Source organism: Allobaculum sp. JKK-2023 (assembly GCF_034745455.1).
Taxonomy (GTDB): domain Bacteria; phylum Bacillota_I; class Bacilli_A; order Erysipelotrichales; family Erysipelotrichaceae; genus Allobaculum.
Map to the genome: position 1 here is coordinate 1441788 of NZ_JAYERV010000003.1, position 57671 is coordinate 1499458.

Genomic DNA, 57671 nt, shown 5'->3' on the forward strand with positions numbered 1-57671 from the left:
TGGTCTGACAGATGCGTTCCTGATATCCATTTGTGGAAATACATTTTTCACCGTTTGGTCCACTGATTTTCCCGGTTTCTGGAGCATGAATACGAAAAAAGTGGAGGCAGCCATACTTGTCCCGATAATCCTGTCGGTCAGCATCTTTAATCAAATCTTCACCAAAGAGAGAGGACTCAATATCGTGAACAGGCTTATTCTCTTCGTGAATACGGATAAAACTCAGTTTGTTCATTGTCACCACAGTCCTTTCAGAAACCCCTTAAAGAGCATGAAATTCTATGATAATGAAATAAACAATAATGAGCAATAAGGTTATTGATTATAGATGCTTAACAAACCTAATAAAGATAATTAATTTATTTAAATGATCAAAAAAGGGACTGTCATTGCGGACAATCCCTACTGATCACCAGTGTTAAAAACTACATTTGCGTAAGAACCAAAATTCTCGAATATTTCTGTTCAATTTTCACTTGCAATTTTCAGTTTTTGTGAAGCACCGGTAACTGGTGATTGAAAATCCTGGTTTTCTGCTCATAGGCATCAACAAGCAGTTGCGTCTGCCCTGTTTTTGTATAATGGTCAATCATCAGCAATGACAACACGGCCAGCATTCCCCAGTTTTTCTCTCGGCTGCAAATCAAATACATTCTGTTCTTCATCTTCTCTATCCGAGAGGAATTCTGGTTGATCATAGCTTTGAGCAGCGCATACAACACTTCATCTTCTTCACAAAGCTGATAATTTTCATACTCTTTAATCGCCTCCAGGCACTTCTGGTTTTCGCCAAGTCGAAACAGACAATAGGGTTCAAGAATAAAATTCCCAGGATGACGAGGATTCAACTCAGATTTTTCCTGCCTGATAAATTCCAATGCATCCATAAACTGTTCCGATAGAGTAAGAACAAAGATTTTATTTGATACTGCCTGACGACAGATTAAATTATCTCTGAATGTCCTTCTGTTCAAAAGAACTTTATCTAACAGAACAATTGATTTTTTAAAATTACCGGTCATGGCCAGGTAAACTGCTTTGTTATTCCATGCGTTAAATACGCGAAGAAAATTTGCCTCCTGCAGGTATAACTCCTCCGCCTGGCAGATCAGCTCATAAGGTTCATAAAAAGATACTTCCTGATAGGTCAAACATGCCAGATTCTGCTTAATAATCCCTTCAAGCTGTGGCCATTTCCATCCATCCATTTGATGAAGAGCATCTCCATACAATTCAATTGTTCGCTGGCCATCTCCGCCTTTTTGATACATATATCCTTCGCAAAAAAGAAAAAACGCGCGTACATCAGGCGAAAAGTATGGAATAAAATCTTTCGCGTTCTTTAGCTTTTCCACATCCTCTTTATCCATCGGCTTTCGATAATAGAAGTAAACTTCAAAAACTGTTAAATATAAGCACGCAAGTGAGTTTCTGAGATAGGCTCGATTCTGCTCTATCCATTTTTCAACTTCGCCTTCTGCCTCGTAATCTCTGTATGCAAACGCGTTAAAAAGTTTGTCCAATTTTTTCTCAGCTTTTTCAACCAGGGCATAGTCAAAATTGAAGTCCTTGAAGAAACGGTGAACAAATTTGACAAATACATCCGGTTTTAGATTCCTTTTTCCGTTTTCAATCTCACAAAGATTCCCTCTTGAAATATTCAGACAATTTGCGGTTTGCTCAATCGTCAGATTTCGGCTTAATCGAAGACACTTTTCCACCAATCCAAGCGTTTTAGGATCAATATTTTCAATGAATTTGTTCTCGAATATTTCACTTCTCATTTTCTTGTTTCCTTTGTTTTTATATGTCAGTATTTAATTGTCAATCAGAAAGGAGAGAAAGACCAGTGAAGCATTTATTAACAACTCGCATGCTAATACGATCAAGAAAGCATCTGCGTCTTTGTCTGGCCTTCGCACTCATTCCTCTATACGCCGCAGGTTGCAGCACAAGTAACATTGTTAATTCCCCAGATCAGAGTGAAAAGCAAAGTGAAGAGAGCCAACTCAATCAGGTTCATGATGCAAAAGATCCCTCTGAATCATCACAGATTGACGATGTTCCCGAAAACAGCAATCAAAATTCGAATACGAGCAGCGCATTCTTATATAGCCAAGTATCCCAAACATACAATTTCGGCAGCTATGTTCTTCGAGAGGGAGAAAACATTGATCCATTACGCGGTGAAAATGGAAATTTCTATTTTCAGACTGTTGCTCCTTTGAAAGGACTGATGACCGCTCCCACCAGAGCACTCTACAAATTAAATTGCGAAACTGGCGACATTGCCGAATTAAGTACCTTTGATGATGAAGAGAATATCCGCATCTGTGACGTAATGGAATTTCAAGGGGTCCAACTGCAGCTGATCTACCGGTTTAATGACGCCTATATCGAATTCATCATATTGAAAGACGGTCAGGAAATATATAACAGTCTGGCGGTTGATACTCTAAACCTTCCAAAACTGACTCAAGTCCAAGACAACCTGTATTTCTCAATCAGTGAAATGGACATCACAAATTCTGTCTTCGGAAACGTTTACCGAATCGGTCCTGACTTTTCAATTGAACAGGTTTACACCTCTGCAGGATATATAGTCGGACTGATCAATACAGTGAACTATTCGGGAAACTTTGGAATCGGTATTCATCAAGAATCGAATAAACGGTTTGGCTTTCTCGATAATCAAGACCAGCTAACATTCGTCGAAGTGCCAAACGATGATTACATTTATCCTTTAAGCGATGGATTTATGCACTTGAAACCCATCAGCGAAAAAGTCTACTCCATCTCCTGGATCGATAAAGAAACACAAGAGGAAATCGATCTTGATCAGACCTTTGAAGGTGTAATGGGGAATTACACCGCTTTAGAAAATAATGTATTCATGTTCGAAGATTTGAATCAACAATCCTACATCGGCTGTTTCGACGGGGGTCAGATCAAAATCGAACCCGTGGAATCCATTTCATCTGGTCTGTGTCGCTATGCTCAGATCTCCAGCAACAGTCTGTTTGTGTATATACATCAAAATGATGTAAATGAAAACGGGCAGACCGTTTCCAAAGACTGGTCCGGCGCTCTGCTGCAGCCTTAAAATCCTCATAAAACTAGAGACTAAAACTATCACAGAGGATGCACAATGTAGAATATCGTTTTCGCATTGCGCATCTATGACTTAAGCGGTATTTTCAAAACAATATTGTTCTTCCAGATTGGCTTTTCGTACAGACAGCCCGAAAAGAAAGCGAGAATGGATATTTATGGACTCCAATAATCTTTTTAGTAACTTTACGGCTTTGCTCATTTGTTTAGTCAGATTATTTTTTGTTGATGTTGCTTCCTATAGTGGAGATGTTTCTCGAGATTCTAGAACAGCTTCACATCTCCCGAACTATCAAGCGTGGGTACCATCACCTGCGAATCGTTGGGAAGATTGCAAAAGTCTTGGATATTGGTATGCAGAACTTCATCGATAACATTGGAAGATTCCTTAAAAAGCCTGTTTGTCGCGTTGTACTCGTTCTTCTTGTCCTGTACGTTTCAATGTCAGGATTGGTTGTACTCAACGTAAAAGGAGTCCAATACTACAAATCTCATGACCAAAGTTCATATGATCAAAAATTCGGACTCGGCCATGCCTGGTATGGATGCCCCCTGAATTTTCCACATGCTGATCAGGCAAAGCCTCTTTCTCCCTGGGCATTTGGCGACGACATGCCAGAAGGCCGAGACTTTGAAAATTTTGCGAACTATGAAAGTGGCATCTTTTGTCCTTTCTGTCTGTGGAATTTCTTCTGGCGGCCTAAGCCGAGTTCCCTTGTATGACTTCTTGCGCGAAAGCCTTGCAAACGCTGATCGGCTTGCCAGATTCGCATTTAAAACTCTCTTTATAGAAAAAGCAACTTCATCCTTATGGAAAAGTTGACTGCTAAAATCTGTTTGATACGGAGGTGGATATGGAGAAAAAACAAAAGCGCTCATGGAAATCCATTGTGAAAGCAATCGTGATTGTCATCGTTGCTTATCTTGGGATTTCCTATGCGGTTGTTCTCTGCCATACAGGCGCTCAATACTATAAGGCTGGAAGCGAGACTTCGACTGTCCATGCTGAGGATTTTGGTCTTTGCCATTTCTGGTATAGCTGCCCGCTCTATCGATCTGAGTTTAAAAACGAACATCCTGTTCCATTTTGGACATTTGGAGAAGACATGCCAGAAGGATCTGATCTCGGTCAGTTCATGGGCAAGGAACATGGGCTGTTCTGTCCATTCTGTGTCTGGAACTGCTTCTATAAGCCTAAAGCAGGAAGAGCAGGATCCATCTTTTAAAGGAGGTAGAACTATGTCAAATCAAAAAGGAACACTTTATATCCTACTTCCGTTGATCAGTGCCGTGATGGTTGGAATTTGCTCACCATCCCAGGCTGATTTTCAGCGAGGCACAAATATGGGAATGTGTTATCTATTGCTGGCAATCGGTCTGGTTGTTTATACCCTGTGCGTAGCTGCAAGTCGTCGACTCTGGCAGAGTGGGAGTGTTTCCAAGAGCATGGCGATAATCGCGCTGGTTCTTTGTCTGATGATCTGGCTTTTGCTCACTCCGATAATTCCCACTCCCCTTAACGGACTAACCAGTTGGATTTCAACAAGATACAATCCTTTTTTTCCAGGACTTGCCTTTTCTTATCTGGTTTTCTGTCTGGTTGATTTACTTTCAGGAAACAAGAAACTTCGCTCGTAAAGACATATTATATTTTTATACACGGAACTATTTTCTGATCAGATTGGTATGGTATATTTTTTAAAACGAGGAGTAAAAATTATGAAAAAGCTGCAATTTATTCTTCCCGCTTTAACTGTTCCTGTCCTTTTGGCAGGATGTACCTCTTCTAAATCCTCCATTTCCGCCGACAGTCTGACCGAGTTGATCCATAAACCCAGTGTATCGATTCTTCTGGATTCAAAAACACCTGTTTGTGGCGCAGGCGAAGACTTTTCCCCCGAGCAAGGACAAACTGCATGGATCATTATTGACCAGCCGCTGACGGAAGCCACTTCGCTGGTCTTTCGCTCTGAGCTTGAACAAGACAATGGAAAATGGCTTTGCAAAAGCGTTGAATACGAAACCATTCAACCGACTGGAAAGAATGATGGTCTGGACTGGAAACCTTTAGCCACTCATATCTGGGAAGGAATTTCGCTGGAAGAAAACAAGGAATTGAGAATTACCATTTCATTTGAGCAGACTGAAACAAAAGAGTATCTCATTTCGAAATTCTATACCATTAGTCTTGAAAAACTGTTTGCCTGCGAAAACCCGTTAACCGAACAGCTTCTTGGGCAGCAATTCAATATGAATGTCTATCAGATGAATCCATACGTCAGTCCAGACTATTCCTATATCGAAAACCAGATTGATGAAGAGTAGACGTTTCATCCAGTCCCAAGGATCTGGCTTCAGGCCTGTATCCTTTCTTATGGAGGTTTTGTAAAGAGAAAAATTACACTGATCGCAAACCGAAAAGGGAGAAGCCATTGCTTCCCCCTTTTTCTGATCCATTGACTGCGTCGAATAGATCTTGTCAGAATTATTTTTTTGTTTGAAGCAGGCTGAAGAATGGCGCATTGTCCATCATCAGCAGGCGGCAGCCCACGGCACCTACCCAGTTGCCCACCAGAATCCAGGCCAGATTCCAAGTCCAGACATTGGCATAGGCCATATAGGCCAGATCGGCAATGGAGTGTTCGAAGCCGCACAGGATAAAGACCGTCACGCAAAGAAAGCATCCCGCCCGCAGGCCTTTAGACCAGCTGTAAACAGCCAGAAACATCAAGACTCCGCAAAAAGCACCATTAATCAAAGCCAGGTACCAAGGCAGAGCAACTTTGGCAGCGACTAAAGTGGCAGCTTCTTCCTGCACACCCATATTCCAGCGCAGCAGCAGGCACACGATGACCACCCCGATCGCATTGCCGAGCAGAATTTTTAAATAAGGCAGATCCTTGGCGCCAAACCAGCCAATTTTTCCCGTGAACAGATCCAGTTCGAACAGGCAGACAAAGCACAAGGCAAAACCAAACAACAAGGCCCCCCATGGCTTTTCAGCTCTTAAAAACAGGTAGGCCGCCATGCCAATCAAAACACCGGACGCAATGGATTTTCTCACAGGGACCTTCCATTCATCTCGGCTTCAATAGCCTGATAGGTTTCTTTTGGATTGGCGGATTTGGTAATCGAGCGGCCGACAACGATGTAATCACTGCCCTGTTCACGAGCATAGGCAGGGGTGGCAACGCGCTTCTGGTCGTCCTTGGAATCCGAAGCCAGACGGATGCCTGGAGTCACACATAAGAATTCAGGACCGCAGGCTTCTTTGATGGCCTTAACTTCATGAACGGAGCAGACAACTCCATCCAGGCCGGCTTCTTTGGCATATTTTGCATAGCGGACAACGGAATCGATGACTTCGCCAGGAATTCCCTGTTCGTTGTTCATGGCTTCTTTGGAGGTTGAAGTCAGCTGGGTAACCGCAATCAGCAGGGGTCTTGGATTGTTTCCGCTTCCCTGTTCAAGGCCTTCCAGACCAGCTTTCATCATTTCGACGCCGCCAGCTGCATGAACGTTGGTCAGATTGACGCCCAGTCTGGCCAGGTTTTTCATGCCGCCTTTTACGGTGTTTGGAATATCGTGCAGTTTTAAGTCCAGGAAAATATCATGACCCATTTCCTTGATTTCACGGACCAGATCCAAACCTTCCGCATAGGTCAGCTCCATGCCGACTTTGACTGCGATTGGCTCATCGAACTGGCTTAAAAAATCCAGTACTTCTTTTTTACTCGAAAAATCTAAAGCTACAATTGTTCGATTCATTCTCTTTCCTCCTCATATCGCCAAAACTCTACCATATCGATCTGCCCAGAAAATGGCTTCTTTTACGACTTACTCATTTTGAATCTGTTTTGGGCGGATTCGACACAGATGCAAGGCGTTGCCATCCTGAAATCCTCACTGAAAATTCCAGAGTCCGGCGGGAATCCTCGAAGAAAGGTTCTCGCCGCTGAAAAATATCCATAACCATCCCCCACAACCATCACCCTCACCCATAAAGAATTCACCAAACAGATTCTCTTGAAAAAGAAGGATGTCGATACAGCCAAAGAAGGAGCCTGTCCAGACCAGAAATTCAATTCACGCTCTTCCTGACTTTTGCAAAAGCAGCTCTGCACTTTTCAATGCCCCTCAGCATTCCCAAAGGCCAGAGATATCGCTTTCTCTCAGGCAAAAATCGCCGATGGTACTGTTATCCACTTTTCTGAAGACTACAACAAAGGGGCTGTAACGGATATTTAAATCCTTACAACCCCTTTTCTGGTTGTTTTATTTTTTCGTCAGGCAGACGAATATCCCAGTATTTATGAATTATTCGTCAATTCTATGCTTTTTTGGGCAGTGCTTTGCCAATGGCTTCCTGGACGGAGTTCAGGCGGTATTTCGCCAGGACTTCCGGCAGCTGGTCAATGATCTTCGGGCAGGCCCATGGATCAATCAAGTTGGCAGTGCCCACTTCAACAGCACTGGCTCCGGCATACAGGAATTCAAGAACATCTTCGGCATTGCTGATACCGCCGCAGCCAATGATTGGAATATTGACATTCTGAGCGACCTGGTACACCATGCGCAGCGCAATCGGCTTAATGGCAGGACCCGACAGACCGCCGGTAACGTTACCGAGTAGTGGCTTGGCGGTGCGAAGATCCATGCGCAGGCCCATCAGGGTATTAATCAGCACCAGACCATCTGCGCCAGCCTGTTCTGCAGCCTGAGCAATTTTGACGATATCCGTGACGTTTGGAGACAGTTTGACATAGACAGGTTTGTCCGCCACCTGTTTGACCATCCGGACGACCATGGCAACAGCTTCAGGATCCGTACCAATGGCCATACCGCCATGCGCAACATTCGGGCAGGAAATATTCAGCTCAAAGGCCTTGATGCAGTCCAAGCCAGTCAGATGCGAAACCACTTCGCCATATTCTTCTACTGAACTGCCGGCAATGCTGACAATGACCTCCGTGTTCTGCTTTTCCAGAAATGGAACTTCACGCAGCCGGACAAATTCAACCCCTTTGTTTTCCAGGCCGATCGCATTGAGCATGCCGGAGGGGGCTTCACCAATGCGCGGCTGGGCGTTGCCGATGCGGGCATCGAGCGTAACAGACTTGGTGACAAAGCCGCCTAAAACACCAAGATCATAGATCATCGCAAATTCACGGCCATATCCAAAGGTTCCGGAAGCCGGAATGATCGGGTTTTTCAGGTTCAGACCTGGTAAAGAAACGGACAGATCCATTATAAGACCACCTTTCCAATCGGGAAGACAGGCCCATTCTTGCATACACGGACCGGCATACCATTTTTATCCACAAGCACGCAGCCCTGGCAGACACCAAAACCGCAGCCCATGCGGGATTCTAAGGAAATGTATCCTTCTGTATAGGTGTTCTGGATCGCGCGCAGCATCGGCAGCGGACCACAGGCCAGAACAAATGGGCAGTCGATATTGTTCGCTTTCAGGCCATCGAGTACGGTGCCTTTGACGCCGACCGACCCATCCATGGTGCAGATAATCGGCGTGATGCCTAACTGTTCAAATTCACTGGCGTAGAACACTTCGTCTTTGGTATTAAAACCAAGCGCGACATTCACTTTCACGCCGGCATCCAGATACGCTTTGGCGGTTAAAAGCATTGGCGGTGTACCAACGCCGCCCCCAAGCAAAACGACCTCATCGCGTTTGACGATTGGAAAACCTGTGCCCAGCGGACCAAGCACGGATAATTCAAGGCCTGGTTCAAACGTACTCATCAGTGCAGTGCCTTTGCCCATGATTTTATAGACCAGCCGGATTGTATCCGGACCAGCCCACGAGATGGAAATCGGGCGACGGACTTCATAGCCGGGCAGCCCGACCTGGACAAACTGTCCAGGCTTGGCTTCACCAGCAAAGTCGCAGGCGAGTTCCATCCGGTAAACATCTTTGGCAATGGGCGTGTTGGAAAGAATCTTTGCGTTGGATAATTTCATAGTTTTTTATTTCCCCATCTCGTTCATGGAAATCATCGAGAAAGAAAGTGACTCAAGAACCTTCATCAATGCGTTGGTCGTATCCAGTGCGGTCATACAGAAGATGCCATTTTCCGAAGAGACACGACGGATGATAAAGCCGTCATCTTCGTTTTTGCGGGAAGTCCGGCTCATCGTGTTGACGACAAAGTTTACTTTGCCATCGCGGATGATCTCGGTAACCGTTGGCAGGTTGCCTTCCTCTTCGATCTTAGCCACTTCATGGACAAACAGGCCGTTTTCGCGGAAGAATTCGGCTGTTCCATGCGTTGCATACAAACCATACCCAATGTTGGCAGCCCGTTTTGCCAGCGGCAGAGCTTCTTCTTTATCACGGTCAGCGATCGTAAAGAGGATATTGCCATGCGGGCTGACTTTGATGCCGGCGGCCACCAGGGCTTTATACAGGGCTTTTTCCAGGTTCACATCAGAACCTAAGGCTTCACCGGTCGACTTCATTTCCGGCCCAAGCACAGTATCGACCGAACGCAGTTTGGCAAAGGAGAAGACTGGGGCTTTGACAAACACCCGGTTCTTTTCTTCTGGACGATAGCCAGGCGTGTATCCCTGCTCTTCGATCGAATGACCTAAAACAGCCATCGCGGCGATGTGAGACATCGGAACTCCCGTAATCTTGGACAGGAAGGGCACGGTTCTTGAGGATCGTGGATTAACTTCCAGAACATATACCTGATTGTTATGATCGACGATGAATTGAATATTGTACAGTCCGATGAACCCAAAACCTTCACCGATACGGGTTGCATAATCGATGATGGTTGCCTTGACTTCATCGCTGATCGTCTGCGGCGGATAAACGGAAATCGAGTCTCCGGAGTGAACACCAGCGCGTTCGATGTGTTCCATAATGCCTGGAATATAGACATGTTTGCCATCCGCAATCGCATCAATTTCCAGCTCTTTGCCGACGATGTACTTGTCGACCAGAATTGGGGCATCATGGGAGATTTCTTTAACGGCGTTGGCCATGTAAACGCGCAGTTCATCATCGTTATGGACAATCTGCATCGCACGACCGCCCAATACATAGGAAGGACGAACCAGAACCGGATATCCGATCCGGCTGGCAATTTCGAGAGCTTCTTCAACCGTCAGTGCGGTCTCGCCCTGGGGCTGCGGGATGTTGAGTTCATGGAGCATCGCTTCAAACTCATGACGGTCTTCCGCTTTATCAATACTTTCCAGACTCGTTCCTAAAATCTTAACGCCATGTTCGGCCAGGGAAGCAGCCAGGTTGATGGCCGTCTGCCCGCCAAACTGAACGATAACACCTTCCGGTTTTTCCAGATCGATGACTTCCATGACATCTTCAGTGGTCAGGGGTTCGAAATACAGTTTATCGGAAATCGAGAAGTCGGTAGAGACAGTTTCCGGGTTATTGTTGATAATGATGGCTTCATAGCCGGCTTTGCGCAGCGTCTCAACGCAATGCACCGTGGCATAGTCAAACTCGACGCCCTGGCCAATCCGGATTGGACCGGAACCAAGAACAACAATTTTCTTGTTCTGGCTTGGGATCGATTCATTTTCCTGCTCGTAAGTCGAGTAGAAATATGGAGTTGCGGACGTAAACTCGCCAGCACACGTATCTACCATTTTGTAAACCGGGACAATTTCCGCTTCGTGGCGCAGATCATAAATCGCTTTCGGTGTGGTGTTCCAGTTTCGGGCAATGTAGGAATCCGAGAAGCCATTCTGTTTGAGCGTGCGCAGAACGTCTACATCCATTGGATGTTCTTTCATCTCTTCTTCCAGATGGAGAACATGGGCAATGTGATACAGGAAGAAGCGGTCAATCTTGGTTACATTAAATAATTCTTCAATGGTTTCTTCAATTGGAGCGTTGCTGTTGCGAATCCATTGCGCCATCGCAAAAATACGGCGGTCATCCTGTTTCTTGATCAGCTCCATCAGCTCATCCTGGCTCATGTCTGCCATTTCTTTCATCTCCAGATGGTCGACTTTCATCTCCAGCGAGCGGATGCCTTTTAAGAAGGATTCTTCAAACGTCCGGCCAATGGACATGATTTCTCCCGTGGCCTTCATCTGAGTGCCTAAGCGACGGTCCGCATTGGCAAATTTATCGAATGGGAAGCGTGGGAACTTGGAAACCACGTAGTCAATCGCCGGCTCAAAGCAGGCATAAGAAGTGCGGGTAATCGGGTTAAGAATTTCATCGAGGGTCAGGCCAACAGCCAGTTTGGCGGAAATCCGGGCGATTGGATAGCCGGTGGCCTTACTGGCCAGCGCGGAGGAGCGGGATACACGCGGGTTGACTTCGATGACATAGTATTTAAAGCTTTCTGGATCCAGAGCGAGCTGGACGTTGCAGCCGCCGCAGATCTTCAGGGCACGGATAATCTTTAAGGATGCAGAACGCAGCATCTGGTTTTCGCGATCGGTCAGAGTCTGCACGGGAGCCACAACGATGGAATCCCCCGTATGGATGCCGACCGGATCGACGTTTTCCATGTTGCAGACAACGATGGCGGAGTCATTGGCATCGCGCATGACTTCGTATTCAATTTCTTTGCAGCCAGCAATCGACTGTTCAATCAGACACTGATGAACCGGAGAGATTTTCAGGCCGGCATCGCAGATTTTGCGCAGCTCATGTTCATTGTTGGCAAAACCGCCGCCCGTACCGCCCAGGGTATAGGCCGGACGGACCACCACGGGATAGCCCTGCTTCTCGCAAAACTCAACCGCCTGTTCAACCGTGTGAACAATGTCACTTTCCGGAACCGGTTCATTGATTTCGCGCATCAGGGCACGGAAGAGTTCGCGGTCTTCAGCGCGATTGATCGCATGCAAATCTGTACCCAGGATTTCGACACCATATTCATCGAGAATGCCATCCTCAGCCAGTTCAACAACCAGGTTCAGACCGGTCTGGCCGCCAAGAGAGCCTAAAATGGCATCTGGTCTTTCCTTATAAATAACGCGTTTGGCAAAATCGAGCGTGATCGGCTCGATATACACCTGGTCAGCGACAACGGAGTCGGTCATGATGGTCGCCGGGTTGGAGTTGATCAGAATGACTTCATAGCCTTCTTCACGCAGCGACTGGCACGCCTGGGTGCCGGCGTAGTCAAATTCAGCAGCCTGGCCGATGACAATCGGACCAGAACCGATCACCAGAATTTTTTTCAGGTCTTCTCTTCTAGGCATTCTTCTTCTCCTTCTCATTTTTGATCAGTTCAACAAACTCATTAAACATTCCTTTGGAATCATTCGGGCCGGCATTCGCTTCTGGATGGAACTGAAGGCTGAACACCGGATATTTGGTGTGGGCAACCCCTTCGCAGGATTTATCATTTAACGCCTGATGGGTCATCACCAGATCAGTACCTTCCAGAGAATCGGCATCCACCGCATAGCCATGGTTCTGGCTGGTAATTTCCACATGGCCGTCGCGCAGATCCACAACCGGATGGTTGCCGCCGCGATGACCGAATTTCAGTTTGTACGTTTTTGCCCCGCACGCCAGACTGATCAGCTGGTGGCCCAGGCAGATGCCAAAAATCGGCACCTGGCCAATCAGGCTGCGGATCGTTTCAATGGCTTCTGGCACATCCGTCGGGTCACCAGGGCCGTTTGTCAGCATCACGCCATCAGGACGGAAACTTAAAATTGTCTTGGCATCGGTGTTCCAGGGAACGACCACGATGTCACAGCCGCGTTCAGACAGTTCGCGGATAATGCTCAGTTTGCATCCAAAATCCATAACCACAACTTTGGGTCCACGGTTTGGCACGGAGTAGAGTTTGGTCGAAGAAACGCGGCGCACCTGATCGTGCAGCGGTTCACTCTGCCTAAGCATCGCCACCAGAGCGTCCACGTTTGCATCGGCATTGGCCATGATTGCTCTCATGGTTCCTTTATCCCGAATCCGGCGGGTGATCGCCCGGGTATCGACGCCGTAAATGCCTGGAATCCCCTGGGATTTACAGAAAGCATCAAGCGTTTCATCAGCACGCCAGTTCGAATAGTTTTCACATAAGTCTTTGACCACCAGACCGAACGCTGCGGTTTCAATGCTTTCCCAGTCGTCACGGTTGATGCCATAGTTGCCAATCAGTGGATAGGTCATCATGATGATCTGTCCACAGTAAGAATTGTCGGTCAGAATTTCCTGATAGCCAGTCATTGAGGTGTTAAACACCAGTTCACCGACGCGAAAGTTGTCCGAGCCAAAGCCTTTGCCCTTCCATACACTTCCATCTTCCAGTACAAGCAGTCTGTCCATACGGTTCCTCCTTCGTTTTGCGATTGAAAGCTGTAGTCATTTATACCCTGCCAGTTTTCAGAATTGAGCCGGGTATTTCTATTGTACGTCCTGAACCGGATCCAAAGGATCCGTCTCAAAAGACGATCATTCTTCTGTCCTGTTTTGGATCACTCTGTATATTTGCGGTTAAGAAACAGTGCACGCCCAGTCCCTTTAGTGGTTTCTTTCAAACACCCGGCGCCCATTGGCCCAGGTCTGCTCAATAGAAACCACGCTTGGCCAGCCGGCAAAGGGGGTGTTGTGTCCCTGAGACAAAAACTTCTCGGGATCAATCACTTCGTCGGCTTCCAGATTGGCCAGGAAAAAATCCGGACGATAGCCGACTTCCAGTTTTCCGGTTTTTTCCAGGCCAAAGGCTGCAGCAGGTTTTTCGGCCATCCACTCGATCAGCTGGCGCAGTGACCAGCGTTGCTGGTGGTGGACAAATTCCGTATATAAGAGTGGAAAAGCTGTTTCCAAAGCCACAATGCCAAAGGGCGCCTTATCCATTGGACGACTCTTTTCTTCGGCGGTATGGGGCGCATGGTCATTGGCAATAAAATCCAGATCGCCATTTTCCAGCCCTTCAATTAAGGCCATGCGATCTTCGTGGCTGCGCAGCGGAGGGTTCATTTTCCAGTTTGGGCCTTGTACATCCTTTTCCTCCAGCAGCAGATGGTGGGCAGTCACTTCAGCGCTGACTGGATAGCCCATCTCCTTGGCCGCATGGAGGGCTCTGACGCTTTGTCTGGCAGAGATGTGGTCCGCATGATAGCGCAGGCCATGCTTGCCGGCCAGCCGCAGATCGCGTTTAAGCTGTTCGCTTTCGCATTCACTTGGAATGCCGATCCAGCCCTTTTCTCTGGCCATTTTCCCCGCATGGACACTTGCCCCCGTATGACGGTAGTTCATATCTTCCGTATGACAGGAAAACAGAACACCAGCTTGGGCGGCTTTTTCCATGGCCTCATTCATGATGGCCTCCGATTGCACGCCCACGCCATCATCCGAAAAGCGGGTAATCCCCATTTTCTTCATGGCTGCATACTCCACTGGCTTGGCCCCGGCTTCATCCACGGTAATCGTCGCAAATGGAATAGTACGGATGCGGCTGTCTTTTTCGATCAGCGCCAGATAGTCTTTCATCACTTCTGGAGTCGATGGAAAAGGCAGAACGTTTGGCATCGCAAAGATCGTGGTAAATCCGCCGGCGGCTGCAGCGGCTGTTCCCGTGGCGATGGTTTCTTTTTCACTATGGCCTGGCTCGCGCAGGTGAACGTGGGTATCCACCAGACCGGGCAGTAAAGCAAGACCGTTTCCATCAACGACCTGAACATCTTCTGGATCCAGGCTCATCGCTTCCAGATCCATTTTCTCTTCGATGGCCAGAATTTCGTTTTCATCAAAGAGCATTTCGGCAGGCTGCAGGGCGTGGTGATAAAAAATACGGACGTTAGTAATCAATGTTTTCATCAGGCTTTGCTCCTTCCAAAAGGCGGCAGTCCTAAAGCGCGTTTGACAATCGCCTTGCGCACCAGCATGCCGTTTTTCATCTGTTCAAAAATGCGGCTTTTGGGCGCTTCTACCAGATCGGTATCAATTTCCACACCACGGTTGACGGGGGCTGGATGCATCACAATCGCATGCTCTTTCATGCGCCCATAGCGCTCCTTGGTCAGTCCATACTGTTCGAGGTAATCTTTTCCTTCCAGGCTTTCCAGCTTGGCTCCCCGCTCCCACTGGATGCGCAGCATGATGATGGCATCCGCCCATTCAATGCTTTCGTCGAAATCAGAGAATGGATAGCCTTCACGCTCCCATTCTTTCGGTCCGGCAAAGCGAACGGTGCTGCCAAAGCGTTCGAGGGCTTCTTTATCGCTGGCTGCAACGCGGCTGTGGGCAACATCGCCGCAGATCAGGATATTCAGGCCATCAAGATGGCCGAATTCGTTATAGAGCGTTAGCAGGTCGAGCAGACATTGGCTGGGGTGATTGCCCTTTCCATCCCCGGCATTGATGATCGGGACCTGAATCGATTCGAGTTCTTTGAAATAGTCGTCTTGCGGATGGCGGATGACCAGCAGCTTGTAGCCGACCGCTTCAAAGGTCCGGACCGTATCATAGAGCGTTTCTCCTTTAGTTAAAGAAGATGTTTCCGGATTGAAGTCAACCGTCGGCAGTCCTAGCTGCTTTTCGGCGCTCAGAAATGAGTAGTGCGTACGTGTCGAAGGCTCAAAAAAAAGATTAGCAGTGAGAACCTGATTCGAAACAGGTAACTGCCAATCTGAATGAGAACTAGAAAAAGCCTTCGCATCATTGAGTAAATCGAGAATCTCAGCATTGGAGAGATCCTTCATGGTTAACAGCGATTTTTTATTCATCTGCTTTCCTCCCTGATGTTCAGACATCTAAATCTTCAGTATTGTAGCATAGCCAACCTTAAAAACAAGATTCTTTCGAAACCTGTCTGCGACTCTTTGATCGATATCCGTTTGTCGGTATCTTGAACGAACAAAAACTCCCGAAAAAACGGGAGTTTTTGTCAGAATCCGATGATTGTGAAGGTTGTTTTTTTCAAGAATGTAAGACTTTCAATTTAGCGAATTTCCTTTCCTGAATCGGATTGCGTTTGTAAAAACCAGCTGTTCTTGTTCATCCGCATTGAAATCATTACTGAAATCATTACTGAAATCGTCATTGCCCTCTTTTCAATCGCTCCACAAATCGTCAGGTTTCGTCCAGATCGTTCTTTAACTTTTCCTGATGGAGCTTTTCTACATCCATGGAATGAAAGTCGATGGTCAGATTTTCATCCTGGCCATGCAGTACAATCCGATCTGCCTGCGGCAAGGTGGGAATAACGGTGGAAAGGACCATTTCTCCCTGATTGACAAAGATTTCAACCGAGTAAAGATCCATAATGATTCGAAGCTGATCGACACCGCTTTCAGGAAGAGCTGCTTTGCGGACCGTGACCCAATCCTCTTCCATGCCGGAATACGTCCGATCCATTTCCATCCAGCCTTTTGAGGCATCAATCGTAAAAGTCGTTTTGTGGTTTTCATCGCAGGCCAGATCTATGGCGAAGTGATGAGCCGGGTTTGAAAATTGAAGTGTCGCATCCAAATACCGGCCGCTCATCCGGTTGTCTTCAAATGTTCCATCCAGATGGACATTGTCGATATGGCTCGTTTCTTTGTACCAGTTTTCAATTTCGCGAATCGGCTTCTGGATCAGTTTTCCCTGTTTGAAAGACAATTCCCGTGGCAGGGTCATCTGTGATGTCCAGTTCTGTCTGGAACAAAGAATCGGAGAATTCCAGGACGACATCCAGCCAATCAGAATCCGACGCCCATCTTCTAAAAGCGTGGTCTGTGGAGCATAAAAATCCAGTCCATAATCCAGCTGCCTGGCCTCTTTCTGGAAAAACCGGGAAGATTCCAGACTTTGATTGAAGCGCCCTGGAATATAGACGCTGTTATGACCATTATGAAATTCATACCCCTGGGCATGCATGTTTTGTGGGGAGCAGATCAGCATGGGCTGGTCATCCAGCAGGAAGACATCGGGGCATTCCAGCATTTTGCCATTGGTTCCATCAAAAGAAAGCAGAATGGATTCAAATGTCCAGTCTTTCAGATTGGGACTTGAAAACAGAATCACTTCTCCCTTCTTTTCAGGATTGAGGATTCCGGCTGCCAGATACCAGGTCGTGCCTGTTTTCCAGAGTTTCGGATCGCGAAAATCCACATCCGAATATCCTTTTGGCAGATTGACTTGGGATAAAACAGGATTGGCCTCAAATTTGGCATAGTTTTGGCCATCACCAATGGCCAGACACTGATTCTGTTTTCCATTGGCGCATCCGGTATACATCAGCACATGCCCTTGCTCACTTTCCACAGCACTTCCGGAAAAGCATCCATCTTTGTCAAAAGGCTGATCGGGAGCCAGGGCAGCCGGCTTTTGTTTCCAGACGATCAAGTCTTTGCTGACCTGATGGCCCCAGTGCATCGGCCCCCATTGATTGGAATAGGGGTGATACTGGTAAAACAGATGGACCTGTTTTTTGTAGACTGAAAATCCATTGGGATCATTCATCCAGCCCACAGCCGGAGTGAAATGAAATGCCGGCTGTCTATCTGCTGGAGTACGATGTTCGATTTCAAAATTTCTTGCCTGATTTAATTCTGGCGTCGGTTTAAATTCGGTCATTGTTTCAAAGTTTACTTCTGGTGTCATTGTAAAGTTCCTGTTCAGACAATCGCTTTCTCGGTCGCCGCATCAAAGAAATGCATTTTTTCAGGGACAAAAACAAAGTTTCGTTTATCACCTTCATGGCAGATTTCATATTTATCCACACGGGCAACCACATCCTGACCTGCCAGATCAAAATAGAGGTTATTTTCATTGCCCATGACTTCCGTATTGGTAATGACGGCCTGCATCAGATTTTCAGGATCCTGACTGATGTACAGATCAGAGAACTTGATATCTTCACCACGGATCCCCATGATGGCTTCTTTTTTGCCAGCTAAGAGTCTGGCCTGCTCAGGATTCAGTTCATATTTCAGGCCATCTTTAAAAATCAGCGTATGGCCATCAATCTGAACCGGGAAGAAATTCATCTGCGGGCTGCCAATAAAACCAGCCACAAAGACATTATCCGGATGTTCATACAGATCCATCGGCTTGCCGACTTGCTGAATCACGCCATCTTTCATCAAAACGATGCGATCCGCCATCGTCATGGCTTCAACCTGGTCATGGGTGACGTAAATCGTGGTGTTTTTCAGTTTCTTGTGCAGCTGGGAGATTTCGTTGCGCATGGACACGCGCAGTTTGGCATCCAGGTTGGACAATGGTTCATCCATCAAGAAGAGTTTGGAATCTTTCACGATTGCCCGACCTAAGGCCACCCGCTGGCGCTGGCCGCCAGAGAGGTTTTTCGGTTTGCGCTTGCGGTATTCTTCCAGGCCGAGAATGTCCACCGCCCAGTCTGTTTTCTTTTTGATTTCGTCCGCTGGCACTTTCATATTTTTGAGACCATAGGAGATGTTTTTTTCCACAGTCATATGCGGATAGAGCGCGTAGTTCTGGAAAACCATGGAGATTCCGCGATCGCCAGGTTTTACTTCGTTCATTTTCTTGCCATCAATGTACAGATCGCCACTGGTAATCTCTTCAAAACCAGCGATCATGCGCAGCGTAGTGGATTTGCCACAGCCGGAAGGTCCAACGAAAGCGACAAATTCACCTTCTTCAATTTCAAGCGAGAAATCTGTCACTGAGTTTTTTTCGTTTCCTTTATATCGTTTGTCGATGTTTTTGAGTTCAATGAATGCCATGAGAATTAACCTTCCTTTCCACCAGTGGTCGTTACGCCTTCAACAATCTGTTTGGAGAAGAATGCGTAGATAAGAATTACAGGGATGGTGATCATCGTGATCACGGCCAGCGTCATGCCGGTTGTTACATTGTCATTGGAGGTAATCGCGTTCAAACCAATCTGAGCGGTCAGCAGATCTCCAGAAGTAAAGACTAAGGATGGCCAGAGATAGTCGTTCCAGACACCCAGGAAAGTAAAGACAGCTACCGTAGCCACGACGCTCTTGCTCATCGGCAGAACCATCGTGAAAAAATAACGGATCGGGGAGCAGTGATCGAGCTGGGCAGCTTCATATACATCGTCAGGCAAAGCCAGGAAGGTCTGCCGGAACAGGTAGATGTTAAAGGGGTTGACGATGCCGGGCAGGATATAGCCGATCACCGTATTGAGCAGTCCCATCTTGGCAATAAACAGGAAGTGAATCGTAATGATGGTTTCCATGGGAACAATCATTAAAAGCAGGATGATCATGATCCACTTGTCCCGACCCGGAAATTTAATTTTGGCCAGTGCATAGCCGGCAAGACCATTTATGATAATGCCAAGAACAATCAAAACGGCTGCATACAACAAGGTGTTTCCGACATAGCGGACAAATTTGGTGCCAAACAGAATATCCGTGTAGTTTTTAAAAAAGTTTTCATTCCATCCAGGCAGCATGAACGCATGAATGGTATTCATATCCGCCGTAATCTGCGCATCTGTCTTAAAAGAGTTGCAGATCAGCCAGATCACAGGAAACAGAAAGAGCAATGAAGCCGCAATCATCAGTACGGTCAGAACAATCTGTTTACGCTTCTGTGCTTTGTTCAACATAGGAAGCCTCCTCGTCTTCTTCTAATGTTTTTCCAAACCGGAAAAGTCTTTTCTTTGGAGATTCAACTGCTCCTTCTTTATCAGCAGTCAATTTGTTCTGGATGGCGGTCAGCAGCATGACAAAAGCCGCAAAAACCATCGCCATCGTGCTGGCCATACCGATTTCCCAGTTCACGGTACCCGTCTGGTAAATGTCATACACAACGGTGTAAGTCGACATGGATGGTCCGCCGCCGGTCATAACCATCGGCTGAACAATCATTCTGAAAGCTCCAATTGTAACGGTGATAAAAACAAACACGCAGATTGGTTTAATTTCCGGAAGCGTGATGTCCACAAATTTTCGCCAGGCACTGGTCTGATCCAGATCCGCTGCCTCATATAAAGCTGGATTGATGCCCTGCAGCGCACCCAGAAAGATAATCATCTGATAGCCGACCCCCTGCCATACGGACATGAAGGCAACTGAAGGCAGCGCCTGGCTGGCCGAATGGATAAAGGGCTGAGCCGGAATGCCAAATAAAGACAGGAGGGCATTGAGAATTCCTTCTGGCGAATAGATCTGAATCCATAAATTAGAGACAACGGCCAGTGACATGACAACCGGAATGAAGAAAGCTACTTTGAAGTACTTCTTGCAATAGGCGACCTTATTGATCAACAAGGCCAGCCCCAAGGCGCCGCCGCACTGGAAAGGGACAATGATCAATACAAACTTGATCGTGTTCCAGAAGGCAAGAACGAATTCTTCGTTTTTGAACAGCTCAATATAGTTATCCAAGCCGGTAAAATGAGTCAGGCTTGGGTTGAGCGCGAAGAAATCGGTAAAACTGAAGATCAAAGTCAAAATCATCGGAATAAACAGGAAAACGGCAAGTAAGACCAGCGCGGGCCCAAAAAACGCCATTCCCATTAACGACTGCGTTTTCTTTTTCATTTTTCTACCTCAAATCGTTTTAAATCTGGCATCCAGTTTCTGGATTTCCATTTCTCAGCTGGCATAGCGCTTGAGCTTGTTTTCAATCTTGTCCACTGCTTTATCAAGCTCACTTTGAGCATCATGGCCCGAGATGACAGTATTTTCGAGAACCTGCTGTACACTGGTGGAAACCTGTGGATAGGCTGGCGTAATGGAACGCGGATGACCGTATTTGGATAACTGCTCATAGAGCGCTTTGTAGTTTTCATCGGTTGAGAAAATCTCTGTCTGATCAAAAGCCTCATAGGTGGATGGCAGAGAATTGGTCAATTCATTGAGCGTTTTCCCGCTCTCCACGCCGCTCATGTATTGGACAAGCTTGGTTGCTCCTTCCAGATTTTTGGTGGCACTGCTTGCGGCATAGGCCCAGGATCCAGTTGGCGTGTATCGTTCCCCATTCCAGTGATCGCCAACGACATACGGAGCGACCCCCAGTTTGATCTCCGGATAGTTGCTGTAAATCGAGTTCACTTCCCAGGCTCCATCAAATTTGAAGGCTGCCCGTCCGCTTTCAAACAGATCCGGAATTTCAACACTGGACATATAGCCTTTATCGACCAGAGTCTTGAAATAGTCGAGCGTTTCTTTGTTGGCTTCGCTGTTGAAATATCCTTCTGCTTCCAGGCCCGTTTCATCGACGAAGTCACCGCCATTCGACCAGAAAAATGGCGCGTAATAGTAAATGGTCGCTTCACCCACTGGAAAGGACATGGCCAGTGGGTATCCGTTCAGTTCATCTGTAACTGGCTTTACCTTTTCAAGCACATCAAGAAATTCACTGAAGGTCCAGGGGTGATCCCCATCTGGAACTTCCACACCGGCTTTCTCGAGAATGTCTTTGTTGTAATACATCCCAACCGAGGATTCCATGGCACCCAGGGCGTAGAGTTTTCCATCATAGGTTCCCTGATCAAGAATGGAGGGCAAGTAGATGGAGGTTTCTTCCTCACTCAGCTCACTCAATGGCTGGATGATGCCATTGGCCGCATAAGCCGCTACGTTTGGTCCATCGACCGTCAGTACATCTGGCAGATCGCCGGACATGACCGAAGCATTGATCTTGTCAGAATATCCGCCGCCGGAATCATTGCGGGGAACAAATTCCACATCCGCAAAGTACTGTCCATCATACTTTTCATTGAATTCATTCACCGACTGCCGATAAGCGCGACCTTCATCGGTATCCTCAATCACATGAACCCACATGCTTAAATACTCTTCCCCTTCGTCATATCCAGGCTTGCTGCCAGGCTCGACCTTTTTTGACGAACATCCGCTCAATAAAAGGCTTGAAGCAAGCAGGGCTGACGATAAAACTTTCAATCGTTTTCTCATAACTTCTCCTCTGTATCCTTTGAAAGTTACCGGTCAAGTTATCGGTTAAGTTACCGGTTACTTTACCTAGATGATAGGGTTTTCAGTGGCGGGCGTCAAGAGGGAAAACGAATTTTTCTCAAATTTGTGTAACCGGTCACTTTGCTTTATCTAAATAAAGATAACCGGTTAATTTATTATTGATTTTTAAGGGATTTGCGCTTACTCTAAGCATATTGAATCCTGCCTATGAAAATAAAACGGAAAACATAGAGTTCCCCCCCCAATGAAAGGAAGTTTCTGATGAAAAAAAGAGTAACCTTCGCGGATATCGCTAAATATACCGGCTTTTCGAAAACCACCATCTCCCGTTATTTCAACAACCCGGATTCCCTGACCCTGGAAAACCAGGAGATTATTCAAAAAACGCTGAAAGATCTGAATTATCAGGAGAATAAACTCGGAAAAATTCTGGCCAGCGGCCAGAGCGAATTTATCGGCATTCTCATTCCCAATCTGTATCTCAATTACTATGCAGAAATGCTAGATCTGATTCTGGCTTCCTATGAAAAATATGGCTTTAAGTTCATTGTTTTTCCCGGCAACTCCAGTCCTGAAGCCGATCGCAAATACATTCATGAACTGCTGGCTTACCAGATCGAGGGCCTGATCGTACTGTCATCTTCTCTGCCCAGCCAGGAACTTGCCGAGTTGAATATCCCTGTCGTTGCCATTGAGCGGGAAGCCAAAGCCATTTCAAGTGTTGATACGGATAACGCAGTTGGCGGGCGCTTAGCGGCAAAGCGGCTTCTGGAAGACAAATGCGATCACTATATCCATATCAATATAGATGTAGATCCCGAAGCCCCTTCCTATCAGCGGATTACCAGCTTTGAAGACTATCTGAAAGAGCATGGCCAAAAAGCACTGATCTATAAATTTGAAGGTGGAAGTTCCTATCATGAACTCCAGGAAAACTTCAAACTGGTCTTTGAAGAAATCGAAAGCCGCTTTGACAAAGACACAATCAAAGGTGTTTTTCTGGCCAACGATACCTATGCCAATCTCTTCTTAAATCAGATTATCCGCAAATACGGTCACCTTCCCGATACCTATAAACTCATTGGTTTTGATGGAACAGCTGCTTCTGCCGAAGCAATTGTCGGCATCACGACTGTCGCCCAGAAAAAAGAAGAAATGATTGAAAAAGCTATGGGCATTCTTCTTGAACAGATTCATCAATCCAAACAAAGAAGACCGCAAAACACCAATGCACCTGTTCATATCCAGGTCGATCCCGTGCTGATTGCCCGCCAGACAGCCTGATCCTTTTTCTCTGCCCCATTTTTCAAAGAAAAACCCCCTCGAAAAGAAACCTGCCGTCCTATGGCTGTACGTCTCTTTTCGAGGGGGTCATTTTTTATTTCTTTAAATCTGCTGATATAAATCTGCTGATCAAACGTTTTCGATTCGAATCTCTAAAGACGAATTCGAATCTCTAAAGACTATGGGTTGCACCGTTTGCATGGTTCATAGCCCATGGCTTCGATTTCCGTTTTGGTCATCGTCACATCCTGGCGGTTTTCCGCACTGATATTGGCTGCACTCGGGCAGTCTTGACGATGGTACTTGTGGCTGCTGGTATTGAGTACATAGTTGGCCACGTTTGGATCGGCGGCCTGTGTGCCCTGGCTGGCTGTGGGGTCGCCGGGCTGGTTGTTTCCTGTTGCGTAATCGATGACTACCCCTGGCTGGACATTGTAGGCATAGACACAGAACTCAACCCCTTCTCCCTGGTCTTCTACCGAATACCCTTCAATCAAAGCGCCGCGCGCCACGAGATCATTGCCGGAAAACATTGGCGTTACCCGATACATGACATGGTTGCCCGTTTCTTTGATGTAGTCACGGACCATGTTTTCAAATGGGGTCATACCGTCAATATTGAAAGCGCGGGTGCCCGTCATCAGGTTTTTCGGATTGTCATTCTGCCCGGATAAAGACCAGGCAATTAAGTGGCAGCGGTTGTAAAGATAGCCGCCATCCGTGATGAAATCATAAGGAGTCTGCACCCAGCCGGTTGGCTGAACGCCGGAAATATCTCCGCGTTTTCCTTCCGGCAGAAGTTCCGGACCAAGACTTCCATACGCTAATGTGACCCGGCCAAGGCTGTCCAGATCAAAGAACTGGGCAAACGCGTCACTCGTGATTTCGTTGGCATCAAAATATGGAACGTTATCATGAACGGCGATATAGGGTGCTCCCGAATAGGGCGGAATCTGCTCTAAAGTGAGCGGACCCGAAGCACCCGGTGTTGTCTGAGCAATCGGGGCCTGATCGGTGGATTCAACCGAAGGAAGATCAGATGGGGCAGACGGGCTGCTCGATTCTGGAGGGGCAGCTTCCGTTGTCTGCGAAACAGGCGGGGTAGTTGGTGGGGTTGAATGGTTGGCGGACTTGCTGGAGCAGGCACTCAGGTTGAAAATCAGCCCAAGAGCCAGCAGCGCAGTGAGTCCTTTTTTAAACATTGGTCGTTCAGACCGCATTGCGAACAAGCACCTCCCGCACAATTTCATCGTGTGATGTTCCTTCAAAACTCAGTTCCTCTTCGATCGTAAAATCAGACAAATCCAGGTTCAGCCTTTCATCCGCCGGATAATACACATCCATGAACCGGTAAAGGATAATTTTATTGATTTTTTCTGCCTCTTCGGGCGTTGGGTCATGATCAAACAAAACCCAGTCTTCATCATTTTCCGGCTGCTCTTCACACACGTCCAGACCATACCGGCTGGCCATCCGGCCAAAATAGTCTGTCGCATATAAAGGACCGTCAATTTGCGTTTTCAGATCTTCCATCAATGCGCCATCCCGGCTGGGCGGGCGGTGATTGAAAGCCAGACCATTGCGCTCATCCACAATCAATACTGCATTCATATCCAAATTCCTTTCCTGACAAATTGAGATTCAGGGAAAATTCAGACTGCCGGCTTTTGTCAGCCATCTTTTTTATCACCGCATCTTTTATTGCCGCCTCAAGTTGCACTTCTTGATTTTCCTCCGGCAAAAAAGATCCGTTGAGCCTGTCATTCCAAGAAGCGAAGATGCAGCTTTGCTTCTTTTCCCTGATCTATTTTAACTTTCTTCACTTTCTGTTCATATAGCAGATCATGAATAGTTTTAAATGTAAATATCGTGATGAAACGTTCATTAAAAGTTCAGAAAAGCGGTTTCAATTTTAGAAAACATTAATCTTATTTGGTCGCTTTCCCATATTTAGCTGTTAATTCTTCCGCCAGTCTTGTCTACAATAGAAGATGAAAAGAGGAATTCTATGAACGAAAACGTTGTATTCTTTTTAAAATTCAAGAAAGACCTGCAGTTTTACTATGAATCCCTTTCGCTTTCTGAAGCGCTGAACCTGATGAAAAAACATGGCTTTACAGCGGTTCCAGTCATCAATGCAGCGGGCGAATATGTTGGATCAGTCAGTGAAGGTGACTTTCTCTGGTATATTCTCGAACATGGTTCAGATGCCAGTGTATTGTCCAATACGACTGTTAAAGATCTGATCCGCCCGAACTTCATGCCGGCTGTCAATATCAACATTGAGCTGGATGATCTGCTCAATCAGTCTCTTCACCAGAACTATGTTCCGGTGGTAGATGACCGCGATATCTTTATTGGGATTGTGACCCGGCAGACACTGCTTAAACATTTCGGCCACAAAGCAAAAGATTCTATCCAGGCGATCATTACGCCAACTCTTGATCTCAATTCCAGTCAGGTTCAGATTCAGCTCAAGCGCTAGGATCTGTAGACACTGGATGATATTAAACAGTTAATATTTGATACATAAAGCGGGAATTCCCCGCTTTTTTTCATCCCTGTCAGCCAGACGGTCGGTCTTAGTTCTATCCGGTCCTGAATTTCGTATAATAACTCCAACAGACAAAAACAATTGGATCTGAACTCAATCAAAACAATCTGAAAAGCCGAAGAAACGACCGATCGGATGGTCTTCCAGATCCATCAACATGGAAAGGACACTTTATGAATCTGGTGATTGCTTCCATTGCTGTTTACCTTGTGGGCATGGTTTCCCTGGCCGTGTGGTCATCCCTGCATGCCACCCTCAAGGAGCTTCAAATGGACTTATATATTGGATTGTTTGGCCAGTGGCTGGGATCCATTCTGCTTGCCTTTGGCCTGGCCAAACTTGTCGAACTGCCTCTCAGTCTGCTTTCTGTAATTGGAATCATTTTCGCGGCCAGTCTTCTGGTCGGCTGGCTCGTGCTTCATTTTTTCAAATATCATCCGCTGCCCAAGCGCTTTTGTGATGGGTTTGAAGCCTGCTTCCGGTTTCTGTTTACCTGGTGGCTGGTGGAACCCCCTGCCAACGAACAGGATGAAATCGATCTGCTGCTTGATCCAGCGGCCAAACAGGATTATGAAGATCAGCGCGAAGTACTGGAAAATGCGCTGGATTTAGGGGAAACCACCCTCGATGAGATTTGTACCCATCGCTCCGAAATGGTCTGTCTTTCCATGAAAGATGATCCGGCCAAATGGAAACAGGTCATTCAGGCCAACCGCCATACGTTCTACCCCATTACCAACGAAAGCGGCGATGATATCATCGGTGTTCTGGATACCCGTGACTACTTCCGCCTTCATGGCTTTGGCCAGAAGAATATTATGGAACACTGCGTGGATAAGCCCTTGTTTGCGGCGGAAAACACTACTGCCGACGAGCTGCTTCATATCATGAAAAACCGCCGGACCTACATTGCGATTGTCCTGGATGAATATGGCGGGGTTGTTGGCCTGGTGACGCTTCACGATATTATTGAAGAACTCTTTGGCGAACTGTCGGAAGAAGAAGAAAAACGACAGGCTGAAATTGTCAAACTGCCCAAAGGTGTCTGGCGCATTGCAGGGGAAGCCAATCTGAAAGATGTCGCCAAAGCGCTTGGCATTCCCCTTGAACTGGATGATTTTGAAACCTTCTCTGGCTATGTATTGGGCAGCATTGGGTATATTCCCGAAGATGGCAGCCAATTGGAAGTCAAGATTGGACCATTGATTGTGCAGATCAAACGCATCGCCGGTCATCGAATCCGCCAGGCGCTGGTCAAAATGGAACCTGCGGCTTCTGCTCCTTCTGCTGCCCCTGTAAAAAAGGCCTGACTAAAAAAAATGAAAATGAACTGCTCCCCTCATCTGGCAAGGGGAGTTTTTTGTAAAGGAATGGCCAGAGACAGCAAGAAAACCCGTCATGAAAAAAACCTCCAATCGCAAGATCAGAGGTTTGCAGCAGATATTGGCATAGAGATTGAGTGAGATCTAGCTGGGATCTGGACTAAAATCCAAATACAACAGCATCGTTTGCGGTGTATGGGAAGCTGGTGAAATTATAGGCGTATCCAGATCCGTTTACAGGTTCATAATGAACCATGCGGTTTGTAGTATCGGTAATGCATGTCTGGAAGACGATCCCGTTGTTAGCGCGGGCTCTGGCGATTTCTTCGGTAGAAACGCTGTCATTGGCAACCCAGGTATCGGTCATCTGGTAAACCTGACCATCGACTTCAACGTACTGTGGCAGAGTTGCGATTGTATCGCCATTGATCATACCGGAATGAGCGATGAACCATCCATCCGCCCAGATCCCGATTGATCCGTCAGCTGGAGCAGATCCTGCACCCCATGCAGGAACGTAAGAGATGTGCCAGATCCCATCGTCGCCGATTAAGGAATTGTTCTGGACTGGTTCTACAACTTCAACTGGCTGAGAAACTGGTTCTTCAACAGTAACTGGAGCTGGTGTTGGTTCTACTGGAGTTTCAACCGGCGCAGAAACTGGAGCTGGTGCCACTTCTTCAAAAGCGGTGAAATTTTCTTCCGCAACAGCTGGGGCAGCTGCTGGCTGTTCTGGCTGGGCTGGAGTTTCGACTGGAGCTGGCGTTTCCACTGGGGCTGGAGTTTCGACTGGAGCAGCCTGTTCTTCAACTGGTGCAGAAGCTGGAGCTGCTGGTGTCTGTTCAGAAGCTGGTGCTTTTTCCTGATTTACCTGGGATTCAATTGTGGTTTCGTTGGACTTTTCTGGCGTTTCGATTTCGGCTTTTAAAACTTTCTTGTTTGAAGCAACGGCTGCAACCTTGTTTTCACTGGTATACGCATACCCGGCAACAGCTGGTTCGCTGGATTTCATTACGGCAACTCCGATGATGGCAGCTACGGAGCAGCTGGCTGCAAGTGCGGCAAGTCTGAATGCTTTTGTTCCTTTATTTGACTTTAATGTAGTGGTTTCTGTTGTACGTTTCATGATCTATTCCTCTTGATGCGATTGACGGCATCTGTATTCTCTTATCCTTTTCGAAGAAGAAATGAAGGCTTTCTTTATTTTTTTGAGCCGTTTCTTTATTTCTCCTTAACTCTGTCTTTATTCTATCCTTATGCATCGACTTTGTCCATAAAATTTCCAGTATTTTTATACATTTTTTAAATACTTAAAATTTAAAACTTTTATCGCTTTAAAGAGAGAGTTGAACAACAGATTTAAGATTATAATTTTATTTAATCACTTTTTTCTTCTATGATTTAATAGGATTCTATTCATTTTAAGATATATTTTTAATCTTTTTTAAAGTTATAAACTGTGTCTTCCCTAAAAAAAGTGTAAAGTTTTTTAATATTTTTCTTTATTTCAATATAAGTCTGTCATTAATTTTGAAGTCGAAATAAAGAGCGATCGTTAATTTTATTTTTATGCCATATATCGCCTGATTCTTTACCTTTTCTTTTCGTTTATTCGTTTCCTTATATATTCATTTCTGCATAGAGAAAAGCCGCCTGTTTAGCCGCTTTCAAGTTTCTTTATTCCTCTTTATAAACAGAAGAGATAGTATCCTCTCTTTTTGAATCTTTTGAATCCTATGGAAAGCAACCGCAAAAAGCCGCAAGACACCACAAAAAAAGCCGCCTGCATCTTTCGATACAGACGACATTGGAAATTCGATTCCGCTTCGAACAGGAAAGCAGCTCCAGATCTCAGTCAGAAGCTATTTTGAAAATCAGTCTGTCACTGCTTCTTTTTCAATTTCCTGACTTAAAACCGGATCTTTGACCATGCGGTCCATCTGTCTGAAGGCACCGATGACCATGATGATGGAAACCACAACCGAAGCAAAATCAGCAATTGGCTGAGAGTACAAAATTCCTTCTACACCCCAGAAAATGGGGAAAACGAAGGCCAGCGGCAGATAGAACAGAATCGAACGGCTCAGCGACAGGAAAATTCCTTTAGCCGGCTGGCCGATCGCCGCAAAGAAGTTAGAAGACAGAGCCTGAATTCCCTGGATACAGATCATTGCCATATAAATACGCAGCACTTTGCTTCCAAACTGCAAATAGAGTTCATCCCCATGACCAAACAGTTCGATTAACTGCACTGGGAAAAACTGGAAAACAAGCTCTACACTTGTTCCCAGAATCAGAATGGCGCTCATGGCGAGAAGCAGACACTTTTTGACGCGTTCAAACTGCTGGGCACCATAGTTAAAGCCGATAATCGGCTGGGCACCCTGGGCAAGACCAACCGCAACCGAAATATAGATCCCATTGAGCTTGAAAGCTACACCCGAAGCAGCAATTGGAATGTTTGCTCCATAAACAGAAAGCCCGCCATAGTGTTTGAGCAGGTTGTTGAGGACAATCTGAACGACGAGGATTGCTGCCTGATTCAGGCTGGCTGAAGCCCCAAGCTGACAGATCCGGCCCAGATACTTGCCATGAATTTTGAAGTCATTTCTGCTTAAATGAATCTGCTTGAAACGCGGCAGATAGAACAGGGCAACGATAAAGGTGACAATCTGGCCAAGGATCGTCGCAAAAGCCGCTCCAAACATGCCCCAGCCAAATCCGAAAATAAATAATGGGTCCAGAATGCAGTTGATGATGGCGCCCACGATCATGCACATCATCGAATATTTAGGAGAGCCATCCGCGCGGCATAACTGCGAGATCCCATTGGACGCAATCAAAAAAGGCATACCGATCAGAATCACACGGGAATACTCCAGCGAATACGCATAGTTTTCGGGAGTAGCGCCAAAAGCAGGCAAAAGTTGATTGATCAGCAGTTCGCCAAGAATCATATAGATCACGCCGACTACCGACATGATGGTCAAGCCCGTCCCTGCAGTGCGGGCAGCATCTTCCACTTTGCCCTGTCCTAAATACAGGGAGTAGCAGCTGGCGGCACCAACACCAAACAATAAAGCCAGCGCCAGACCGATGGTGGTAAAGGGGAAGGCAACTGTTGTTGCCCCATTGCCAAGATACCCCATCCCCTGGCCAATAAAGATCTGGTCGACAATGTTATACAGGGAGCTGACCAGCATCGCCACAATGGAGGGCAGCGCAAACTGGAACAGCAAGGATCCGATTTTTCCAGTCCCTAATGGATTGGTCTTTTGTGTCATGAATGTTTCTCCTCTCTTTTTCCTTTTCATCTTCTTCAATCCTGTTTTGTCTTTCTGAGTCCACTGCTGCCAAACATGGCCCCAATGTGACTCAGGCAGAGTAACGTTGTTATTCTTGCTGATTCAAAAGTTTATGTCCAGTCTTTCCAGCAAGTTTTCAAAGATCGGATCATGCAGGAAAAACGCTCATCTTTCCTGCTTTGGAAACCGAAAAAACTGGAACCGAAAAAATCGATTCCAGTTTCCATTCCTTCAAAATTGAGCCTGTGCGCTGATGATCCTGCCAAGATCAGATGGCCGATAACAGACTAATTGTTGATATTTTCACCTGAGTTGCCGCCCAAAAAGTTAAGGATGTCCTCCTCTTCGAGCATGGGGCCGCTTGGTCTTTGTTCATCGACATCCACTAAAATGGCCAGTTCGCCATCGTCATCATAAACATGGCAGGGGAATGGATGATCATCAATCGAATCAAAATCAAAACCGGCATTACTTGGAGTGCATTGAGAGAGCATGAGGGGTTCGTCACCAATGTTGATCAGACGACGGGCAACGCCTGCTGGAACTTTATGGAGGCTGCCCTCTTCAAGTTCTTCGCACCAGCATTCTCCCTCTTTGGACAGGTACATGATCAAACCTTCTCCCTGCATACACAACAGATATTCTTCTGCTTCAGGGTTGGAACGAAAATGGCCTTTCGTGCAAAAATACTGGTCTTTGACCTGGCCAGGATACAGGGTGATATGGCCCCAGTCCAGACGGCCTTCTTTGGGATCGGACTCTTTGACGATGTGTTCATAAATTACCGTCTCCGGGTCCATGTCAGGATCGCTGCGATTGAAATAGTCAGCGTCCTTGTACTTCATGACCATCTCAACAAGATTACTGCCTTTGAGGCGCTCTTGCCAGTGGTGGGTCAGTTCTGACTTCAGAACTGGGATGGGATTTTTGGATTGTTCTTTCATAGCGCTACACCTGTGGAACAGCGCGGGGGATATGTCGTTTTTCTATACATAACAAGCTCGGACTGTTCGATTTAAAAGGATGAGAAATATACGTTGTCTCAAGTCCATCCTGAGACTTCAGCCATTGAAAAATCGTTTCCTGCTCCTGCACGCCATCAGGATGCGGATAAAAAACGAGCGCGATGCGCCCTTTGATTCGAAGCAGTTCAATGGCGGACTGAACAGCTTTCAGAGAACTGGAAGACTTGGTTGCTACACCTTCTAGAGTATGAGGGTCATAGCCAAAATTAAAGACAACCGCGTCGACTCTGCCCTTTAAAGATTTCAGATCTTCTCCCATCTGATCGTGGCTTTTGCCCCAGGCGTGCAGACGGGGATCATCAATCTCTTTCACGGCATTTTCCAGCAGGCCAGGCTGAATTTCATAGGCGAACACCTGTCTGGCCTTGTGATCCAGAAAAAAGCGGCTGTCGCGTCCGTATCCGAGGGTGCCATCAATGCAGATCGCCTGAGGATGCAGGACGGGTTCTAAAAAATCGTGGGAGAGCTCACTCATCGGTTTCAATTGAAATGCACTCTCCTTTCAGTAATCATTAAATCCCTGTCTGGTTGACAGGATCATTAATATATTAACGCGAGTGATGAACTATTCCATGTATTGTGAACGAAAATTCGATTCACCTTCAATAAAAAAAGGCGAAATCCGCCTTTGATGAAACAGGCCGCCTTTCGGCTTACATTCGCCTTTATTCATTGTATATATAATCTTTTATTATCAAAAAAATTGATCTGCATTCAGGTCAGCAGTATCCGGATTGGATAATTCATCCAGACTATTGAGCAGTTTGCGGCTCTGTCTGGTCAGTTCAGCTGCCTGCTTTTCCAGCGTCTGTTCCGTGCGGGAAATCTTCTCGCAGCCTGCCAGCATGCTTTGGGCCTGCATCTCGAGACTTTCCAGACGCACTTCCAGATTCTCCAGTGATTTTGCCCGATAGAAATTCCGGGTCGATGCCAGCAGCGTAAACACGACACCAGAAAGGGTGGTTGGAGAGACAAGCATGACATGGCGTGATAAGGCATAGTCCATCAGATCTGAACCTTCCGAACAAAGCCAGGCAAAGACGCCTTCATTTGGAATAAACAGAATGGCCTCATCCAAGGTTTCTTCATTGATGTATTTATCCGCAACGTCGCCAATGTGCTTTTTGATGTTCCGGCGCAGTTCTTTTTCATACGCATCGGCTGATTCAGGTTCAGAAGTCATCCTGACATAGTTTTCCATTGGAAATTTCGAGTCGATGCAAAGCACCTGATCGGTTCCCGGCAGATGGAAGGCACCATCACTGATTTTTCCATTTTTGAGATGGTACTGGCTGGAGTAGATAAAGGGACTGTCGCCAAGACAAGTCCGGACGAGATGATCGAGCTGGTACTCACCCCACGTTCCACGGTGTTTCGCATTGGTCATGACCCGGGTAATTGAGGAGACCTGACTGGCCATGGACTGGGTCGTATTCAAGCTGGTCAAAGACTGATTGCTGAGGGCGTCCATTTTGGCAGCCATCACCCGCGTCAGCTCGAGGGCGCGATGGGTCAGTTCTCTTTCCTGCTGCGCTCTTTTTTCCACCCGTTCCTGGCGGTTGAGCAGATACCACAGACCCATACAGATCACGGCAAGCAGCAGAATGGTTAAAACAAGTAAAACAATCAATAAGATATTCACAACGGTTTAAATTCCCTTCTTTTTTGGTCTGATTTCTTTTCAGAATTCCTTTCAAGCGTTGTTTTGCCCTGATCCTTCTTTCTTCGAATGGGGGCATTCTTCCTTTTTCCGGTCAGCCTGAGTTGCGGCTTCTTCCTGAATCAGCCTGTGTGCGATCTGAGTCAGCAGGTTGAGCTGAGCCTGGCGGGTATCGAGTCCAGGGCGTAAGATCACTTCTTTTAAGACAGCCTCCAGAGCCTTCGAAATCTGTACTCCCTGGAGTTTTGTCGTTTCCAATACATCCCGGCCATTGATTTTGAGCTGATTTAAAGCCAGCGGATGTTTGTTTTTTTCGGCTTCATAAAAGGTTCTGAAAGCTTCCAGGCTTGCCAGCCGATCATGCGTTGCATGGGCCATAATGTCGCCGTACTGCACATCAAAAAGCTTTTCCACCATCTCATCCGGCCAGCCTTTTAAAACCCGCAGTTTATAAAGGTTTTTCAGGTTTGGTTTGTAAAACGTATCGTGATAACGGACGAGCTGGACAATCTGTTCACTCATCTTGCGGGACAGTTTTAAGACTTTCACCACCCGGCGGGCAATCTTTTCCGATTCCACTTCATGGCGTTTGAAATGATCATGGCCATCATAAAATTCATGGGTGGCGGGCTTGCCGGTATCATGCAAAAGCAAAGCCCACGCACTGGCCGGATCTTTAGTCGGCAGATTTTTCAGGGCATCAATCGTATGATGCAAAACATCGGTATAGTGATAGACCGAGTTCTGTTCGGTATGGAGCATGACTTCCAGCTCTGGAATCCACGGTTTGAGTAATGCCGTCATCTGATCCAGGATTTGGGGAGAGTTGAGCAAAATCTCCTCCACTTCGGGGACAGTCCGCTCGACGGCTACGTTGGAAATACTCGGGGCAAGCTTATCGATGGCTTCTTTGGTCTTTGGATCCAGCTTAAAGCCATAGCGGCCCGCAAACCGGAAAGCACGAAGCATCCGCAGGGCATCTTCTTCAAAGCGGCGCATTGGATCACCAACAGCCCGGATGATCCCCTGTTCAAGGTCTTTCTGGCCGCCGAAGGGATCCACCAGACCTGTTTTCGGGTTCCAGGCCATGGCATTGATGGTAAAGTCGCGACGGGCGAGATCCTCTTCAAGATCCGTAACAAAGTCAACGGAATCGGGATGGCGATGATCCTGATACTGGCCTTCTTTGCGAAAGGTGGTGACTTCCATTGGACCATCTTCGGTCATGACGGTAATGGTGCCATGGGCAATGCCAGTCGGAATCGTCTTTTCAAAAAGGGCTTGCACTTTTTCTGGTCTGGCGCTGGTGGTCAGATCATAATCGTGGGGTTTCTTGCCAAGTCTTGCATCCCGTACGCAGCCACCAACCAGGTATGCCTGCTCGCCATGATCTTCCAGTGTTTCCATCACCTGCCTGATTCCCTGAGGCAGATCTGGAAACAAATTGAAAGAATCCGATATTGCTTTTATTGCTCTTTTTTCGTTCTCTTCTTTCTTTTCATCCCGTTTCGCAGCTGAACTTAGCTTGGTGTCTGTTTCTGGGTTCAGTTCTTTGCGGGTATTTTGATTCATCATGAATCCCACTCCTTTTGATCTGTTCGCTGCCTGGCTATAGATTTCTTGTCTTTGTGCCGACAGCTTGTTTGTTCATTGTTTCTTTCTCGTGTTTCTTTCTGGGGTTTCTGGCTCTCCAGGCTTCAGAATGTCTGCCTCTATTCTGTAGATATTTTTTGTGATGCTGACTCTTATTTGCATCGAATCTTTCAAAAAAAGTCTCCACTCCCCTACAGGAGCAGAGACTGAATGGACATCCTTCTTGACGTTCAGGATCTTTCTTCTTGAATCTTCTGGATCTGTTCGAATATGGCTCTAAATCCAATCCAATCAGATTCGATCTTAGTGGAACATCTTGGTGTAGATGGGCTGAGAGGTCTTTTTGATGTCCCGACCCAGTTTTGTGTCCGCAAACATGAATTCGATATCTTTTCCGCCAGCTGCTGGTTTGATCATTTCGCTTAAACGGGTAAAGATGCCGGTATCTTTTTCGGCTGCATCCACCAGGATAAACCAGTGCACTTTGGCATCTTCTGGTTTTTCGACTGGTTTGTCTGTTTCCAGACGCTCTTTGAGGTAGATGGCTTCGATGGCTGGATCGTGGAATCCACCGGAAATCAGGGCGGCTTCCATATCCTGCAAATCGCCTTCCGGATTTCTCAGATACAGATTCTGGCCGCTGTTGATTTCCTGCTGACGCAATGGGGAGCGGTAGGCCTTTAAGAAATTCTGGATGAATTCGGTTGGGAAAGGCACATCCGCACCGGCCGGATCAACGACAACGCCTGTAATATCCTGTTTGGCTTTTAAAAGCATTGGCATGTACTGATCCATGCTCATGACTACACAATTGGTGCCTTTTTCACCATACAGTTTTTTCACTTCTTCAACAGAAGTAAAGAACGGGAACAGACGGACACCGTTTTCGTTGGTCACAACCATTGGCGCTACTTTTGTATCCGGACTGAAGTGCATTTTTCCCTGTTCATCGGTTGTTGGTTCTTTGTCCCATTTCGCCGGGATCATAATTTTCGTATCGACAAGCGCCTGAGCGGCCTTGACGAGATTTTCATCACTGCCATCAGCACGGAAGTTTTCCAATGCCTTGCGCAGAATATCGTTATCAAACGCAAATTCCATGTTTATTCATTTCCTCCAATTGAAACTTCTTTAAAAAGAATAGCCGGGGCGCAGACATTGCGGGTTTCCCATTTCAGATCGTTGCCAACAGCGACGACATTGTTCATCAGTTCGATGAAGTTGCCAGCAACTGTAATCAGCGTCAGCGGGCGGACTTTCCGGCCATTTTCAACCAGGTAGCCCTGGGCCTGTAAAGAGAAGTTGGTGCTGACAAAATCAACACCAGCGTGCATGCCGCCAAGATCAGTGATGATGACTCCATCGCCCATCTGTTCAATCAGCTGGTCCATGCTTTCGTCCCCTGGCTGGATATACAGGTTCATTGGAGAGACATCGGTTGCACCGGCCCCACTTTTGAAGCCATTACCGGTCGACTCGGTGTTCATTTTTAAAGCAGATTTGGTGTTATGCAGAATTGTTTCGAAAACACCATGATCCACAACCGTTTTTGTGTAGGTTGGATGACCTTCATCATCATAGTTCTGTAAGAACAGAGCATCCAGATTTCGAGGGTCATCAATGATTGTAATTTTGTCGGAGAAGATTTTCTCATGCAGTTTGTCGGTGAGCGGAGAAATTCCCTTGGCGATCAGTGAGCCGGAGAACATGGCAGAAAAGCAGCTGAATAAAGTGGACATGGTCTCATAATTAAAAATAACCGGGCAAAGTCTGCTGGCCGCAGAACGAGCATGCAGATGCGAAGAAACTTTGTCGATCAGTTCTGTGACAAAAGCATCCTGATCAAAGTCATCAAGATTTTCAATCAGTTTCACCAGATATCCATCACGCAGATCCTCACCATCGACCATAGTGACAGCCGCCACAACAGCCTGCATGCCGGAATGATCCTGCACGTTAACGCCTAAGGAATTGGTCAGTTCACTGAATGTGCTGGCACTTTCAAAAGCGACCTGGTTGACCATGCGCACCCGATCATCCGCAGCGAGCAGTTTCTTTTCCACAGAAGAGAGTACGTCCAGAATCTGGGCAGAGTCGGGTTCAATCCAGTGTTTGGTGGATTTCACTTCTTTGGTCTCCATTGGGCCGACGAAAATATCTTTTTCAGACTCGGAGACTTCTTTGGCAGCTGTAATCAGCTGACCGAGCACTTCATCCATCTTTTCGTCTTCCACTTTTTCAAGGGAAGTCGAAACGATCTTGCCGCCAATCAGAGCGCGCAGTGAAGTGGACAGAATCCGGGAAGTGACAAAAGAGTCCAGCTGGCCTTCAAACCAGTTCATTTCGCGCGAACGGGACTTGACCTGGGTAATTTCCAGACCTTCGATCTTCAACTCTCTGGCGCGATCGATCCATTGCTGCTTATTCATGATCAGTGCCTCCTACGGTGATGGATTTAACCCGGATCGCCGGCTGGCCGACATTGGTTGGAACGGAACCGGAAACCGATCCGCACATTCCCTGGGCCAGTTCAAGGTTATCGGAAACCATATCGATATTTTTCAGGATTTCAGCCCCGCTGCCAATTAACATGGCCCCGATGACTGGATCTGTGACTTTGCCATCTTCAATCAGATAGCCTTCGTTGACACCAAAGTTGAATTCACCGGTATTTGGATTGACGGATCCGCCGCCCATTGACTTGCAGTAAAGACCAAACTTGATGTCTTTGAACATATCTTCTTTTTTATCCGTACCCGGGGCAATAAAGGTATTGCTCATCCGGCTGGTTGGTTCGAATTTATAGGATTCACGACGACCCGAACCGGAAGATGGGGTATCCATGCGGCGGCCGTTGAGACGGTCAACCATGTATTGCGTCAGGACGCCATCCTTGATCAGGATCCGCTTTTGCTGCGGATTGCCTTCATCATCCATATTCTGAGAACCCCACTGACCGGGCATTGTGCCATCGTCATAGGCGGTGACTTTTTCAGAGGCGATCATTTCGCCTTTTTTATTGGCAAAGACAGACATATTCTTGGCAACTGCGGTTGCTTCCAGTGAGTGGCCGCAGGATTCATGGAAAATAACACCGCCAAAACCATTATCGATAATGACGGGCATCACGCCGCTTGGCGCCTTTTTGGCTCGTAAGAGAACCTGAGCCACTCTGGCAGCTTCCTGACCCGCTTTATACGGAGCATGTTCGCCGACAAAATATTCAAGTCCCTGGCTGGCCCCTGGGGCAGAACCGGAAGACTGGACATTGGTTCCTTCTTTGGCAAAAGCAGTCACACGTAAACGGGAACGTTTGCGCACATCGCCTTTGAGCAGACCTTCTGTATTGGCAACCTGGACTTCCTGGTGGATACTGGAAAGGCCGGCCGTAGCCTTGAAGATCTTTTCTCCGGCATCACGGGCACCCTTGATCGCTTCGCTGATCATGCCGATTTTGACTTCATCTTCACTTTCGAAAGGATCAATTTCAACTGGCGAGATATTTTCAGCCATTGTTTTTTCATTGAGAACAATGACTGGTCCATCTTCTTCTTTTCCGATTGCATCGCGCAGGTCATTGATGATCTCTTCGAGTGATTTTTCATCCATTTCATTGGTGTAGCCATAAACAGATGAGTTGCCTTTATAAAGACGAATACCAGCTCCGGCTCTGATGGTGCGGTTGATATCTTCTACATCGTCATTGACCATGGAGATGGATTCGCTTTTCGTTTCTTCTTCAAAAATCTCTGCAAAGTCAGCCTTGGATTTCATGGCCAGGGTCAGCAAAGATTCGAGTTGTTTTTTACTGAGCATTTTTTCACCTCATTCTAATCTCTAAGTATAGCAAATCCTTCATATAATCCATAGCAGCCCGCGGTAACGATACCATTTCCTTTTTTTGAACAGCTGGACAGCGCCGCCAAAAAATATTTAAATTTTTGAAGAGTTTTACTTTCCTTTTGGGCGGGGGATGTGGTATAAATTTCGTGTTGCTTGAGACGGACGTCAGTCCTGGTCAGGTAATCTTATTCATCTTCGTTTCCTTCAAAATCTAAGTTGAAAAAATCCTTAAATTTCCGCTTGCATTTCGAAACAGAAACGAGTAAGATGATTAAGCAATCGCGGCATGCGCCATTAGCTCAATTGGATAGAGCGTCTGACTACGGATCAGAAGGTTGTGGGTTCGACTCCTGCATGGCGCGCCATTTTATAAGTCGGGACGTAGCACAGCTTGGTAGTGCACCTGGTTTGGGACCAGGGGGTCGCAGGTTCGAATCCTGTCGTCCCGACCATTTTTTGTTTCTGGCTGGATAGCTTAGTTGGCTAGAGCATCCGGTTCATACCCGGAAGGTCGTGAGTTCGAGTCTCACTCCCGCCACCATGGACCCTTAGCGCAGTTGGTAAGAGCTGCCGGCTCATAACCGGTTGGTCGCGGGTTCGAATCCTGCAGGGTCCACCACTGAAACCAAAAACAAATCCCAATGCTGGGATTTTTTTTGTGGGCCAATGAGAGAAGTGATTTATGGGATCCCTTCTCTTTCCGGCATGTGCTTTTGGCATTCTGCTGGTTTGTTTCCATTTTTTGGTTTTCTTGTTTTGATCAGGATGATTCGGATAGCTGATTGTAGCTCGTCATCTTTCAGGGTTTTCCATGTCAAAATAAGAAGAAGCGGCAGCTTTCATTTTCTGGAAGCTGCCGCTTTTTTTATCCTCGGTTTTTTCGCCGCCAGAGTCTCGAAAAACAATTTTACAAATCCCTTTTTCCATCAGACTTTTCAACAAGCCCCAGAAAATCTCTTCTCTTTTTGAATAGCCACACGAAATTTTCACCTCATCTGATCCAAAACGATCCTATTGTCTTTTCGGCTTCTTCCTTCCTAATTCTTTTCAGCTCCCTTTGCCGTCAGCCTTCAGGTCATAAGAAACGCATGATTTGATACACCCGAACTGGAACCCAATGTCATTTAGCTAGAAAAATATGACCTCAAACTTTGTATAAAAATCAAAGACAAAGTGGATGATAGGAATAGAATTTGCTGCTGATTATATCCATATGCACCAACCAAGCACAAAATATACTGATTGATTTGGCTGTATTCATCAAAATAGGTGCACTAAAAACAACCCTTCGATAAGAGCCGTTTTTAAGAATTGTATGGGTGGTTTGTATCAATAAGATGCGCATATAATGCACTTATCGATAGGTGAACCATATCAAACGATTGGGATGGAGATTTCGCTTGAAGCTCCTTTCCGGCCGAACGGGCAGTTTTTCTCTTAGCAGCTCCTCGGTCAGAGCTTGAAACTCCGCTTTTGTAATTTGACAGATTGTTCGTTTTTTCGTCCATTTCGGAGTAAACGTATTCCTGACAGCCCGTATCGCCTTAGTTGTATTGATTTGGTATTCATAAGTTGTCTGCTTCTCTTCTTTATTATCTGATTGAGATGATTCAAGAACACACTTTTTGATCTCGGAAACCAGATTGTAGAAGATAAGGGATGAATAAATCTCCTGAATGATGTATTCTGCTTTTATCGAGTGGATACGTTTCATTCCTATTCCATATTTAAGCCAGGAGAAACTCTGCTCGATTCGCCACCTTAGGTGGTAAATAAATCCAAGAGCCTCCGGAGGAAATTCTGCTTCATCCAGATTGGTAATCAGTCCTTCCCAGACGTTGTCGCCAATCTCGATAGCTACCACCCTGCAGTCAAAATCAATAAATTCAGATTCTTGATCAATCTGTCTCATTGATTTTTTGACCAGGTATTTCATCTGGGGGTTTTCTTTTTCCTCTTTTCTTTGGTGGTGGGTAAGAATGCGGCTGATCTGCTGGTCTTCTGTATGGTCAAGCTGTGTATAAGTCAGGCAGCTATACTCTCGTTCTTTCATACGTATGAGGTATTTGTGCCCTAAGGATTCAATAAGCTTACACAATGGATAAGAAAAATACCCTCTGTCCATGACAAAGAGAAATGTCTCGCCAGGATAAGCTTCGTGAATCTCCTTGACCATTTTCATAGCAGCGGCCCGTTCGTCTTTGGACCTCTGGTCTTGAGTGACGATGGCTAGATATTTGTCATTAAGGAACTTCGTAAAAGTAATTCCATATTTAATGCTACACATAATTCCCATAATTGATTTTCTCAGTCCGACCGAATCCACTGAGACAAAACTGTGTTTCTGATTTTAGCTTCCATTCGTTCTATACTTTAACCGAAGAACTCGTTTTCCTTTGGAGGTATGGATAATGAAGAAAGCCTACGAACCCAGTGATGAAGTTAATTACTACCTTGAATTCTACAATGCCATGCAGGACAGCTTTGATGAACCAACAAATCGAAAAGCTCTTGCCTGGATCTGCGAAAAGTGTGGATACGGAACTCAGCACTATGTCCAGACCGTTACCCATACTGACCCTAAAACGATTGAGCGGGGCAGAAAAGAACTTCATGGGGAGGTTCCAACTCCAGAGCAGGGACGCCAAAGGCTCAAGGGATCAGGCCGTAAAACAGTCATAGACCATCACCCAGAGATTTTGGATGACCTTCATATGATCATTGACGACCATACCTATGGCAATCCGATGAATCCATTGTCATGGACCACTCTTTCTGAATCCAAAATTTCCGAAAAATTCATGGAAGAATATCAGATTTCTGTCTCCCCTTCTGAAGTTGGCATTCTCCTTGAAAAAGAAGGATATAGCCGTCAGAACAACAAGAAGATGCTTCAGGCAGGCAAACCGCATCCAAACCGTGATGAACAGTTTCAGACGATTAACGCGACCGTCAAAGAATTCCTTGACGCGGGGGACCCAGTCATCTCCGTAGATACAAAGAAGAAAGAGAACCTTGGCAATTTTAAAAATAACGGTACGGAATACCGGCCGGCTCATGATCCCAGACTTGTTTTGGACCATGACTTTCTGGATAAAGAACTTGGAAAGGTCAATCCTTATGGGGTCTATCTTCTCAATAACAATACAGGGTTTGTAAATCTGGGAACAGATCACGATACGAGTGATTTTGCCATAGAAAGTATCCGCAGATGGTGGAATACTGTCGGAAAACCGACCTTTCCAAATGCAAAGCGCCTATACATCAACTGTGATGGTGGAGGAAGCAACGGAAGCAGATGCCGTTTATGGAAAGAAGATCTGGCTAAACTCGCTGAAGAAACAGGACTGGAGATCTGGGTCAGCCATTTTCCTCCTGGAACAAGCAAGTGGAACAAGGTCGAACATCGGCTGTTTTGTTATATCACCCGAAACTGGGAGGGCAAACCGCTTTATGATATCGAGACAGTAGTTGAGCTTATCAGCTCAACAACGACAAAAACCGGACTGAAGGTTAAATGCGTTGTAGACGATCACGAATATCCAATTGGCAAAAAGGTATCGGATGAGGAAATGTCCAAAATCGACATCACACATTTCGGGAATGAAGCACATTGGAATTATATAATCAAGGGGCTTAAGTCTGAATAAATTGGGATTTATTTTTACGCAGTTCCTAAGTACGTCATAGGCAGCGTTAATGTGAATACCGGCCCGGATGATGGTTTCCTTGTTCTTGGCATAAATGATGTAGTCAGGTTCATCTTCATTTGGCGCAACAGGTTCATTGGTTCCATCAAAGGCTATTACCCTTAGCCCTTTATATTTTTTATCCATGTAACAAAGTGCCAATGTGGCTTTGTGCAGTGCTGAAAATACGCTGACTGGAGTCTTGGCTTTTGTCTGAACAAGTGCCGAAGCAGATGGTCTTACACTGCCCATGCCGAAATAGTGCATGGATAAATCGGAGAGTGTTGATCCATTCCCGATAATGGATGTATTCAGGAAATGGAACAAGTTTATTTTTGATGATCGATAATGACTTCGTGAGAAAGCTCCTGTTTGAGAAGCAAGAATCTTCTCCTGTTTGTGGGCAAATTCCTCAAGGAATTTCATGAATCTTTGATAAATCACGGACGGCGAAGTAACTTTAGTTGCCATATTTTCCTCCTTATAAAGTTATGTTTTCAACGTGATAAGGATTAAATTAGACAATTATAGAGTTGTTGTCAAAGCTAATTTTCGTTAAACCAGAAAATATAAAATCCACCATCTGTGCACGGATGGTGGACAATACTAACTATCAAAAACTAAGCTAAATGACATTGAACTGGAACCTATAAAAAAAATAGAAGCAGACTGAAAAATCAAAGCCGTATATTCCTTGCCTGCTTATCTACAAAAGGAGCGGCTGAACAAGTTCCACAGCCACCTTAAATCAAAACTTTTTTGAAAAAAATTTGATTTAGGACTTTCCTTTTGGAAGAGTTCTGTTATTATATTTAAGCGCCAAGGCGCTAGCCGATTCCAAACATTCTGATTCAGACATCAGAATGCTGGTTCAAATCAATCAGAAAAAAAATTAAAATTTCCGCTTGCAATTTGAATCTGAATCAGTTAACATAATAAAGCACATCGCGGGATAGAGCAGTCTGGTAGCTCGTCGGGCTCATAACCCGGAGGTCGTTGGTTCAAATCCTTCTCCCGCAACCATGTGGTCTCTTAGCTCAGTAGGTAGAGCAAAGGACTGAAAATCCTTGTGTCGTTGGTTCGATTCCGACAGAGACCACCATTTTGAAAGCACAGCACGGTGAATGCCGTGCTTTTTTATTGTTCATTTTTCCCTCTTGCCAGCCTGTTGACGCTGTAGGAGATAACCCATCATCAAACAAAAACAGCCGCGCTGGACGGCTGCTCATTCAAAACCAGAGACCAAGTCTGTTCAGGCCTGGACTCTGATTTTTAAAAAACAATCTCTGTATCTGTTTTTTCAGACCGGTTTTTTATTTGGCTTTTCCCTGGTTAGCGACGGCTTCCATCTTGGCTTTGATCGCATCTGCATCACCAAGATAATAATGGCGCAGGACGTTCATATCATCATCAAATTCATAAACCAGTGGAACACCAGTCGGAATATTGAGATTCAGGACATCCTCGTTGCTCATGTTATCCAGGTATTTGACCAGCGCACGCAAGGAGTTGCCATGAGCTGCAACGATCACTCGTTCTCCGTTTTCAACATCCGGTTTGATGTGTTCTTCATAATAAGGAATAACACGTTCGATGGTGGTCTTCAAAGACTCAGTTAACGGCAGTTCATCCGGATCGATTTTGGCATAGTGTTCCTGATTCCGCGGTGCTCTTGGATCCTCAGGGCTTAATGCAGGCGGCAGGACATCGAAAGAGCGACGCCATATTTTGACCTGTTCATCTCCATATTGTTGGGCTGTGTCAGCCTTATTGAGTCCCTGCAGGGCACCATAATGGCGTTCATTGAGTTTCCAGGTTTTCTCGACTGGAATATAGTTTTCATCCAGTTCATCGAGAACATGATTGAGAGTATGAACGGCACGTTTGAGATAGGATGTATAGGCCTTATCAAATTTGTAGCCATCTTCTTTGAGCAGTTTGCCTGCCTGAACGGCTTCCTGATGGCCTTTTTCAGAAAGATCGACATCCGTCCAGCCTGTGAATCTATTTTCCTTGTTCCATTCACTTTCACCATGACGGATCAGAACCAGTTTTTTCATGGATTACCTCCTCTTATACAGTTAGTTTATGCTAACTATTATATCTGTTTTCTATAGATCGAACATGATTTTTGCCTCGGTTATTTAGCCGAACAATGCAATTTCGATGCTCCTGCCGCAATTAGGGAATTTACGAAATCAGTTGCCTTTTGACAGAGGTTTGTTATAATTGTCCTTGCGTTAAGCGAATGCGCCATTAGCTCAATTGGATAGAGCGTCTGACTACGGATCAGAAGGTTGTGGGTTCGACTCCTGCATGGCGCGCCATCTCGGGATGTAGCACAGCTTGGTAGTGCACTTGCATGGGGTGCAAGGGGTCGCAGGTTCAAATCCTGTCATCCCGACCATTTGTTATGGTTTTATTGTTATATCTGTTTTGTTTTTACAAAACTTAAGTTGGCTAGGTAGCTTAGTTGGCTAGAGCATCCGGTTCATACCCGGAAGGTCGTGAGTTCGAGTCTCACTCTAGCCACCAACTTTGGAGAAGTACCCAAGTGGTTGAAGGGTCCGGTCTTGAAAACCGGTAGGTCGTGCAAGCGGCGCCAGGGTTCGAATCCCTGCTTCTCCGCCATATATCGCGGGATAGAGCAGTCTGGTAGCTCGTCGGGCTCATAACCCGGAGGTCGTTGGTTCAAATCCTTCTCCCGCAACCAGACAAATGACCCTGACCTTTTGTGGTCAGGTTTTTTATTGTTCCAGTCTTAGCTGCGCCTTTGATTCAGGGCTCAGCTTTTTTCATTGCCAGCTGCTTTTTTCCAGACTGGAGAAAACAGTTTTTACAGATCAGAAATCTTTGTTTTGCCTGGGCTCAGGCCGAGTTCTCTCTTTTTATTTATCTCTTTTTTCTGTTTGTTAAATCGTGTATTTCGAAAAAGGGCAGATCGCCATTCATAGTTGATTTATACCAAAATTTCGTTTATTTTTCGCACTTCTGCCTTTTAGGAATAATCAAAGCATCAATTTTGTCAATAGATTCAAATTCTCTACTTTTTCGTGTAAAACGACCATTTTTAAGATTCAAATTTCATGTATAGTAAACATAGGAGAACGTACGAACTCCTGATTCATGTTCCTTATGGTCAGGTGTTCTAGAAAGGTTGTTGACTTATGGACTTACGAATCTGTCGTTATTTTCTGGCAATCGTAGAAGAAGGCAGCATGAATAAGGCAGCCAAAGTTCTGCACATCACGCAGCCAACCCTTTCCCGCCAGATTGCCCAGCTTGAAGAAGAACTCCAGGTGCAGTTATTTGAAAGACAGTCCCGTTCACTGCATTTGACCAGCGAAGGACTGCTTCTTGCCCGCCGGGCCCGCGAACTGCTCGAACTGGAAACAAAAACACTTGAAGAACTGGATTCTCTTAAAACGGAACTGAGCGGCGTTCTGACAATCGGCACCGGCGAAATGGCCGGAATCAATCCGCTGTTACAGATTATCAAACGCTTTCGCATTCTCTACCCGAAAGTTCAGGTTTCGATTGTGACCGGCATTGCCGACCAGACCCGTGAGATGATCGAGAACGGAATTGCCGATATTGGTCTGTTTTTGCGGCCCGCCAACGTTCAGGGGCTTTCCTGGCGCGTCTGGCATTATCCCGAACGCTGGGCTGCTATTATGCGGGTTGAAAACCCGCTGGCCAAAAAACTTTCCGCAACACCCTATGATCTGGAAAACCAGCCTTTGATTCTGCCTTATCGTTACAGCGCTCAAAAAAAGCTTCTGGAATGGCTTGGCCATCCCGCTGCTGAGCTGAATATCGTCGGCTATTCTTCGCTGACTTCCAATGGGGCTGCGATGGTTCTGGCTGATATGGGCGTGAACCTCGCCATTTCTGGTTCACCTGCCTATGAGCATCCAGATCTGATCTGCATGCCTCTCGAGCCACCTTTGGAAACCGATATTCTGATTGCCTGGAAAGAAAGATTTCCAAAAGCACCCATTCAGGAAAAGTTCCTGCAGTTTCTGGTGGACTCTTTAGAAGGTCAGATCGGTGATATTGAACACTGATTTTTCAGCATCGCTTTCCTTTGCTTTTGTTTCTTCAAGTCCGCTTTGTTCTTCTTCAGCTAACATAAGCCATCCCTCAAAAGGATACGTCTTGGACCAGCTGGGCACACCAGCTGGTCTTCTTTTTATCCTTTCTTCCTGTCTTTGATCTTCAGCCCGCTCCCATTTCTCGTTTTCTCTTCCTTCTTTGCAGGGAACGGCTTTCTTCTCCATCTCTTATGCCTTATCCGTATAAATCGACTTGTTTAACAAGTATTGGAATTAATCCCGAACCCCGCTTAAACTGAAATCATCAACCAAGCGTTGAACAAACCTAAAGGAGGCTTCAAAGATGTCAGTACTTGTTACCTATTTTTCAGCCAGCGGTGTGACTGCCAATGCCGCCAGAAAAATTGCAGAAGTTGTAAACGGAAAACTGTTTGCGATCGAACCTGAAGTTCCTTACAGTTCTAAGGATCTCGACTGGATGGACTCCAATTCCCGCACAACCCTTGAATCCAAAAATCCAAATATGAAAGTAGCGATCAAAAACCTTCCAGATCTTGGCGGGGTAACCACATTATTTGTTGGCTTCCCTGTCTGGTGGTATACAGCGCCAAGAATTATTGACACCTTCCTGGATTCTTTGAATCTGAAAGGAATCAAGATCGTTCCCTTCTGCACATCCGGAGGAACAGCCATGGAAACCTGCGAGAAAAAAATGATGGCCGCCCATCCTTGCCTGGCCTGGCTGAAAGGCATGCGTCTGAGTCCATCCACAACAGCAGATCAGATCCGCGCCTGGACAGACTCTTTACCCATTGACTAGAGATGCGGATTCTAATCGAAGTATTAATCGCTGCATAAGATCTAAAAACCCACGGTTCTTTAAGGGCCAAAAACAAAAATTCATCGCATTCTTTTTCCCGCTGGTCTCAGCCCTTCCAGCCTGAAAAATGCCCATTGCAAAGACTATATAAAAGACTATATATCTGAATAAGGAGAACACTGATGAAACGTGAAAAAATTGTACAGACTGCCGGCCGCAAAGCTTTAGAAGATTTTGCTTTCGATTTTGCCCACTATAATGACGATGTTCTGTTTGGCGAAGTGTGGAACGACCCAACCTTAACACCACGGGAACGCTCCATGATCGTGCTGTCTATCTTCATGGGCCGCGGCCTGGCTGATTCTTCTTTGGAACACCATATCCAGTTTGCCAAAGAAAATGGCTTAACCAAAGAGCAGTTTGCCGCACTGGTAACTCAGGGCGCCTTCTATGCCGGCTGGCCTATGGGCTGGGCTTTATTCAACCGGGGTAAAGCTGTCTTCAACGAACCTCAGACTCTTGAAGAATACGCGAAAACCATCGATTACCCAGTTGGTGTGCCAAACGATGGCTTTGCCCAGTATTTCAGCAAGCAAAGCTGGATTGCTCCTGTTGGTGAGGGCAATCTGCCCATCTTCAACGTGACCTTCGAACCAGGCTGCCGCAACAACTGGCATATCCATCACGCAAAAAGCGGCGGTGGACAGACTCTGATCTGCGTTGGCGGCCGGGGCTGGTATCAGGAATGGGGCAAAGAGCCTGTTGAAATGACTCCAGGCACAATCATCGAAATCCCCGCCGGCGTTAAACACTGGCATGGTGCAGCCGATGATTCCTGGTTTTCTCATCTGGCGATCGAAAACTCAGGCGTAGAGACCTCCAACGAATGGCTCGAACCAGTAGAACGCTAGACAAGAAATCAGCTAAACAAAGCAGAAACGAAGAAAAGCACAGGTTTTCCAGACGAACTGGATAAACCTGTGCTTTCGTATTTTCCGTTATTTGAACTGTCTGATCCAAGTCACTAAGTTAAACTTAGTCCGGGGCCATTCTAAGAATTGCTTATTCATTACTCTCCCATGCTGAAATATTTGCAATTTTCCCAGGAATCCTTCCCAAGCATGGGAATTGGCATGCCTACTTTTGAGCATTTCTTCTCATAGCAATATACACACGAATAACATGAGATTCTTTCCACTTTTTCTCCGTTATACAGATTCACGATTGAATATCCATAGCCTGTTCCGTATTGCCCTCCAACCGTTTTATACTTGTTATAATTTTTAGCCCCACTTTTTGACATATTATCATCCTTTCTCCAACTGCTAAAAATCCACAAAAGCAACAATCGTTCTTTTAAAAGCACGATTGATTAAAAATTGTTAAAGCTATTTTAAATCATATTGATAAGAATGGATGATGTTTTTTAAATTTTTGTTTCACTGGAGTATAGAATCATTCCCACTTGGCAGCTTTCAATATTATCGTTCATTCCCTTTGGCTGCGAAAATGAGGCGTAGAGACTTCCAACGAATGGCTCGAACCAGTAGAACGTTAGTACAGATTTTTCTTTTTAATAGTGAATACCAAAGCAGTCATTTAAGCAGATCGCAACTTTTTATATTATAAAGAGTTTTAAATAAATCTAAATTATTCGTCAGAGCTCTCAATATCATGGACTAGACAAGAAATCGGTTAAACAAAGCAGAAACGAAGAAAAGCACAGGTTTTCCAGACAAACCGGATAAACCTGTGCTTTCGTATTTTCCATTTTTTGAATATCTGATCTGTATGCTTGTTCCAACAGTCAGAGGACAGCCATATTGGAGGCCAGAAGATGAGTCTTGATCTTTTTCCAGCAATACAGCGCATAGAAACAGCTGAGGACTTCCGCAATGACAAATGCCCACCAGCAGGCCTGAATGCCCGCCAGAGAAGCTAAAGCCCATACCATCGGCAAAAGCAGAACGATCTGGCGAAGCAGAGTGACAACTAAGGATTCCTGCGCATGGTTGAGCGCCTGGAAAGCTGAGCAGAGAATCATGCTCGTACTTGCAAAAATTAATGATAACGACGAAATCCGTAAAGCGGGAATACCAATGGCTTCAAGCTGGACATCGTGGCCAAACAAGGAAAACAGCTGGACTGGGAACAGTTCAAATAAAGCCATTCCCACCAGGACAATCACCCCAGCCAACTGAATCGAAAAGCGGACCCCTTCAATAATGCGATCTGTCTTGCCCGCTCCATAGTTGAAGGCCGTAATTGGAATCAGGGCGTTGGTCACGCCCATGACAATCATGTAAACCAGCTGCTGGAGTTTATTGACTACGTTAAAGGCCGAAATGGCCAGCGCAGAGAACATGCCAAGCACCGCATTCATGAACAGTGTCATAAAGCTCATGATCGACTGGACCAGAATCGCCGGAACACCAACTTTATAAATCCGGCCAATTAACGGCCAGGAAAGCTTAAACTCGCCCGGATGGATATCAAACATCTTGATCTTCTTTTTGACGATCAGAACGCCAGTCAGCATGGCACAAAGCTGGCCAATGACTGTGGCAATAGCTGCGCCCACCACCCCTAAAGCTGGCAGGCCAAACCAGCCAAAAATAAAGATCGGATCAAGGATGATATTCAAAAGGGCACCAATTCCCTGCATATACATATTGCCCATTGCATCGCCAGCTGCCTGCAGAATGCGTTCATAAGTAATCTGAATGAAGATTCCAAAGGAAAACAGCGTACAGATTTTTAAGTAGGCTGCACCCTGGGCAATTACAGCTGGATCCTGGCTGTACAGACCGACAAACCAGTCCGCAAAAAACCAGCCCATAAGCGCAAACACAACCCAGTTGCAAAGAGCCAGAAGCAGGCCATGCAAAATAATCTGGTTGGCCTGGTGATATTGTTTGGCTCCCAAGCTTCGCGAGAGTACAGTGTTAAACCCAGCCGCAGTCCCACAGGCCGTGGCGACCATAATGGACTGGATGGGATAACAAAGCGAAACAGCCAGCAGGGCCGTCGGCGAGAAGTTCGCAACAAAAGCGCTGTCGACAAAGTTGTACAGCGCCTGGATTAACATTGAAGCAGCAATCGGCACCGACATGGAAAACACGAGTTTTCGAATCGGCATCGATTCCATAATATTTTCTTTCATAATTGAGCGTCCTTTCGTTTCTGATTCACCTGCACCTCTCATTTCCGCTTCTGGTCAAGACTTCGCAGACTGATTTTTTCCAAAAGCTGGAATTTGACGTGAAATAAAGTTCGACGAAAAAACGGTCGATAACTCTTATATCCGAAAACAAATACGAAACAATACTTTAGGTCACAGATTTGATCGGGTGGATTGTTTTAAAGCTCTTTGTGTCGAAAAGGTTTTACACCGCAATTTCCTGATCGCTTCTATTCTGGAAGGATTTTACCGCCTGCAGTTTGCTGCAAGCTGTTTGGGATCGAGCAAAATGTCTACCGCTTCATGGATTCCATCCACGATGCAGGCCGCGCATTTTTTCACACTCGGATCCGAGGTTTCAAAGGTAAAGGAAATATCTGCATCTTTTAGCATGCTTTCATCATTAAAGGAGTCTCCAATGGCCGCACTGAGATTTTCGCTCTGACTCATCATATGCGTCAGGCGATTGAGAGCCGTGCCTTTGGTGATCTCGTTGGCATTGAAATCCGCAAACTGGGAGTTGGCCACAACGACAACATCCTGGCGATTCTGGTTGGTCCGAAAAAAATCTTTTTCCACTTCACTGAGAGGATGGAAAGAAATCGAATAGATCCGGGAAGGATCAAACTCATCGATCGAAGTCACATGGATGGCGTTTTGAAAGTCCATCTCTTGCGTCTGATACAGACATTCTGTTCCATGCAGAACAATTCCAATCTTGTCTTTGGCGGCCTGTTCAAACACATCGCGCACAACCTCTTCAGGCATGAAATGTTCCCAGAGAATCTTGCCCTCTTGATCACAGATGCACGCTCCATTGGAGAAGATCATGAAATCAAACTTGACCTTGCCGCTTAGCAGTTCGTCAATTTCAGGCATCATGCATCTGGCACGCCCACTGATTAAGCCAAACTGATTACCGGCATTTTTAAACCGTGCAATCGCGTCAAGATCTTTCTGGCGAACTCCCAGTTCTTTACCGGAATGGAAATACAACGTATCGTCAAAATCTGTTCCAAATACAATCATGGTCAGCTCCTCTGCCAGTTTTTGTGTTCTGGCTGCATCTTTTACCTTTTACTTTGGGAAATTGGCATGGAAATTTTGCTCACTCAGGCGATAACTGCCTTTTATAAACACTTTTTCCGGCTTTTTTCCGTAGAGATGTATACTACAAATCTTGAACAAAAACAAACACAAAGCTTTTCCTTCAGGACATAAAACACAAAAAGAGGACGATCGGCCGAAAAAGACACGGCTTACATCCTCTGGATCTTATTGAATTCTGTTTGAAGCTTTGCTTTTGTCTTTGCAAAGAGTATCGAAAAAACTGGACCAAAAACAACTTCATCGATTTCTTCATGGGCCACCTGCTTAGACAGGTTCATTGACGAGGCCAGATCTGTCTTTCCAGTTCAGTAAAATCTCTTTGACTATTTACCGGAACTGCCAAGGCGCCCAGAGGCTCTCTGGGATTCGATTTGTTTGAGTTCATCGTAGGAGAGTTCCTCCGATTCAATCTGCGGCATGCGCAACAAAACTCCCTGGGCGCAGGCTTTTTCATATGGATACGCAATAAACTGCGCTTTTTCTTCATCTGACAGTTGATCGAGCGCTTCTTTTTTTATGATGCGAAGCGGCCTTTCATTGACGTTCGTCATTGGAGCAAGATATTCGCCACGATAGCCGGAATCCATAACCCCAGCACGGATAGACATTCCTTTAATCCCCGTGCTGCCGCGTTCTTTTAAAAACATGACATAGTCCGGATCAAAGGCACTGGCGACGCCCAGCGGCACCAGGACTGTGTGGAGTGGTGCAATTTCCAGATAGTCTTCTTCAAAGCAGGGATACAGATCATAGCCTGCGTCTTCATATCGTTTACTCGGAATCGTGGCATTTTCTTTTACTTTTGCCCAATAGAGTTTCATGCAAAAAATCCTCCTTGATTGCCGTCCGGCTTTTTCTTCTATCCATCGCATTTCTTCGATCGATTTTTTTCAATCTATTCAAATTTTTCACTTTCACCATTACTTATCCCTGAGCAAGTCTGATGAAAAAACAGGTCTGACAGGACGAAAAACTGAAAGAAGCAAGAATGGGTCCAGACGGACAGCTTTAGACAGAATACCATCTTTGGAAACGATGACCAATGCGGCCAATCCAGCTTTTGGCCAGTCTTGTATAGCCAGATCCGGTTTTCCCCTTCTGCGATCGAAATTGCAGGGGTTCTTCCATTTCTTTTCGGCCATGTTCCTTTCTGGCCACGACCGAACTGAAACAAGACACACAAAAAAAAACGGCAGGTCTTCTGTGCGAAGTCTGCCGTTTACTGAACAACGCCAAATGCCTTGGCATATTCGGGAATTAACTGGTCGACTGAGTCATACCAGAGATCATCCGTCGATGGGGATGGAACATAGGCTGCCATTAAGGCCGCCTGTGGATCTGCTTCCTGCAAAAGCCGCATCGTATCATGGCTGACGCAGACGATCCGATTAATACGCGGATATTGGACCAGAAAAGACTGCATGTCATTGACGACAATATCTTCCATGGTGTCTTCTCGACTCTTATAGCGAAGGCAGCTTTTGATCACCGACCAGATCCCGATGTGATGGACGGCAAGAAGTTCCAGCTTCTCCTGGCGGGTGGCTGTGGGCATATGAAACAGGATCTCCATCAGCACCCAGAAGCGGTTCGCCGGATCCGCAAAGTAAAAATTTTCCTGGTGAGAGACTTCACTGGGCATGGAAACCAGAACAAGTGTTGTCGTCTCTTTGGAAATGATGGGGTCCAGCGCCTGGAATTCCTGTAAATCGCTGAGGTTAAACATCAGGTCATTCCCCCGCCTTTCTTAAAAAAAGGGGGCAAGGACAATGTCCCTGCCCCCCTTGGGTTCATTTAACTGAGTCTTTCCTTATTTCAGAGCGTCGAGGAATTTGTAAACGCAAGAGATCTTCTTGGCTTCGTCGGAAGCTTTTGCATATTCGCCTTCAGCTTCGTGTTTCTTTTCCCAGCCTTTCAGAGTGCCGAGTCTGTCATCCAGACGATCTTTAGCAGTCTGAGCGTATTTGCCAGTTTCGTCGAAATGTTCAACGAGGTCAGCAGCGATTTCTTTACCGTAAGCGCAGTCACCTGCAACAGCAGCTAATTTAGCTTCAAATTCAGCTTTAGTCATAATGGGTTATCTCCTTAAGCATTCTAATCATGCTTTCAATGGGATCCGATTCTTATCGATCGAGTTTCGCGACTAAACAGAAACCCAAAGAATCGATCCAGATATTTAAGATCTATTTGATTCTATTGGACGAAGGTCCATCTTCCATCTTCCCCGCTCAATCAAAGGGGAATCGAAAGATAATCTTCGAATTTAAGCTTGTTTATTTCAGAGCAGCGAGAGCTTTTTCAACAATGGCAATCTTTTCGGCTTCTGTTGTAGCTTTAGCTTCCTGACCAGCATCTTTGTGGATGCGTTCATAAGCTTTCAGGATTCCAAGTCTGTCATCGAGACGGTCTTTCATGTCCTGGCCGTATTTCTTGTCTTTGTCGCCATAAGTTTCAGCTGCTTCATCAACAAGCATATCTCCGTAAGGTGTTCCGCCAACGGCTTCTTTCAAAGCATTAACTAATTGATCCTTGGTCATAGATATAACCTCCTTGAATAGATGACGCTGCTGCTCAACGTAACGATTCTTCCGGAATTTTATCCCTCATAGATCCCGATCAGATCATATTGAGTCGCGTCGGTTACACGAACCGGAACAAATGTTCCCAGTTCGAGGGGCAGTGAAGAAGTAAAGATGACCTGACCATCGACATCATCCGGCGCATCTCCAATGGAGCGGCCATGATAGCGGCCAGTCAGGGCTTCCTGCTCTTCGACCAGCACTTCAATCACTTTCCCAATTTTCTTTAAATTACTTTCATGACTGATTTCTTTTTGAACCGCCATTAAACGGTTCAGACGATCCTGCGCAACGGCCTCATCAATTTCCATTGGCAGGCGGCTTGCTGCGGTGCCCTCTTCTTTCGAATAGGTAAAGGCACCCAGACGGTCCCATCGGACCTCCTTAATGAAATCCAGCAGTTCCTCAAATTCTTCTTCAGTTTCAGATGGGAAACCGACGATAACTGTCGTTCGCAGCACTGCCTCCGGAAACATTGTGCGAATCTTACGGGTCAATTCAAGGACATCTTCTTTTGTTCCGCGTCTGTTCATCAGTTTCAGCAGGCGATTGCTCGCATGTTGCATTGGGATATCAAAGTATGGAACAACTTTTTTACTGGATTGCATGGCCTCAAGCAGTTCTGGCTCGATTTCATCCGGGTACATGTACAGAATCCGGATCCAGTGGACATCATCAACCTGATCGAGTTCTCGAATCAACTCAGCCAGTTTCAATTGTCCATAATTGTCAAGGCCATATTTTGTGGTGTCCTGGGCAATGAGAGTAATCTCGCGAACACCATTCGAAGCAAGGTACTCAGCTTCTTCCCTTACTTCAGTTATCAGCTTACTGTTTTGTTCCCCACGAATCAAAGGAATTGCACAGAAAGTGCAATGGTTGGTGCAGCCGTCGCTGATCTTGATGTAAGCACTCCAGGGATTGCCAGAAACTGTCCGATACTGCTTTAAATATGGAACCTCTTCTTCCTGTTCCAGAATGTCTTTGAGAATGGCCGGCAGTTTGTCATAGTCCCGGATCGGAACGACCGCTGTAATTTCCGGAATCTCCTGACGCAGTTCCTTTTCATAGCGCTGGGCCAGGCAGCCGACAACGATGATCTTATCGGCATAGCGGGTCATCTCAAAAATGGTATTGATGCTTTCTTCTTTGGCGGGGTTGATGAATCCGCAGGTGTTGATGATGATTGCATCAGCATGTCTTGGATCAGCCACCAGAATATGGCCGGCTGCTTTTAACATGCCCATGATGTTCTCCGAATCGACCAGATTCTTGGAGCATCCAAGTGAAGCAAATCCTACTTTCATTGTTTTATCCTCCTCAATTGATGTCATTTCTTTTGAAACAGAACCTTCCTGTCCTCTTTTGTATGAAGTTCTGATCCACAGTCTTCTTCTGTTCAGGTCCTGCCAAAAGCTTTAGCCTTCCGAGATCTTCTCAGCTTTTCGCTGCGTGTTTCCTGTATTTTTTGTCTTTTTGGTGATGTTCAGGCCTGCATAAAGACTTATTTCCATTTTTGCACGGACCAAAACCGATTTCGACCCTAAGCCTCAGTAGAGTGTACAGGCCAGGAAGAAATCAATGTCATCAGAAAGAGTATGAGGGACACACAATACAAAGGAGAAAGAAGACCGGGCAAAAAGTGCCACAGGCCAGTCAGCCTGGCCCGAACTGAACGGAGTGGCTTTAAAGAGCCAGAAAAGCTGAGAAAAAGCGTCAGACTCAGCGGTACAGCTAAATCCAACGCTTTTCTTTTAGAACATTTCTGAAGTCTTCCTTCTTGGGCGGCGAAACTGGTTTCTGTTTTCTGACCAGTTTCAGTCTCTCAGCCAGGCCGGATTATTTGTCCCAGCTTTTGCGATAGAACATACGCCCATCCAGCGCAAAGTTTTTCGGACCAAAGGTTCCGGGTTCTACACTTTCCAGTGATTCGTGAATCATGAACAGCCGGGAATCCAGATTGTCTAACAAAGTCAGCACTTCTGCTTCCGGAATCATAGGTAAAACCGGAGAGCCGTATTCTTTTTTTCCATGATGGGACAGAACCATGTGCTTAAGCAGCATCACTTCTTCGCTGTTTTCGACATCTAATGCCACCGCCACCCGGTCAATCAGATTCTCCCCCATCGTGATGTGGCCAATCAGATTCCCTTTTGGCGTGTATTCGGGCAAAACCGGAGCCGAATATTCTTCGGTTTTGGCAATGTCATGCAGCAGAACGCCGGCAATCAGCAGATCTTCATCGAGAAAATCGTACTGGCGGGCAATGACCTTGGCGAGTCTGGCCATGCTTAAACTGTGCCACGCCAGGCCGCCTGGATAGTTGTGATGATTGCGGACAGCTGCGGGATAAAGGAAGTAGTCGTCCTTTTTCATCTCAATCACTTCCTTGGTCACGTTTTGAACAATCGGGTTTTTCATCTTTTCAACCAGATCGTTAATTTCAGCACGAATTGTGTCCATGCTTTCCGGCGCCGAACGGACGTAATCCGCCGGACTGCCTTCAATGGCTTTGAGTGAACGGATCCGTAACTGCCAGGCATTGCGATAGCGCATCAGATCGCCGGTGGCTTCAACAATCATGCCAGCTTTCCATTCTTTGACCTGCTCTTCAGTCAGATTCCAGTATTTGGCATCCAGAACACCGGACTGGTCTTCCAGGCTCAAAGATAAATAGGGCGCGTTCTTAGCTGTGCGGCCAACATCGGCTTTGGTAATCAGAACAGGGAGAGTGATTTTCCCTTCCTGGTTTAAATCCTGAATCATAAATTCTCACTTTCCATTAATTCGTCAATATCCTCACGCAAGAACCCCTGACGCAGACAATACGTCCGGACTTTCTGGTTACGCACTTCCGGAGTCTTGGAAGCATACAGACGCATCGCCTTCTCAAAGGCATCTTGCAGTGCTTGCTGGTCATGATCTTCATTGAAGTCGAGTTCTTCAGCCACTTCTTTGGCGGCATCCGGTAAATACCCATGCAAAATCAGCTTGTGCGTGATCTCCTGACGTTTGCGGCGCACCGACTTGGCCTTGAGGCTTTTAGCCAGGCGTTTGGCCAGTTTGGCTGCATTGGATTTTTCCTGCACACTCGACAGGGAGTTGCAGGCTTCACGGATCAGCTCCGGATCAATTCCCGCCCGATACAGTTTCTGCTCAATCTGGCCTTTGCTTGATCCAACGGACTGATAATACTCCGCTTTTTCCATCGCATAGCTCCGGTCGTTAATCTTGCCCATCAGTTCAAGTTCATTGGCTACCTGGTCAGCAACGGAAAGAGGAGCTTCCAGACGGCGTACGCAATACTCAACAACCTGATGATGAGTCATTTCCCGGGCCAGCAGACGCTGCTCGACTTTATACATGCACCAGTAGAAATTCTGGATATCCAGATAACTGCGCACCATATAGTCATCCAGCTTGGTATGGAGCGAAATTTTCAACTCAAAGAAGTCATCGATTGGAATAATCATCTTGACGGGTTCTTTTTCGGCATCGACTTGCAGCTGCAAAAAGACATAGTTGCCGCTGAACTGGATCTTCTGGACTTCATAGGTCTGCGAATAGTCATCAATAGCCTGGCTGTAGACGCGTTCCATGGAATAGGCAAAGGCTTCAGCGGTATAAGGCATGATTTTGCGCTGGCACTTGTGGGCGGCTTCCTCTTTCTGTTCTGGGTTCATGTTTA

Annotated in this window: 49 protein-coding genes and 11 tRNA genes (2 of these 60 cut by a window edge); 22 read left to right on the forward strand and 38 right to left on the reverse strand. The window is 46.1% G+C overall.

The window, feature by feature from the left end:
* Both U4956_RS05860 and U4956_RS05865 read right to left on the reverse strand, forming a co-directional pair.
* Positions 1-235, reverse strand: the 5' end (the start) of a protein-coding gene (locus U4956_RS05860) for an ISL3 family transposase (RefSeq protein WP_323089321.1). It extends 1625 nt beyond the left edge of the window; 235 of the gene's 1860 nt are visible here — the first part of the coding sequence; its start codon is at positions 233-235; its stop codon lies beyond the left edge, outside the window.
* Positions 236-485: 250 nt separating this feature from the next.
* A complete protein-coding gene (locus tag U4956_RS05865; protein WP_323089627.1) occupies positions 486-1523 on the reverse strand; it encodes a hypothetical protein in 1038 nt (345 codons plus the stop codon).
* Positions 1524-1849: 326 nt separating this feature from the next.
* Between U4956_RS05865 and U4956_RS05870 the strand changes: the two genes are divergently transcribed.
* The 4 genes from U4956_RS05870 (at position 1850) to U4956_RS05885 (ending at position 5436) form a co-directional block, all read left to right on the forward strand.
* Entirely contained in the window at positions 1850-3103 is a 1254-nt protein-coding gene (locus U4956_RS05870; RefSeq protein WP_323089628.1) for a hypothetical protein, read from the forward strand.
* An 862-nt stretch (positions 3104-3965) separates the two neighbouring features.
* Complete coding sequence (locus tag U4956_RS05875; RefSeq protein WP_323089629.1) at positions 3966-4337, forward strand: hypothetical protein; 372 nt, start codon at positions 3966-3968, stop codon at positions 4335-4337.
* Between the two features lie 13 nt (positions 4338-4350).
* Positions 4351-4749, forward strand: coding sequence for a hypothetical protein (locus U4956_RS05880; RefSeq protein ID WP_323089630.1), 399 nt, complete (start codon positions 4351-4353; stop codon positions 4747-4749).
* Between the two features lie 81 nt (positions 4750-4830).
* Positions 4831-5436, forward strand: coding sequence for a hypothetical protein (locus U4956_RS05885; RefSeq protein ID WP_323089631.1), 606 nt, complete (start codon positions 4831-4833; stop codon positions 5434-5436).
* 160 nt (positions 5437-5596) lie between these two features.
* Here U4956_RS05885 and U4956_RS05890 read toward each other — a convergent pair whose 3' ends face one another.
* The 13 genes from U4956_RS05890 to U4956_RS05950 form a co-directional block, all read right to left on the reverse strand.
* Entirely contained in the window at positions 5597-6175 is a 579-nt protein-coding gene (locus tag U4956_RS05890) for a formate/nitrite transporter family protein (RefSeq protein WP_323089632.1), read from the reverse strand.
* Positions 6172-6879 carry an orotidine-5'-phosphate decarboxylase gene (gene pyrF / locus U4956_RS05895; protein WP_323089633.1) on the reverse strand — a complete coding sequence of 236 codons (708 nt, stop codon included), beginning with the start codon at positions 6877-6879 and terminating at the stop codon, positions 6172-6174. The genes U4956_RS05890 and pyrF overlap by 4 nt, the downstream gene beginning before the upstream one ends.
* A gap of 562 nt (positions 6880-7441) precedes the next feature.
* Positions 7442-8359 carry a dihydroorotate dehydrogenase gene (locus U4956_RS05900; RefSeq protein WP_323089634.1) on the reverse strand — a complete coding sequence of 306 codons (918 nt, stop codon included), beginning with the start codon at positions 8357-8359 and terminating at the stop codon, positions 7442-7444.
* On the reverse strand, positions 8359-9093 hold the full coding sequence (locus U4956_RS05905; protein WP_323089635.1) for a dihydroorotate dehydrogenase electron transfer subunit: 735 nt from the start codon (positions 9091-9093) through the stop codon (positions 8359-8361). Before U4956_RS05905 ends, U4956_RS05900 begins: the two co-directional genes overlap by 1 nt.
* A 6-nt stretch (positions 9094-9099) precedes the next feature.
* A complete protein-coding gene (gene carB / locus U4956_RS05910) occupies positions 9100-12324 on the reverse strand; it encodes a carbamoyl-phosphate synthase large subunit (protein ID WP_323089636.1) in 3225 nt (1074 codons plus the stop codon).
* The gene (gene carA / locus U4956_RS05915; RefSeq protein ID WP_323089637.1) at positions 12317-13402 is read right to left on the reverse strand and encodes a glutamine-hydrolyzing carbamoyl-phosphate synthase small subunit; all 1086 of its coding nucleotides are present in this window, start codon (positions 13400-13402) and stop codon (positions 12317-12319) included. Before carA ends, carB begins: the two co-directional genes overlap by 8 nt.
* A 195-nt stretch (positions 13403-13597) precedes the next feature.
* The gene (locus U4956_RS05920; RefSeq protein WP_323089638.1) at positions 13598-14896 is read right to left on the reverse strand and encodes a dihydroorotase; all 1299 of its coding nucleotides are present in this window, start codon (positions 14894-14896) and stop codon (positions 13598-13600) included.
* A complete protein-coding gene (locus U4956_RS05925; protein WP_323089639.1) occupies positions 14896-15804 on the reverse strand; it encodes an aspartate carbamoyltransferase catalytic subunit in 909 nt (302 codons plus the stop codon). Before U4956_RS05925 ends, U4956_RS05920 begins: the two co-directional genes overlap by 1 nt.
* A gap of 346 nt (positions 15805-16150) precedes the next feature.
* On the reverse strand, positions 16151-17665 hold the full coding sequence (locus U4956_RS05930) for a glycoside hydrolase family 32 protein (protein ID WP_323089640.1): 1515 nt from the start codon (positions 17663-17665) through the stop codon (positions 16151-16153).
* 14 nt (positions 17666-17679) lie between these two features.
* Positions 17680-18771: a sn-glycerol-3-phosphate ABC transporter ATP-binding protein UgpC gene (locus tag U4956_RS05935; RefSeq protein WP_323089641.1), complete on the reverse strand. Its 1092-nt coding sequence runs from the start codon at positions 18769-18771 to the stop codon at positions 17680-17682.
* Between the two features lie 5 nt (positions 18772-18776).
* Positions 18777-19628: a carbohydrate ABC transporter permease gene (locus tag U4956_RS05940; RefSeq protein ID WP_323089642.1), complete on the reverse strand. Its 852-nt coding sequence runs from the start codon at positions 19626-19628 to the stop codon at positions 18777-18779.
* The gene (locus U4956_RS05945) at positions 19603-20565 is read right to left on the reverse strand and encodes a sugar ABC transporter permease (protein WP_323089643.1); all 963 of its coding nucleotides are present in this window, start codon (positions 20563-20565) and stop codon (positions 19603-19605) included. Before U4956_RS05945 ends, U4956_RS05940 begins: the two co-directional genes overlap by 26 nt.
* Positions 20566-20619: 54 nt before the next feature.
* Positions 20620-21942 carry a sugar ABC transporter substrate-binding protein gene (locus U4956_RS05950; RefSeq protein ID WP_323089644.1) on the reverse strand — a complete coding sequence of 441 codons (1323 nt, stop codon included), beginning with the start codon at positions 21940-21942 and terminating at the stop codon, positions 20620-20622.
* A 282-nt stretch (positions 21943-22224) separates the two neighbouring features.
* Here U4956_RS05950 and U4956_RS05955 point away from each other — a divergent pair, with 282 nt between their 5' ends.
* Complete coding sequence (locus U4956_RS05955; protein ID WP_323089645.1) at positions 22225-23247, forward strand: LacI family DNA-binding transcriptional regulator; 1023 nt, start codon at positions 22225-22227, stop codon at positions 23245-23247.
* A gap of 179 nt (positions 23248-23426) precedes the next feature.
* Here U4956_RS05955 and U4956_RS05960 read toward each other — a convergent pair whose 3' ends face one another.
* The gene (locus U4956_RS05960) at positions 23427-24467 is read right to left on the reverse strand and encodes a DNA/RNA non-specific endonuclease (protein WP_323089646.1); all 1041 of its coding nucleotides are present in this window, start codon (positions 24465-24467) and stop codon (positions 23427-23429) included.
* Positions 24457-24858, reverse strand: a complete 402-nt coding sequence (locus U4956_RS05965) for a hypothetical protein (protein WP_323089647.1) — start codon at positions 24856-24858, stop codon at positions 24457-24459. The genes U4956_RS05960 and U4956_RS05965 overlap by 11 nt, the downstream gene beginning before the upstream one ends.
* A 397-nt stretch (positions 24859-25255) precedes the next feature.
* Here U4956_RS05965 and U4956_RS05970 point away from each other — a divergent pair, with 397 nt between their 5' ends.
* Together U4956_RS05970 and U4956_RS05975 are read left to right on the forward strand one after the other, a co-directional pair.
* Positions 25256-25732 carry a CBS domain-containing protein gene (locus U4956_RS05970; protein ID WP_323089648.1) on the forward strand — a complete coding sequence of 159 codons (477 nt, stop codon included), beginning with the start codon at positions 25256-25258 and terminating at the stop codon, positions 25730-25732.
* A gap of 242 nt (positions 25733-25974) precedes the next feature.
* The gene (locus U4956_RS05975) at positions 25975-27111 is read left to right on the forward strand and encodes a hemolysin family protein (RefSeq protein ID WP_323089649.1); all 1137 of its coding nucleotides are present in this window, start codon (positions 25975-25977) and stop codon (positions 27109-27111) included.
* Positions 27112-27283: 172 nt separating this feature from the next.
* Here the strand turns inward: U4956_RS05975 and U4956_RS05980 are convergent, their stop codons facing one another.
* From U4956_RS05980 to U4956_RS06020, 9 genes are all read right to left on the reverse strand, one after another.
* On the reverse strand, positions 27284-28249 hold the full coding sequence (locus U4956_RS05980; protein WP_323089650.1) for a hypothetical protein: 966 nt from the start codon (positions 28247-28249) through the stop codon (positions 27284-27286).
* A gap of 748 nt (positions 28250-28997) precedes the next feature.
* Positions 28998-30407, reverse strand: a complete 1410-nt coding sequence (locus U4956_RS05985; protein ID WP_323089651.1) for an MATE family efflux transporter — start codon at positions 30405-30407, stop codon at positions 28998-29000.
* Between the two features lie 308 nt (positions 30408-30715).
* Positions 30716-31372, reverse strand: coding sequence for a glucose-6-phosphate isomerase family protein (locus U4956_RS05990; RefSeq protein ID WP_323089652.1), 657 nt, complete (start codon positions 31370-31372; stop codon positions 30716-30718).
* 4 nt (positions 31373-31376) lie between these two features.
* The gene (locus U4956_RS05995; protein ID WP_323091462.1) at positions 31377-31928 is read right to left on the reverse strand and encodes a class I SAM-dependent methyltransferase; all 552 of its coding nucleotides are present in this window, start codon (positions 31926-31928) and stop codon (positions 31377-31379) included.
* 219 nt (positions 31929-32147) lie between these two features.
* On the reverse strand, positions 32148-33095 hold the full coding sequence (gene rmuC / locus U4956_RS06000) for a DNA recombination protein RmuC (RefSeq protein ID WP_323089653.1): 948 nt from the start codon (positions 33093-33095) through the stop codon (positions 32148-32150).
* A gap of 51 nt (positions 33096-33146) precedes the next feature.
* Positions 33147-34688 (reverse strand): CCA tRNA nucleotidyltransferase, encoded by a 1542-nt coding sequence (locus U4956_RS06005; protein WP_323089654.1) that lies wholly within the window; start codon positions 34686-34688, stop codon positions 33147-33149.
* A 321-nt stretch (positions 34689-35009) separates the two neighbouring features.
* Positions 35010-35807: an enhanced serine sensitivity protein SseB C-terminal domain-containing protein gene (locus U4956_RS06010; protein ID WP_323089655.1), complete on the reverse strand. Its 798-nt coding sequence runs from the start codon at positions 35805-35807 to the stop codon at positions 35010-35012.
* A 2-nt stretch (positions 35808-35809) separates the two neighbouring features.
* Positions 35810-37135 carry a TldD/PmbA family protein gene (locus U4956_RS06015; RefSeq protein WP_323089656.1) on the reverse strand — a complete coding sequence of 442 codons (1326 nt, stop codon included), beginning with the start codon at positions 37133-37135 and terminating at the stop codon, positions 35810-35812.
* Positions 37128-38522 (reverse strand): TldD/PmbA family protein, encoded by a 1395-nt coding sequence (locus U4956_RS06020; protein WP_323089657.1) that lies wholly within the window; start codon positions 38520-38522, stop codon positions 37128-37130. Before U4956_RS06020 ends, U4956_RS06015 begins: the two co-directional genes overlap by 8 nt.
* A 315-nt stretch (positions 38523-38837) precedes the next feature.
* On the opposite strand from U4956_RS06020, the gene U4956_RS06025 reads away from it, so the two are divergent.
* From U4956_RS06025 to U4956_RS06040, 4 genes are all read left to right on the forward strand, one after another.
* Positions 38838-38914, forward strand: a tRNA-Arg gene (locus U4956_RS06025).
* A 10-nt stretch (positions 38915-38924) separates the two neighbouring features.
* A tRNA-Pro gene (locus U4956_RS06030) sits at positions 38925-39001 on the forward strand.
* 12 nt (positions 39002-39013) lie between these two features.
* Positions 39014-39090 (forward strand) — tRNA-Met (locus tag U4956_RS06035).
* A gap of 1 nt (position 39091) precedes the next feature.
* Positions 39092-39168 (forward strand) — tRNA-Ile (locus U4956_RS06040).
* Positions 39169-39903: 735 nt separating this feature from the next.
* On the opposite strand, the gene U4956_RS06045 is transcribed toward U4956_RS06040, so the two are convergent.
* Entirely contained in the window at positions 39904-40845 is a 942-nt protein-coding gene (locus U4956_RS06045; protein ID WP_323089658.1) for a transposase, read from the reverse strand.
* Between the two features lie 115 nt (positions 40846-40960).
* Here U4956_RS06045 and U4956_RS06050 point away from each other — a divergent pair, with 115 nt between their 5' ends.
* From U4956_RS06050 to U4956_RS06060, 3 genes are all read left to right on the forward strand, one after another.
* On the forward strand, positions 40961-42199 hold the full coding sequence (locus tag U4956_RS06050) for an ISAzo13 family transposase (protein WP_323088158.1): 1239 nt from the start codon (positions 40961-40963) through the stop codon (positions 42197-42199).
* Between the two features lie 985 nt (positions 42200-43184).
* Positions 43185-43261, forward strand: a tRNA-Met gene (locus U4956_RS06055).
* 3 nt (positions 43262-43264) lie between these two features.
* Positions 43265-43340 (forward strand) — tRNA-Phe (locus U4956_RS06060).
* Positions 43341-43551: 211 nt separating this feature from the next.
* Here the strand turns inward: U4956_RS06060 and gpmA are convergent.
* Positions 43552-44298, reverse strand: a complete 747-nt coding sequence (gene gpmA / locus U4956_RS06065) for a 2,3-diphosphoglycerate-dependent phosphoglycerate mutase (RefSeq protein WP_323089659.1) — start codon at positions 44296-44298, stop codon at positions 43552-43554.
* A 190-nt stretch (positions 44299-44488) separates the two neighbouring features.
* Between gpmA and U4956_RS06070 the strand changes: the two genes are divergently transcribed.
* The 6 genes from U4956_RS06070 (at position 44489) to U4956_RS06095 (ending at position 46305) form a co-directional block, all read left to right on the forward strand.
* Positions 44489-44565: transfer RNA gene (locus tag U4956_RS06070), tRNA-Arg, on the forward strand.
* Positions 44566-44568: 3 nt separating this feature from the next.
* Positions 44569-44645, forward strand: a tRNA-Pro gene (locus U4956_RS06075).
* A 51-nt stretch (positions 44646-44696) separates the two neighbouring features.
* Positions 44697-44773: transfer RNA gene (locus tag U4956_RS06080), tRNA-Met, on the forward strand.
* 5 nt (positions 44774-44778) lie between these two features.
* Positions 44779-44869 (forward strand) — tRNA-Ser (locus U4956_RS06085).
* A 5-nt stretch (positions 44870-44874) separates the two neighbouring features.
* Positions 44875-44951: transfer RNA gene (locus U4956_RS06090), tRNA-Met, on the forward strand.
* Positions 44952-45405: 454 nt separating this feature from the next.
* Complete coding sequence (locus tag U4956_RS06095) at positions 45406-46305, forward strand: LysR family transcriptional regulator (protein ID WP_323089660.1); 900 nt, start codon at positions 45406-45408, stop codon at positions 46303-46305.
* Here U4956_RS06095 and U4956_RS06100 read toward each other — a convergent pair.
* Positions 46273-46518, reverse strand: a complete 246-nt coding sequence (locus tag U4956_RS06100) for a hypothetical protein (RefSeq protein WP_323089661.1) — start codon at positions 46516-46518, stop codon at positions 46273-46275. The two genes, U4956_RS06095 and U4956_RS06100, sit on opposite strands and share 33 nt — an antisense overlap.
* A 118-nt stretch (positions 46519-46636) precedes the next feature.
* Here U4956_RS06100 and U4956_RS06105 point away from each other — a divergent pair, with 118 nt between their 5' ends.
* Positions 46637-47113 carry a flavodoxin gene (locus U4956_RS06105; protein ID WP_323089662.1) on the forward strand — a complete coding sequence of 159 codons (477 nt, stop codon included), beginning with the start codon at positions 46637-46639 and terminating at the stop codon, positions 47111-47113.
* A gap of 182 nt (positions 47114-47295) precedes the next feature.
* Positions 47296-48024, forward strand: coding sequence for a carboxymuconolactone decarboxylase family protein (locus U4956_RS06110; protein WP_323089663.1), 729 nt, complete (start codon positions 47296-47298; stop codon positions 48022-48024).
* An 896-nt stretch (positions 48025-48920) separates the two neighbouring features.
* Here the strand turns inward: U4956_RS06110 and U4956_RS06115 are convergent.
* The 9 genes from U4956_RS06115 to U4956_RS06155 form a co-directional block, all read right to left on the reverse strand.
* Positions 48921-50276, reverse strand: a complete 1356-nt coding sequence (locus U4956_RS06115) for an MATE family efflux transporter (RefSeq protein WP_323089664.1) — start codon at positions 50274-50276, stop codon at positions 48921-48923.
* Positions 50277-50540: 264 nt separating this feature from the next.
* On the reverse strand, positions 50541-51323 hold the full coding sequence (locus U4956_RS06120; RefSeq protein WP_323089665.1) for an HAD-IIB family hydrolase: 783 nt from the start codon (positions 51321-51323) through the stop codon (positions 50541-50543).
* Between the two features lie 404 nt (positions 51324-51727).
* Complete coding sequence (locus U4956_RS06125; RefSeq protein WP_323089666.1) at positions 51728-52225, reverse strand: dUTP pyrophosphatase; 498 nt, start codon at positions 52223-52225, stop codon at positions 51728-51730.
* A 398-nt stretch (positions 52226-52623) separates the two neighbouring features.
* The gene (locus U4956_RS06130) at positions 52624-53130 is read right to left on the reverse strand and encodes a DNA-deoxyinosine glycosylase (protein WP_323089667.1); all 507 of its coding nucleotides are present in this window, start codon (positions 53128-53130) and stop codon (positions 52624-52626) included.
* A gap of 84 nt (positions 53131-53214) precedes the next feature.
* Complete coding sequence (locus U4956_RS06135) at positions 53215-53475, reverse strand: FRAT-87 protein (RefSeq protein ID WP_323089668.1); 261 nt, start codon at positions 53473-53475, stop codon at positions 53215-53217.
* A 202-nt stretch (positions 53476-53677) separates the two neighbouring features.
* Complete coding sequence (locus U4956_RS06140; protein ID WP_323089669.1) at positions 53678-53941, reverse strand: FRAT-87 protein; 264 nt, start codon at positions 53939-53941, stop codon at positions 53678-53680.
* Positions 53942-54000: 59 nt separating this feature from the next.
* Positions 54001-55290 (reverse strand): 30S ribosomal protein S12 methylthiotransferase RimO, encoded by a 1290-nt coding sequence (gene rimO, locus U4956_RS06145; protein WP_323089670.1) that lies wholly within the window; start codon positions 55288-55290, stop codon positions 54001-54003.
* Between the two features lie 532 nt (positions 55291-55822).
* Positions 55823-56749 (reverse strand): 3'-5' exoribonuclease YhaM family protein, encoded by a 927-nt coding sequence (locus U4956_RS06150; protein WP_323089671.1) that lies wholly within the window; start codon positions 56747-56749, stop codon positions 55823-55825.
* Positions 56746-57671: the final stretch of a glycosyltransferase gene (locus tag U4956_RS06155; protein ID WP_323089672.1), read on the reverse strand. It continues 1039 nt past the right edge of the window; only the last 926 of its 1965 coding nucleotides appear in the window; the start codon falls outside the window, past its right edge — the gene reads right to left on this strand; the stop codon is at positions 56746-56748. The genes U4956_RS06150 and U4956_RS06155 overlap by 4 nt, the downstream gene beginning before the upstream one ends.

What these genes read in the sequence shown, in the direction of transcription:
- U4956_RS05875 (WP_323089629.1), top strand. Translation starts at nt 3,966, where the DNA reads ATGGAGAAAAAACAAAAGCGCTCATGGAAATCCATTGTGAAAGCAATC.
- U4956_RS05880 (WP_323089630.1), top strand. Translation starts at nt 4,351, where the DNA reads ATGTCAAATCAAAAAGGAACACTTTATATCCTACTTCCGTTGATCAGT.
- U4956_RS05885 (WP_323089631.1), top strand. Translation starts at nt 4,831, where the DNA reads ATGAAAAAGCTGCAATTTATTCTTCCCGCTTTAACTGTTCCTGTCCTT.
- pyrF (WP_323089633.1), bottom strand. Translation starts at nt 6,879, where the DNA reads ATGAATCGAACAATTGTAGCTTTAGATTTTTCGAGTAAAAAAGAAGTA.
- U4956_RS05900 (WP_323089634.1), bottom strand. Translation starts at nt 8,359, where the DNA reads ATGGATCTGTCCGTTTCTTTACCAGGTCTGAACCTGAAAAACCCGATC.
- U4956_RS05905 (WP_323089635.1), bottom strand. Translation starts at nt 9,093, where the DNA reads ATGAAATTATCCAACGCAAAGATTCTTTCCAACACGCCCATTGCCAAA.
- carB (WP_323089636.1), bottom strand. Translation starts at nt 12,324, where the DNA reads ATGCCTAGAAGAGAAGACCTGAAAAAAATTCTGGTGATCGGTTCTGGT.
- carA (WP_323089637.1), bottom strand. Translation starts at nt 13,402, where the DNA reads ATGGACAGACTGCTTGTACTGGAAGATGGAAGTGTATGGAAGGGCAAA.
- U4956_RS05920 (WP_323089638.1), bottom strand. Translation starts at nt 14,896, where the DNA reads ATGAAAACATTGATTACTAACGTCCGTATTTTTTATCACCACGCCCTG.
- U4956_RS05925 (WP_323089639.1), bottom strand. Translation starts at nt 15,804, where the DNA reads ATGAATAAAAAATCGCTGTTAACCATGAAGGATCTCTCCAATGCTGAG.
- U4956_RS05930 (WP_323089640.1), bottom strand. Translation starts at nt 17,665, where the DNA reads ATGACACCAGAAGTAAACTTTGAAACAATGACCGAATTTAAACCGACG.
- U4956_RS05935 (WP_323089641.1), bottom strand. Translation starts at nt 18,771, where the DNA reads ATGGCATTCATTGAACTCAAAAACATCGACAAACGATATAAAGGAAAC.
- U4956_RS05940 (WP_323089642.1), bottom strand. Translation starts at nt 19,628, where the DNA reads ATGTTGAACAAAGCACAGAAGCGTAAACAGATTGTTCTGACCGTACTG.
- U4956_RS05945 (WP_323089643.1), bottom strand. Translation starts at nt 20,565, where the DNA reads ATGAAAAAGAAAACGCAGTCGTTAATGGGAATGGCGTTTTTTGGGCCC.
- U4956_RS05950 (WP_323089644.1), bottom strand. Translation starts at nt 21,942, where the DNA reads ATGAGAAAACGATTGAAAGTTTTATCGTCAGCCCTGCTTGCTTCAAGC.
- U4956_RS05955 (WP_323089645.1), top strand. Translation starts at nt 22,225, where the DNA reads ATGAAAAAAAGAGTAACCTTCGCGGATATCGCTAAATATACCGGCTTT.
- U4956_RS05960 (WP_323089646.1), bottom strand. Translation starts at nt 24,467, where the DNA reads ATGCGGTCTGAACGACCAATGTTTAAAAAAGGACTCACTGCGCTGCTG.
- U4956_RS05965 (WP_323089647.1), bottom strand. Translation starts at nt 24,858, where the DNA reads ATGAATGCAGTATTGATTGTGGATGAGCGCAATGGTCTGGCTTTCAAT.
- U4956_RS05970 (WP_323089648.1), top strand. Translation starts at nt 25,256, where the DNA reads ATGAACGAAAACGTTGTATTCTTTTTAAAATTCAAGAAAGACCTGCAG.
- U4956_RS05975 (WP_323089649.1), top strand. Translation starts at nt 25,975, where the DNA reads ATGAATCTGGTGATTGCTTCCATTGCTGTTTACCTTGTGGGCATGGTT.
- U4956_RS05980 (WP_323089650.1), bottom strand. Translation starts at nt 28,249, where the DNA reads ATGAAACGTACAACAGAAACCACTACATTAAAGTCAAATAAAGGAACA.
- U4956_RS05985 (WP_323089651.1), bottom strand. Translation starts at nt 30,407, where the DNA reads ATGACACAAAAGACCAATCCATTAGGGACTGGAAAAATCGGATCCTTG.
- U4956_RS05990 (WP_323089652.1), bottom strand. Translation starts at nt 31,372, where the DNA reads ATGAAAGAACAATCCAAAAATCCCATCCCAGTTCTGAAGTCAGAACTG.
- U4956_RS05995 (WP_323091462.1), bottom strand. Translation starts at nt 31,928, where the DNA reads ATGAGTGAGCTCTCCCACGATTTTTTAGAACCCGTCCTGCATCCTCAG.
- U4956_RS06005 (WP_323089654.1), bottom strand. Translation starts at nt 34,688, where the DNA reads ATGATGAATCAAAATACCCGCAAAGAACTGAACCCAGAAACAGACACC.
- U4956_RS06010 (WP_323089655.1), bottom strand. Translation starts at nt 35,807, where the DNA reads ATGGAATTTGCGTTTGATAACGATATTCTGCGCAAGGCATTGGAAAAC.
- U4956_RS06015 (WP_323089656.1), bottom strand. Translation starts at nt 37,135, where the DNA reads ATGAATAAGCAGCAATGGATCGATCGCGCCAGAGAGTTGAAGATCGAA.
- U4956_RS06020 (WP_323089657.1), bottom strand. Translation starts at nt 38,522, where the DNA reads ATGCTCAGTAAAAAACAACTCGAATCTTTGCTGACCCTGGCCATGAAA.
- U4956_RS06045 (WP_323089658.1), bottom strand. Translation starts at nt 40,845, where the DNA reads ATGGGAATTATGTGTAGCATTAAATATGGAATTACTTTTACGAAGTTC.
- U4956_RS06050 (WP_323088158.1), top strand. Translation starts at nt 40,961, where the DNA reads ATGAAGAAAGCCTACGAACCCAGTGATGAAGTTAATTACTACCTTGAA.
- gpmA (WP_323089659.1), bottom strand. Translation starts at nt 44,298, where the DNA reads ATGAAAAAACTGGTTCTGATCCGTCATGGTGAAAGTGAATGGAACAAG.
- U4956_RS06095 (WP_323089660.1), top strand. Translation starts at nt 45,406, where the DNA reads ATGGACTTACGAATCTGTCGTTATTTTCTGGCAATCGTAGAAGAAGGC.
- U4956_RS06100 (WP_323089661.1), bottom strand. Translation starts at nt 46,518, where the DNA reads ATGGAGAAGAAAGCCGTTCCCTGCAAAGAAGGAAGAGAAAACGAGAAA.
- U4956_RS06105 (WP_323089662.1), top strand. Translation starts at nt 46,637, where the DNA reads ATGTCAGTACTTGTTACCTATTTTTCAGCCAGCGGTGTGACTGCCAAT.
- U4956_RS06110 (WP_323089663.1), top strand. Translation starts at nt 47,296, where the DNA reads ATGAAACGTGAAAAAATTGTACAGACTGCCGGCCGCAAAGCTTTAGAA.
- U4956_RS06115 (WP_323089664.1), bottom strand. Translation starts at nt 50,276, where the DNA reads ATGAAAGAAAATATTATGGAATCGATGCCGATTCGAAAACTCGTGTTT.
- U4956_RS06120 (WP_323089665.1), bottom strand. Translation starts at nt 51,323, where the DNA reads ATGATTGTATTTGGAACAGATTTTGACGATACGTTGTATTTCCATTCC.
- U4956_RS06125 (WP_323089666.1), bottom strand. Translation starts at nt 52,225, where the DNA reads ATGAAACTCTATTGGGCAAAAGTAAAAGAAAATGCCACGATTCCGAGT.
- U4956_RS06130 (WP_323089667.1), bottom strand. Translation starts at nt 53,130, where the DNA reads ATGTTTAACCTCAGCGATTTACAGGAATTCCAGGCGCTGGACCCCATC.
- U4956_RS06135 (WP_323089668.1), bottom strand. Translation starts at nt 53,475, where the DNA reads ATGACTAAAGCTGAATTTGAAGCTAAATTAGCTGCTGTTGCAGGTGAC.
- U4956_RS06140 (WP_323089669.1), bottom strand. Translation starts at nt 53,941, where the DNA reads ATGACCAAGGATCAATTAGTTAATGCTTTGAAAGAAGCCGTTGGCGGA.
- rimO (WP_323089670.1), bottom strand. Translation starts at nt 55,290, where the DNA reads ATGAAAGTAGGATTTGCTTCACTTGGATGCTCCAAGAATCTGGTCGAT.
- U4956_RS06150 (WP_323089671.1), bottom strand. Translation starts at nt 56,749, where the DNA reads ATGATTCAGGATTTAAACCAGGAAGGGAAAATCACTCTCCCTGTTCTG.